45 protein-coding genes, 1 tRNA gene and 2 pseudogenes are annotated in these 53999 nt (G+C 57.4%); 44 read left to right on the top strand and 4 right to left on the bottom strand.

Annotated elements, in window-relative coordinates:
- Nucleotides 1–66: 66 nt before the first annotated feature.
- From TQ39_RS15200 to TQ39_RS22005, 35 genes and pseudogenes are all read left to right on the top strand, one after another.
- Nucleotides 67–453: a tyrosine-type recombinase/integrase gene (locus TQ39_RS15200; protein ID WP_050006159.1), complete on the top strand. Its 387-nt coding sequence runs from the start codon at nucleotides 67–69 to the stop codon at nucleotides 451–453.
- A 379-nt stretch (nucleotides 454–832) separates the two neighbouring features.
- Complete coding sequence (locus TQ39_RS20955; protein WP_156146347.1) at nucleotides 833–1099, top strand: hypothetical protein; 267 nt, start codon at nucleotides 833–835, stop codon at nucleotides 1097–1099.
- Nucleotides 1089–1430 (top strand): annotated as a pseudogene (locus tag TQ39_RS20460) (replication initiator protein A); the annotation flags it as partial. The gene TQ39_RS20955 and the pseudogene TQ39_RS20460, both read left to right, overlap by 11 nt.
- Before the next feature lie 176 nt (nucleotides 1431–1606).
- Nucleotides 1607–2551: a toprim domain-containing protein gene (locus TQ39_RS15190; protein ID WP_050006157.1), complete on the top strand. Its 945-nt coding sequence runs from the start codon at nucleotides 1607–1609 to the stop codon at nucleotides 2549–2551.
- Between the two features lie 14 nt (nucleotides 2552–2565).
- A complete protein-coding gene (locus TQ39_RS15185; protein WP_050006156.1) occupies nucleotides 2566–3390 on the top strand; it encodes a ParA family protein in 825 nt (274 codons plus the stop codon).
- Nucleotides 3338–4297, top strand: coding sequence for a ParB/RepB/Spo0J family partition protein (locus TQ39_RS15180; protein ID WP_050006155.1), 960 nt, complete (start codon nucleotides 3338–3340; stop codon nucleotides 4295–4297). The genes TQ39_RS15185 and TQ39_RS15180 overlap by 53 nt, the downstream gene beginning before the upstream one ends.
- Before the next feature lies 1 nt (nucleotide 4298).
- Nucleotides 4299–4700: a DUF3846 domain-containing protein gene (locus TQ39_RS15175; protein ID WP_050006154.1), complete on the top strand. Its 402-nt coding sequence runs from the start codon at nucleotides 4299–4301 to the stop codon at nucleotides 4698–4700.
- 13 nt (nucleotides 4701–4713) lie between these two features.
- Nucleotides 4714–5364, top strand: a complete 651-nt coding sequence (locus TQ39_RS15170) for a YodL domain-containing protein (protein ID WP_050006153.1) — start codon at nucleotides 4714–4716, stop codon at nucleotides 5362–5364.
- Between the two features lie 22 nt (nucleotides 5365–5386).
- The gene (locus tag TQ39_RS15165; protein WP_050006152.1) at nucleotides 5387–5638 is read left to right on the top strand and encodes a hypothetical protein; all 252 of its coding nucleotides are present in this window, start codon (nucleotides 5387–5389) and stop codon (nucleotides 5636–5638) included.
- Nucleotides 5628–6257, top strand: coding sequence for a hypothetical protein (locus TQ39_RS15160; RefSeq protein ID WP_050006151.1), 630 nt, complete (start codon nucleotides 5628–5630; stop codon nucleotides 6255–6257). Before TQ39_RS15165 ends, TQ39_RS15160 begins: the two co-directional genes overlap by 11 nt.
- 21 nt (nucleotides 6258–6278) lie before the next feature.
- Nucleotides 6279–6965, top strand: a complete 687-nt coding sequence (locus tag TQ39_RS15155; RefSeq protein ID WP_167541542.1) for a DUF3849 domain-containing protein — start codon at nucleotides 6279–6281, stop codon at nucleotides 6963–6965.
- 24 nt (nucleotides 6966–6989) lie between these two features.
- Nucleotides 6990–7196, top strand: a complete 207-nt coding sequence (locus TQ39_RS15150) for a hypothetical protein (protein WP_050006149.1) — start codon at nucleotides 6990–6992, stop codon at nucleotides 7194–7196.
- 15 nt (nucleotides 7197–7211) lie between these two features.
- Entirely contained in the window at nucleotides 7212–7562 is a 351-nt protein-coding gene (locus TQ39_RS15145) for a DUF3848 domain-containing protein (RefSeq protein WP_050006148.1), read from the top strand.
- Between the two features lie 805 nt (nucleotides 7563–8367).
- A complete protein-coding gene (locus TQ39_RS15140; RefSeq protein ID WP_338092837.1) occupies nucleotides 8368–8751 on the top strand; it encodes a TnpV protein in 384 nt (127 codons plus the stop codon).
- On the top strand, nucleotides 8679–15878 hold the full coding sequence (locus tag TQ39_RS21720) for a DEAD/DEAH box helicase family protein (RefSeq protein ID WP_431978752.1): 7200 nt from the start codon (nucleotides 8679–8681) through the stop codon (nucleotides 15876–15878). Before TQ39_RS15140 ends, TQ39_RS21720 begins: the two co-directional genes overlap by 73 nt.
- 89 nt (nucleotides 15879–15967) lie before the next feature.
- Nucleotides 15968–16732, top strand: a complete 765-nt coding sequence (locus TQ39_RS15130) for a CAP domain-containing protein (protein ID WP_050006147.1) — start codon at nucleotides 15968–15970, stop codon at nucleotides 16730–16732.
- A 185-nt stretch (nucleotides 16733–16917) separates the two neighbouring features.
- Nucleotides 16918–23193, top strand: coding sequence for an MSCRAMM family protein (locus tag TQ39_RS15125; protein WP_050006146.1), 6276 nt, complete (start codon nucleotides 16918–16920; stop codon nucleotides 23191–23193).
- Nucleotides 23190–23939 (top strand): class B sortase, encoded by a 750-nt coding sequence (locus TQ39_RS15120; protein WP_050006145.1) that lies wholly within the window; start codon nucleotides 23190–23192, stop codon nucleotides 23937–23939. The genes TQ39_RS15125 and TQ39_RS15120 overlap by 4 nt, the downstream gene beginning before the upstream one ends.
- Nucleotides 23940–24088: 149 nt before the next feature.
- A complete protein-coding gene (locus TQ39_RS15115; RefSeq protein ID WP_050006144.1) occupies nucleotides 24089–24397 on the top strand; it encodes a MobC family plasmid mobilization relaxosome protein in 309 nt (102 codons plus the stop codon).
- Between the two features lie 5 nt (nucleotides 24398–24402).
- A complete protein-coding gene (locus TQ39_RS15110; protein WP_050006143.1) occupies nucleotides 24403–25836 on the top strand; it encodes a relaxase/mobilization nuclease domain-containing protein in 1434 nt (477 codons plus the stop codon).
- Nucleotides 25833–26429, top strand: a complete 597-nt coding sequence (locus tag TQ39_RS15105) for a PcfB family protein (RefSeq protein ID WP_050006142.1) — start codon at nucleotides 25833–25835, stop codon at nucleotides 26427–26429. Before TQ39_RS15110 ends, TQ39_RS15105 begins: the two co-directional genes overlap by 4 nt.
- A 25-nt stretch (nucleotides 26430–26454) precedes the next feature.
- The gene (locus tag TQ39_RS15100; RefSeq protein WP_050006141.1) at nucleotides 26455–28296 is read left to right on the top strand and encodes a VirD4-like conjugal transfer protein, CD1115 family; all 1842 of its coding nucleotides are present in this window, start codon (nucleotides 26455–26457) and stop codon (nucleotides 28294–28296) included.
- Nucleotides 28297–28345: 49 nt separating this feature from the next.
- Nucleotides 28346–28615, top strand: coding sequence for a glutamyl-tRNA amidotransferase (locus tag TQ39_RS15095; RefSeq protein WP_242853516.1), 270 nt, complete (start codon nucleotides 28346–28348; stop codon nucleotides 28613–28615).
- Between the two features lie 73 nt (nucleotides 28616–28688).
- On the top strand, nucleotides 28689–29519 hold the full coding sequence (locus tag TQ39_RS15090; protein ID WP_050006140.1) for a VirB6/TrbL-like conjugal transfer protein, CD1112 family: 831 nt from the start codon (nucleotides 28689–28691) through the stop codon (nucleotides 29517–29519).
- A gap of 19 nt (nucleotides 29520–29538) precedes the next feature.
- Entirely contained in the window at nucleotides 29539–29949 is a 411-nt protein-coding gene (locus TQ39_RS15085) for a PrgI family protein (RefSeq protein ID WP_050006139.1), read from the top strand.
- On the top strand, nucleotides 29936–32272 hold the full coding sequence (locus TQ39_RS15080; RefSeq protein WP_050006138.1) for a VirB4-like conjugal transfer ATPase, CD1110 family: 2337 nt from the start codon (nucleotides 29936–29938) through the stop codon (nucleotides 32270–32272). The genes TQ39_RS15085 and TQ39_RS15080 overlap by 14 nt, the downstream gene beginning before the upstream one ends.
- A gap of 63 nt (nucleotides 32273–32335) precedes the next feature.
- Nucleotides 32336–32734 (top strand): DUF6075 family protein, encoded by a 399-nt coding sequence (locus TQ39_RS15075; protein ID WP_050006137.1) that lies wholly within the window; start codon nucleotides 32336–32338, stop codon nucleotides 32732–32734.
- 15 nt (nucleotides 32735–32749) lie between these two features.
- The gene (locus TQ39_RS15070; protein WP_050006136.1) at nucleotides 32750–33163 is read left to right on the top strand and encodes a DUF3846 domain-containing protein; all 414 of its coding nucleotides are present in this window, start codon (nucleotides 32750–32752) and stop codon (nucleotides 33161–33163) included.
- Nucleotides 33153–34079, top strand: coding sequence for a phosphoadenosine phosphosulfate reductase family protein (locus TQ39_RS15065; protein WP_069955757.1), 927 nt, complete (start codon nucleotides 33153–33155; stop codon nucleotides 34077–34079). The genes TQ39_RS15070 and TQ39_RS15065 overlap by 11 nt, the downstream gene beginning before the upstream one ends.
- Nucleotides 34058–35830 (top strand): M23 family metallopeptidase, encoded by a 1773-nt coding sequence (locus tag TQ39_RS20455; RefSeq protein WP_050006135.1) that lies wholly within the window; start codon nucleotides 34058–34060, stop codon nucleotides 35828–35830. The genes TQ39_RS15065 and TQ39_RS20455 overlap by 22 nt, the downstream gene beginning before the upstream one ends.
- A gap of 339 nt (nucleotides 35831–36169) precedes the next feature.
- Nucleotides 36170–36580 carry a RidA family protein gene (locus TQ39_RS15055; protein ID WP_050006134.1) on the top strand — a complete coding sequence of 137 codons (411 nt, stop codon included), beginning with the start codon at nucleotides 36170–36172 and terminating at the stop codon, nucleotides 36578–36580.
- A 355-nt stretch (nucleotides 36581–36935) separates the two neighbouring features.
- Nucleotides 36936–38225, top strand: a complete 1290-nt coding sequence (locus tag TQ39_RS15050) for a Zn-dependent hydrolase (protein WP_050006161.1) — start codon at nucleotides 36936–36938, stop codon at nucleotides 38223–38225.
- Complete coding sequence (locus TQ39_RS15045; protein WP_207641406.1) at nucleotides 38222–39661, top strand: amidohydrolase family protein; 1440 nt, start codon at nucleotides 38222–38224, stop codon at nucleotides 39659–39661. Before TQ39_RS15050 ends, TQ39_RS15045 begins: the two co-directional genes overlap by 4 nt.
- A gap of 15 nt (nucleotides 39662–39676) precedes the next feature.
- Entirely contained in the window at nucleotides 39677–41047 is a 1371-nt protein-coding gene (gene allB, locus TQ39_RS15040) for an allantoinase AllB (protein WP_050006133.1), read from the top strand.
- Nucleotides 40974–42294 (top strand): annotated as a pseudogene (locus TQ39_RS22005) (M20 family metallopeptidase). Before allB ends, TQ39_RS22005 begins: the two are co-directional and overlap by 74 nt.
- Nucleotides 42295–42451: 157 nt before the next feature.
- On the opposite strand, the gene TQ39_RS15025 reads toward TQ39_RS22005, so the two are convergent.
- A complete protein-coding gene (locus tag TQ39_RS15025; protein WP_050006130.1) occupies nucleotides 42452–43501 on the bottom strand; it encodes a LacI family DNA-binding transcriptional regulator in 1050 nt (349 codons plus the stop codon).
- 215 nt (nucleotides 43502–43716) lie between these two features.
- On the opposite strand from TQ39_RS15025, the gene TQ39_RS15020 reads away from it, so the two are divergent.
- The 9 genes from TQ39_RS15020 (at nucleotide 43717) to TQ39_RS14980 (ending at nucleotide 51648) form a co-directional block, all read left to right on the top strand.
- Nucleotides 43717–44469 carry an SDR family NAD(P)-dependent oxidoreductase gene (locus TQ39_RS15020; RefSeq protein WP_050006129.1) on the top strand — a complete coding sequence of 251 codons (753 nt, stop codon included), beginning with the start codon at nucleotides 43717–43719 and terminating at the stop codon, nucleotides 44467–44469.
- Nucleotides 44470–44621: 152 nt separating this feature from the next.
- The gene (locus TQ39_RS15015; protein WP_050006128.1) at nucleotides 44622–45986 is read left to right on the top strand and encodes an amino acid permease; all 1365 of its coding nucleotides are present in this window, start codon (nucleotides 44622–44624) and stop codon (nucleotides 45984–45986) included.
- A gap of 469 nt (nucleotides 45987–46455) precedes the next feature.
- Nucleotides 46456–47262 (top strand): IS3 family transposase, encoded by an 807-nt coding sequence (locus TQ39_RS15010; RefSeq protein ID WP_167541541.1) that lies wholly within the window; start codon nucleotides 46456–46458, stop codon nucleotides 47260–47262.
- Nucleotides 47263–47571: 309 nt separating this feature from the next.
- Complete coding sequence (locus TQ39_RS15005; protein ID WP_050006126.1) at nucleotides 47572–48072, top strand: hypothetical protein; 501 nt, start codon at nucleotides 47572–47574, stop codon at nucleotides 48070–48072.
- 461 nt (nucleotides 48073–48533) lie between these two features.
- On the top strand, nucleotides 48534–48914 hold the full coding sequence (locus TQ39_RS15000) for a type II toxin-antitoxin system PemK/MazF family toxin (RefSeq protein ID WP_050006125.1): 381 nt from the start codon (nucleotides 48534–48536) through the stop codon (nucleotides 48912–48914).
- Nucleotides 48915–48930: 16 nt separating this feature from the next.
- The gene (locus TQ39_RS14995; protein ID WP_050006124.1) at nucleotides 48931–49125 is read left to right on the top strand and encodes a hypothetical protein; all 195 of its coding nucleotides are present in this window, start codon (nucleotides 48931–48933) and stop codon (nucleotides 49123–49125) included.
- Nucleotides 49122–49331: a helix-turn-helix domain-containing protein gene (locus tag TQ39_RS14990; protein WP_050006123.1), complete on the top strand. Its 210-nt coding sequence runs from the start codon at nucleotides 49122–49124 to the stop codon at nucleotides 49329–49331. The genes TQ39_RS14995 and TQ39_RS14990 overlap by 4 nt, the downstream gene beginning before the upstream one ends.
- Before the next feature lie 72 nt (nucleotides 49332–49403).
- Complete coding sequence (locus TQ39_RS14985; protein WP_050006122.1) at nucleotides 49404–50315, top strand: helix-turn-helix domain-containing protein; 912 nt, start codon at nucleotides 49404–49406, stop codon at nucleotides 50313–50315.
- Nucleotides 50290–51648, top strand: a complete 1359-nt coding sequence (locus tag TQ39_RS14980; protein WP_050006121.1) for a tyrosine-type recombinase/integrase — start codon at nucleotides 50290–50292, stop codon at nucleotides 51646–51648. Before TQ39_RS14985 ends, TQ39_RS14980 begins: the two co-directional genes overlap by 26 nt.
- 213 nt (nucleotides 51649–51861) lie before the next feature.
- On the opposite strand, the gene TQ39_RS14975 is transcribed toward TQ39_RS14980, so the two are convergent.
- From TQ39_RS14975 to TQ39_RS14965, 3 genes are all read right to left on the bottom strand, one after another.
- Nucleotides 51862–51938: transfer RNA gene (locus tag TQ39_RS14975), tRNA-Arg, on the bottom strand.
- Between the two features lie 322 nt (nucleotides 51939–52260).
- Nucleotides 52261–52833 carry an ECF transporter S component gene (locus TQ39_RS14970; protein WP_009324137.1) on the bottom strand — a complete coding sequence of 191 codons (573 nt, stop codon included), beginning with the start codon at nucleotides 52831–52833 and terminating at the stop codon, nucleotides 52261–52263.
- Between the two features lie 118 nt (nucleotides 52834–52951).
- A complete protein-coding gene (locus TQ39_RS14965) occupies nucleotides 52952–53722 on the bottom strand; it encodes a type III pantothenate kinase (RefSeq protein ID WP_050006120.1) in 771 nt (256 codons plus the stop codon).
- Between the last annotated feature and the right edge of the window lie 277 nt (nucleotides 53723–53999).

Raw genomic sequence — 53999 nt, 5'->3', positions numbered from 1 at the left:
ACTAGTTAAGCTGAGCGGCCAGCCGATCCTGGTGAAAGAACCGAAGACCCGTACGGGGGGGGACGGGTGATATATCTGTCAAAAGAACTCTGCAAACTGCTTCGTGCCTGGCAAAAAGAAAGTGCGTGGGAGAAAAAACAGCGTGGTAGAGGGGGACTGGAGGAAGAGGACTATCTGTTCCGGCAGCCCGGCGGGGATCCGATGGTGCCGGGGACATTCACATTCCGGTTCAAAAAGATTCTGCGGGAGGGCAATTTGCCGGACAATTTGAACGTGCACAGCCTGCGGCACACCAACGCCAGCATGCTCATTGCTCAGGGCGTAGATGTACGCACTGTGGCGGGCCTGCTGGGGCACGCACAGCCCGGCACCACATTGGACATTTACAGCCATGCTTTCGACAAGAACAAAAAGCTCGCACAGGAGAAGCTGGCCGAGGCGATGGGACTATAGAGGAAAAGGAAAAACAGCCCTCGGAATTCCGAGGGCTGTTTTGGTGCGCCTGACTGGACTCGAACCAGCGGCCTTCCGGGTCGGAGTTGCGAGGTGCTTTTGCCATTTGGGTAAAATTGAGTACAGAAAAGACCGGCAAAGCCTTGATTTTCTAACATTTTTCTCTTGGTTCGAGTTCAGTCGAGTGCGCTCGAAATCATTGCAGATGATTAGAAAATAGCCCGGTGTGTTAGAAGAATGTTAGAAAATCTAACAAATCTGAAAGGTATCATTTCCCTATAAGGATTTCCGCAATATTCAGGTAAAGATAGCGTCCGCGACGTAAAAATTGCAGGGCGCTATTTTTTATGCCCAAATTCGGGAGAAAGGAGGAAAACCTATGCAGCAGAAACAAAAACCAGCAAGGCGGCGTGAGGATTGTTTCGATTGCCTTTATTGGCTGGGCGGATACGGCTGCGCACTTGGGGATGCCCCTTGCCCGTATGCTGAATCTGCCATCGAAGCCGCGCCGAACGCACCGCCCGGCAGATGTGAGGACTGTCCGTATGGGCGGGACGCGCCCTGCATCGGTTGGTGTACCCGCGATATTCTTCAAGCACTTGCCAATGCGAGGCAATGCAGAGGCGGTGGGCGGGATGGAGCTTGATTACTTCTACGGTCGGCAGGCCGAGCAGTTTACCTTCTACCGCGTCCCCAAAGCGATTCTCTTTGACAGGAGATTTGACGGCGTCTCGGCAGATGCAAAGCTGCTCTACGGCATCCTGCTGGATCGCATGAGCCTGTCGCTGAAAAACAACTGGCTGGACGAGCGGGGCCGGGTATACATCATTTTCACGATGGATGAGGTCATGCAGGCGCTCGGCTGTGCGGGCAAGAAAGCCACAAGGCTGATGGAAGAACTGGAACACAAAGCCGGTCTGATCGAGCGAAAACGACGCGGACTTGGAAAGCCTAACCTGATCTACCTGAAGAATTTTGCGACATTATCCAAGGATGAACCGCAAAAGCATGGCTCTTGAACCGTTAAAAGCACGGTTCTTGATGCGTCAAAATGACGGTTCAAGAAGCGTCAAAAGGACACTCAAATAAGACTTACTTGAATTAGACAAGTTAATTACTTAGCTGAAAAGAGTAAGTGACAAAAGGAGGGAGCATGAACGGAATAACAAAAGAACAAATCGAACAGGCACGGCGGGTCGGCATCCTGGCGTATATGCGGGCGTATGAGCCGCAGGAACTTGTGAAAGTGGGCCGGAGTGAGTATACGACCCGCACCCACGACAGCCTGCGGATCAGTGAGAACGGAAAATGGAACTGGTGCAGCCGGGGCTTTGGGGGCACGAACGCGCTGAATTACCTCGTCCGTGTCAAAGGGCTTAGTTTTGTCAGCGCAGTACAGCAGCTCTGTGAGGACATCCCAGCCCCGGCAGCATCCGCATCGCAAACCTGGGAACGCCCGCCCAATTCCCAGACACTCATCCCATTTTCAGAACCAGTGCAAGATAGAAACAACGTCGCGGCGCTGCGGTATCTGCGCGGGCGAGGCATCCGCGACCCGGTGCTGAATTACTGCATTGAGCAAGGGCTGCTGTACCAGACCGACCACAAGGGGTACAAGAACTGTGTGTTCATTGGTCGAGACGGAGCAGGAAAGTCGCAATACGCCTGTGTGCGCGGGTGCAGCGGCGGATGGCGCGGGGACGTAGCGGGCAGCCAAAAACAGTTTGCGTTCCGCATCCCGGCCAGAGGCCCTGATGCAAGCCGGGTTGAGGTGTACGAGGCCCCGATTGACGCGCTCTCCGGTGCGTCGCTGCGTATTCTGGCAGGCCGTGATTGGCGCACGGTGCATTATCTTGCGCTGGGCGGCCTGAATTACATGGCGCTTGACCAATTCCTTGCTGACCATCCACAGGTGAAAACGCTCCAGCTTTGCCTCGACAACGATCAACGGGGCCGGGCATTTGCGAAAAAACTGGCCGGCATCTATGGGGAGCGTGGCTACACGGTAAGAGACCTACCGCCGCCCAAGGGCAAAGATTACAACGATTATCTGCAACTCCGGCTTGGGATGAAACATGAGCTTGAGCCGGAACGATGAAGGAGGGAACGCGCATGAAAACAATCGCAATCGCAAACCAGAAAGGAGGCGTGGGCAAGACAACGACCGCCGTCAATTTGGGCGTGGCACTGGCCCGGCAGGGCAAGCGGGTGCTGCTGGTGGACGCCGACCCGCAGGGGGATTTGAGCATATACCTGGGCTGCGGAAATCTGGATAGCATACCAGTGAAACTTTCCAACCTCATGGATGCCGAGATCGCAGGCCGAAAGAACACCAACCTCGCGGGCGTACAGCATAACCCGGAGGGAATCGACTACATCCCCTCGGACATTGAGCTGGCGAACATGGATGTGAAACTGGTGAACACCATGTGCCATGAGATCATCTTGCGGGACACACTGGCCCCGTTTCAGAACCAGTACGACTATTGCCTGATCGACTGTATGCCGTCGCTGGGGATGCTGACGATCGGCGCGCTGACGGCTGCGGACAGGGTGCTGATCCCGGTGCAGGCGCAGCACTTCCCGCTCAAAGGCTTGATCGCGCTCGTGCAAAGCATTCAGATGGTCAAAACGCGAATCAACCCCAAGCTGGAGATCGACGGCATTGTGTTGACGATGGTGGATGGCCGGACAAATCTCTCCAAGGATGTGAGCGCCGCGATGCGCCGGACATATGGGCAAAGCCTCAATATCTATAAGAGCGAAATCCCGATCTGCACACGCGCTGCCGAAAGCACTGGCGTGGGCCGCAGCGCGCTTGCCTACGACCCGAACGGCAAGGCATCCCTGGCGTATCTGGCGCTGGCAAAGGAGGTGACGGGCCATGAGCGGACGCGGGCCATACGGCAGCAACATCAATCTGCCCTCGCTCGATAGTCTTTTTTCGACCGAGGCACAGCGGCAGGAAGCAAAGCTGGAAAAGGTACAGCAGCTTTCAATCGACCAGCTTTTTCCTTTCCCTGACCACCCATTCCAGGTGCGGGACGATGAGGAAATGCAGAAGATGGTGGAAAGCGTCAAGGAGTACGGCGTGTTGACGCCGCTGATTGCGCGGCCCCGACTGGAGGGCGGGTATGAGATCATCGCGGGCCACCGCCGCAAGCGGGCGTGTGAGCTGGCGGGAATTGAGACGCTGCCGGTTTTGGTGCGCGAGATGGACGACGACACCGCAATAATCCGCATGGTTGATACAAACTGTCAGCGGGAGAATGTGAGCGCCATTGAAAAGGCCAAGGCGTACAAAATGAAGCTGGAAGCAATCAAAAGAAAAGGCGGTAGACCGGTAAAAAATAATTCCCGACAAGTTGTCGGGAGTTTTGAGAGTGCAGATATTGTCGGCCAGAATACAGGCGAAAGTGGCCGCCAAATCCAGCGTTACATTCGCCTGAATGAACTCATCCCCGAACTGCAAGAGATGGTCGAGGAAAACAAGCTGAAATTCAATCCGGCGGTGGAACTCTCCTATCTCGCGCCGCAGGAGCAAGAGCAGTTTTACGAGTACATCCAAAGCGAGGAATGTACGCCGTCCCTCTCACAGGCCCAGCAGCTTAAAGCGGCCAGCAAGGAAAAATCGCTAAACGAGGACAAGCTGACCAGCATTATGACCGCCCGCGCGCCGAGTGTCGCCCCGCGTGAGCAGCAGATCAGCATCCCCCTCGTAAAGCTGGAACGCTTCTTCCCCAAAACGACCTCGGCTGAACAGATCATCGCGCACATCATTCGGGTGCTGGAAGCCTACCAGCGCAGCCGGCAGAGATCGCATGACGAGGAGAGGGGGCGGTGAGGTGCGAGTTCTGGTGCTGGAGCCCGGGTACTGCCCTTACACCGCGTCCTTCAAAGACGAGGCGGAGGCGGTGAGAAAGACCATCGAGGGCAAATGCCAAATGCTGCTGCCCTTTGGGAACACGGTCATCGCCCTGATTTGCAGCGAGGTGCAAGATGGGCTGCCGCTCAACCGCTCGATCAACGAGCAGCTCACCTTGAAAGGCCGTGCATTGATCTGCGGCTGGGACGGTCAACGCCTGCGGGAACTGACCCGCAAGCAGGCCGAGCGGTACTCGCGCCGGTATCTGTATCCGGAACAGCTTGTCGATGCCGGGGATGCGCTGATGGCCGTGCCGCAAAGCCCGCGCATCAAGCCCATTGATGAGCGGCTGGGCCGCAAAAACTGGCTGCTGGAACGATAAGGGGGGATAGCTGATGGATGAAATCAGATGGAAACGACCCATTGCAAGCATCGAGCATCTGCACTCGGGCGGCGTTGGATATGTGTCGGACTACTTCGATGCCGAGACATTCCGGCGGGATGTGCGGGAAGCCAACGACTGCGGAGAGCCGATCTGCGTAGTGCTATACCGAGACGAAAAGGGCAACCGTCTGCTGCGATCAAACGATTGGATGGAGGACATCGACTGCCCCGCCGTGCATCTGCGGGAGGAGCCTGCCCCGATCGTGCATGACAGGGTCAGTACCTACGAGATTTACCAGATTCCTGCGACCGAGGGCAGCGCGGACTATCTTTATTTGCCCTATGAGTGGGCTAAGGAGCAGCTTTCAGCCAAGGACTATGTGCGGGTGTATACCGCGCCGCTGGAGCCGGGCACAACGCTGGACGGCATCTTTGATCGCCACAACCGGGACGACCACCCCGCCGCGCAGACCATGCGGTCACTGTCGGTCAGCGATGTGGTTGTAGTGCGCGGCAGGGAGGGTGTACAGGCGTTCTATGTGGACAGGGTCGGATTCAGAGAGGTGCCGCAGCTTGTTCCAATGCTGGAATGGCTGAGAAAAAAGGAGACACAAAAGGATCATTCAACTCGCCGCCCGCCGGACAGCGGACGAGAACGGTAAATGTGAAGGGAGAATCAAAACAATGAAGATGCAAATCAGACGGGAACGGTTTATGGAGCGCCTTGTGCGGGTGTTCCGTCAGGCGGGGTATGCCCCGGCCTGCATCCTCACGATCTCGCCGTTGGAGCTTGCCGAGATCGAGAATATCACCGTGCCGGGTATCCGGGCGGTGCTGCTGTTGCAGCACCGGGTCTTTGACGATCCCGGCGGTATGGATGCCGCCATGCAGATGCTGGAGCGGTACGGATGCGAGGTGAGCGTAGATGTCTGCTGAAGCCGAAAAGCGCATGGCCGGGAACTACGAGATCACGCAGGCGCTGCGCATTGGCGATCGGGAGGTCGTGTTTGGCATCGACCCTGCCAGCGATAAGCCGTACTTTTGCGCTCTGTACCAGAAGATTTTTGAGATTATCCAGTTTCGTGAGTGGTACGAGAAGTGCTTTGCCAGCGATAACTTTGTGGAAGTGGCCGAGCAGTTTGCCGCGTATGTACAGGAGCAGTGCCAAAAGGTACGCGAGGAATGGGCTAAGGTGGCCGTGCCGCGTATCCGCATCACGGAGGAAATGTGCTTTTCCCAAGACTATGGGCAGGATTTGACTGGTAAAATCGTTGCTATCAAGCCGGATGTGCTGCGGCCCGAATACCGAAGCGCAGATCACCAACTTGTGCTGGTAGATGGGGGCTCCGGCACGGTAGCAAACAGCTATGGCACGACCTGCTTTTGCGTGAACCTGTACACCGGCGAGAGTGTGCGCTGGGGGCGGTACGATGTGCTGGGAGAAATCAAACCGGATTGCCTGCCCGATTGGGCAAAGGAGCGCGCAGAGGCAATCCGGCAGAAGGCCGAAAAAGAGAAAGCACAAAACCGCAGCCGTTCGGAACCGGAACGGTGATGGCAGATGGGAGGAAATGAGATGAGCGAGACGAGAGTACCTCTGTACCACTACCCTGCGTCGTATGCAAGAGAGCATGGGGAACTGGAACAGTACCGTGCGTCACACCAGGCAAATTACGCCTGCCGTGACATGATCGAAAAGGAGGCCCGCGAGAACTATCAGGACAATGTACTGGATACAAATGCCGTTTTGGATGCAGCAGTTTCGGAGTACGGCTATGACCGTGTGCTGCACGTTCTCGCCGCAACCCTGCGCTGCAAGGATTGGGACAACCGCTTCTCTCGGGAGAACAAAGTGTGGGCCAAAAGTGTTGGCACCCCAATGGACGTGAACGCGGCCGGGGACAACCGCAGCATCGACTACGCGATCAACCAGTGCCACTCTTGCCTGACGGATCTGCTCGTCACCGCCGCGCGGAGGTATCTGCCAAGGGGCTGCTACAGTTTGCTGCGCAGCACGAAAGAAATCGTGATCATCAAGCGCGGGGAAAGCGGATATTACCAGACTGGTATCCACGCAAAGAACAAGGCAGAGGGCATGAAGATCGTGGATGAGTACAACCAAAAACTCGGCGTCAGCAAGGCGCAGGCGGCGGCGATGGAGGCGGGGTCGATGTTCGGGTGGAATATTCCTGCAGCCGATCCCCGGAGTTACGACCAGGACGGCAAGCTGCTCAGGTCTGAACGCAATGAGCATGAGCGATAAGCGGAAAAGGAGGGCTGAAAAGAGATGGTATCGGGCTGGATGGTATTTGAGGCAGGCGGTGATTGCGCCGAATCCCGGAAATACTTTCTCGACATAAACAACGCTGTCGCCTACGCGGAAAGCCAGGGGGCTGACAGGACGCCGATGATCCAAAAGCAGTATATTCGCCCGGAGTGGGCGGAGGACTTGCACGGCAGCCGACTGCGGCGAAACGGCGGTATGGAGCGATAAGGAGCGCGATAAAAGATGAACGACCAAACCCGCGCCGAGCGGCTGAATACGGCGCTGTACAAAAAGATGTTTGCGGCGCAGGAAAAGTACCGCGCATGGCTGCTCAGCCTGCCGTCGGAGGAGATTCTGAATCATGCCTACGAGTACACCATGCGGGAGGATATTGTTCTTTCGCTGGAGGATGAGGACATCGGTGCAAAACGGGCGGTGGCGCTTTTGATGCTGCCTGATCCGCTGTCTGCTACTTACCATGAGTACGAAAAAATGGAATCTACTCACATGAAGGACATTTTTTCAGCGGTGGAGCAGTGTGCGGATGGCGAAATCAAGAAACGGCGCAAACAGAAGGATGAGCCTGAAAGATAGGAGGGAGGAAGATTGCCTACAAAGCAGGAAGTCATTACCGAACTGGCAACACAGACAGCGCAGAGGATCACCCGCAGTGGTGAGGATTACATGGCCTTTCTCACTACTGCCGCCAACAATTTCAAGTACAGCTTTCAGGATCAGCTTTTGATCTTCGCCCAAAAGCCGGAAGCGACCGCCTGTGCTGAAATTAAATTCTGGAACCGACATGGCCGCTGGGTCAACAAGGGCACGACCGGAATTGCGCTGCTGCGGGACACCGACGCGCCGTACAAGCTGCGGTATGTCTTTGATATGAGCGATACCAACAGCCGTATCGGGCGTACAGTGCCGGTCTGGCAGATGCGGGAGCAGGACGAGAACGCGGTGATCGAGGCATTGGCAAACCGGTATGGCACACCGCCGGACGCATCGAGTTTGCAGGAAAGCCTCATGGAGACGGCAAAGGTGATCGCAGAGGACAATCTCAGCGATTACTATACCGAGCTTTGCAGCAACAGAGAGGGTAGCCTGCTGGAAGAACTGGACGCAGACAATACCGAGGTCTGGTTTAGGAATCTGCTGGAAAACAGCATTGCATATATGCTGCTGACCCGCTGCGGGATCAAGGCCAGAGAGGTACTTACCGCTGAGGACTTTGCCCACGTCTGCGATTTCAATACGCCCGAAACGATCTCTGTCCTGGGAACTGCTAACAGCGACATTGCAGAGATGGCGCTGCGGGAGATCGCGGCGACCGTCCTCAGCCAGCGGCGGCGGGAAAGCCGGGCAAACGACAGTGTTGCCAACCGCGAGGAAAAACCCTATGCTGAAAACAAAGAAAACCCTGAAAGGAGTGTTGAAGATGGAACTGGCTTACAGGATGGAGGGCGATTACTGGATTCCCAATCTGGTGGCTCCCGAAGCCCCGGCGCTGGGCAAGTATGGGATGCTGCGGCGCAGCTACCTCCGGCAGCACCGCAGCGGAACCTACACCGGGATGATGCTCTCGAGCAAGCTGGATCAGCACCTCGTGGAGATCGACCGGCAGGCCAACGAGATGATGGAGCGGCTGACACAGCAGATGGCGCAGCAGCAGGGCGTGACCGAGAGCCTGAAAGCGTCCGACCAGATGGAGTGGGTGAGCCGGATGAACAACATCCGGGCGGCAGCGGAGGAGATGGTGCTGACCGAGCTGATTTACAGCTAACCTCCCCGCCCGAGGCCAGGGTAGAAGATTTTAAGGTAAAGGTCGGCCCCACGGGGCTGGAGGTTAGCTTCCACGATTTTACCGCTCGCTCTGGAATTGACTACTATCACGAGGATAGCGAGAAAAACGAGCTGCTGCGTACCAGTGATGCGCTGAGAGAACACCGGAAAGAGATCGCCGCGTTTTTTGCTGACCATTCGGACAGCAGGGAGCGCGGCGATTTTGTCAAGGGCTTTTTCAACAACACCTATGTCGAGGCCATTCTTTCCAACGGCCAGCGGGCCGGGTATCGGGCATGGGATGATGTGCTGACCTTGTGGCGCGGGTCGTACCCGTCCCGAGAAAAGGAGGAGTATCTGCGCTGGCCCCAGGTTGCCAATACCATTGAGGGGATGATATTGCTGCAGCAGTGGCTGAGCCCAGAGGAACAGTCACTTCCCAGCGAAGTGGAGCAAATCTCTTTCATTGAACAGGTCGAGGCAGAGAAAGCCTCGGCTTTTTCATTACCCCAGGAGGCAATCGACTATGTGCTGTGCAGAAGCGTTGATTCTCAAAGCAAGTATCGTATCCATGAACAGTATCTAAAGCACGAGGGGAGCAATGCCAATGTAAAATGCCTGAAGGAAGAGTATGGTATCGGAGGCCGCAGCAATATCATCCCCGGCAGCGGATTCTTTGAGGACCACGACAGTAAAGGCATCCGGCTATGGCGCAGTTCTGACACCGATGAGGCAAAAAGAGAAGAGGTGCTTATCGGCTGGGGAAAGGTGGAACGGCGCATTGCTGAGCTGATCGCAACCGACCGGTATCTGAACCGGGCGGAAAAAGAACAATATCTATTGCGGCAGGCGCAGGACAAACAGCTTGTGAACCCCACAGAACCAGCCGTACCGGACCCCCTTGAACCGCCGCAGGACAGCGATGCGCTGGCAGAGGCAAAACGGATCATTGATGGTTTTTGCCGCAGAGAGTTTGGGCAGGAAGCAGATGACTTTGCTGACCTCACCGATGTTGCGCTTGGCTATACTACTGCAACGGTCGATGAATACCCCGTTGAATTCAGTGCCGACCTGATTCATTATCGGCTGTCCTATTGGGCATACGATAAAGTGGTCGATACGATCCAATTCGATGATCTGGATGAGATGAACCGGTATCTCGCCGATCTCGATTTTAGCATGATGGTCGACCACGCTGCGGAAAAATACGAACAGCAACAGAATGAGATCAAGGCAGAGGAGAAAGCCAGGCAGCTTATCAGTGAGTTTTGCGAAAATGAGTACGACAGCCCTGCTGACTTCTCAGACCCTGAAAATGTCTCCTTGGCCCACAGCACCACCGGCGACGGCGACCACTTTATTGATGTGAGCGCCGACCTACCGGAGTTTAGCCTGAATTATCAGGTGGACGGCGAGACGGTAGCAACATACCAATGCTATGACATGGTTGGCTTTGCCGAACTTCTTGCCGACCTGAGCTGCGATGAGATGATCGCCGTTGCAGAGGAGCAGTACGCAACGCGGCGAAAGAAGAAAGACCAGCAGGAACAGGAAACAGACGATTTCGCTGATATTGACCCTGCTGCCATCCGTGCTGCCCTCGCAGAGAGCGGCATCGTAGACGGTCATGTGGTTGACCCGGACAAGCTGGACGCTGACCCCTTTATTCAGCAGGTCATGGCCGATGTGGAGCAGATCGCTGAAAACGAACCTCCCTCTCTGGAACGCTTTTCTGTCATTGAAACAGAGGGCGGCTACGCCGTTTGGGACGATATTCGGGACGAGATCTATGTGGACGGCGAGGGTGTCCAAGAGGAATTTACCAGCGAATGGCAGGCCGAGGACTATTTGAAACAGGTCAAAAAGGAAGTGGCGGATAAGGAGGCCGCCGAATGGCTGACCGTAGAACGAACCAAGGAGATGGCGCAGGAACCGGCTGAAAAAGAAAACGTAACGCAGGCAGGCAGCAATGCGGTTCAGCCCGGCATGGAACTTGCGATGCACGACCGGCGCTTTGTAGTGGACAGTGTGGACGAAGCAGCCGGAACGGTCTCCCTACGGGACAGCACCTTTCAGAGCGATACCGGTTTTCCAATCTTTCGATCAGAGCGCATCGAGACCGTCCAGCGTGTACTCACAGAGGCAGCGCAGGAACCGAAAGCGGAACCTGCCAAGCTGCGCAGCATCGTGATCGACCTTTCGCCGCGCCCGGAACAGGAACCGGAGGAAGAACCGCAACTGTCCGCGCCGCCTGCGCCGAAACCGCGCAAAAATCTGCCGCCGATTTTGCTGCACCCCGAGATCCCAAGCAGCCAGCGCCGGGACTACCGCATCACGGATGAGCATTTGGGTGAGGGCGGCGAAAAGACAAAGTTCAAAGGCAACCTTGCCGCCATCGAAACGCTGAAGCAGATCGAGGCCGAAGATCGGCTTGCTACGCCGGAGGAACAGGAGGTGCTATCCCGCTACGTCGGTTGGGGTGGTCTGCCGCAGGCGTTCGATGAGGGAAATGCCTCCTGGGCCAATGAATATGTCCAGCTACGAGCCGCATTGACGGAGGAGGAATACAGCGCGGCACGGGCATCTACGCTCAACGCACACTATACCTCTCCGACTGTCATCCGAGCCATCTACAAGGCTATGGAAAATCTCGGCTTTCGTAGCGGAAATATTTTGGAGCCGTCCTGCGGTATCGGTAACTTTTTCGGTCTGGTGCCCGAGAGCATGGCAGAAAGCAAACTGTATGGCGTGGAACTCGACCCCATCACGGGGCGCATCGCCCGCCAGCTCTATCAGAATGCCTCGATTGCCGTGCAGGGCTTTGAGAAAACGGAACTGCCGGACAGCTTTTTCGACCTCGCTGTTGGGAACGTACCATTCGGAAGTTATAGCCTGAGTGACAAGCGGTACGACAAAAACCATTTTTTGATCCATGACTACTTTTTCGCCCGCACGCTGGACAAGGTGCGGCCGGGCGGCATCATTGCCTTTGTGACGAGCAAGGGGACGCTGGATAAAGCAAACTCCAGCGTGCGCCGGTATCTTGCGCAGAGGGCCGATCTGCTGGGCGCGATCCGTCTGCCGAATAATGCTTTCCTTGCCAACGCCGGAACTCAGGTTACAACCGACATCCTCTTTCTGCAAAAGCGAGAGAAGCTGACGGCTATTGAGCCGGATTGGGTACATCTTGGCAAGACAGAAACCGGCGTACCCATTAACCAGTATTTCCTTGACCACCCGGAGATGGTGCTGGGCGAAATGACTTTCGACAGCATGATGTACGGCAACCGCAACGAGACCACCTGTAAGCCATTGGAGAGGCAAGACCTCGGTGAGCAGCTTGCCGCCGCCATCCAGAATATCCAAGGCTCTATCACCGAGTATGTGCTGGACGACCTGGAGGCGGAGGACGAGGATCGGAGCATCCCCGCCGACCCCAGTGTGCGGAATTTCAGCTACACCGTGGTGGACGGCGAGATCTATTACCGCGAGAACAGCCGCATGATTCCGGTGGAGGTGTCTGTTACGGCGGCAAACCGCATTAAGGGCCTGATCGGTATCCGGGACTGTGTGCGCGCGCTGATCGAGTATCAGGCCGATGATTGGCCTGCTGAGGATATTCAGACCGAGCAGAAAAAACTAAACGCACTCTATGACGCTTTTGTGGCAAAGTACGGACGCATCAACTCCCGCGCAAACAAATCCGTATTTACGCAGGACAGCGCCTACTTCCTTTTGTCCTCTTTGGAAGTTCTGGACGATGAACAGAACTTTGTGCGCAAGGCAGATATGTTTACCAAACGCACCATCCGGCAAAAGACCGAGATCACCCATGTGGACACCGCATCCGAGGCGCTGGCCGTTTCACTGGCCGAAAAAGCCCGTGTGGATCTGGGATATATGGCATCGCTGATGGGAGGCAGTGAGGCGATCCCACGGATCGTGCAGGATCTGCATGGTGTGATCTTCAAGGACCCGGCCACAGGCCCCTTTGACCTTGAAGGCGATGGGACGCATTGGGCGCAGGGCTGGCAAGCGGCGGATGAATACCTGTCCGGCAACGTGCGCAAAAAGCTGGAGGAGGCCAGATTGAGAGCGGAGACTGATCCGTTTTTCAAGGCCAACGCAGAGGCACTGGAACAGGTGCAGCCGGTTGACCTGTCCCCCGGTGAGATCTCGGTGCGGCTTGGTGCGACCTGGCTGCCGCCGGAGGATGTAGAGCAGTTTGTGGTTGACCTGTTCGGCCCCCCGTACTATGCCCGGCGGAACATCCATGTACACTACTCCAAATACACCGGCGAATGGAACGTCGAGGGCAAATCGGCAGACAGGGGCAACATCAAGGCAAACAACACCTATGGCACCTTTCGCATCAATGGGTACAAGATCGTGGAGGAAACGCTGAACCTGCGGGATGTGAGGATCTTCGACTATGACGAGAATCGCAACGCCATTCTCAACAAAAAAGAGACCGCCATCGCACAGGGGAAACAGGCGCTCATCAAGCAGGCGTTTCAGGATTGGATATGGAAAGACCCGGAGCGCCGGGAGCGGCTGACACGGCTCTATAATGACAAATTCAACAGCATCCGTCCGCGGGAATATGACGGCAGCCATATCAATTTTGCCGGGATCAACCCGGAGATCACCCTGCGGCCCCACCAGATCAACGCCATTGCCCATATCCTGTATGGCGGGAATACCCTGCTGGCACACGTTGTGGGGGCTGGGAAAACTTGGGAGATGGTTGCGGCGGCGCAGGAGAGCAAACGGCTGGGTTTGTGCCACAAGAGTTTGTTCGTTGTCCCCAACCACCTGACCGAGCAATGGGCATCGGAGTATTTGCAGCTGTACCCTGCGGCTAACATCCTCGTGGCAACGAGAAAGGATTTTGAAGCAAAGAATCGCAAACGTTTTTGCGGACGTATCGCCACGGGGGATTATGATGCGGTTATCCTTGGCCATTCACAGTTCGAGAAAATCCCAATGAGCCTTGAACGGCAGACCTCCATATTGGAGCAGCAGAAAGAAGAACTGGTGCTCGGCATTGCCGATTTGAAACGCAATCATGGCGAACGCTTTTCCATTAAGCAGATGGAAAAAAGCAAAAAAGCCATTGAGGCGAAGCTGAAAAAGCTGAACGACCAAAGCCGCAAGGACGATGTGGTGACATTTGAGGAATTAGGCGTTGACCGTATCTACATCGACGAAGCGCACTATTACAAAAATCTCGCCGCCTTTTCAAAAATGCGCAATGTGGGTGGCATCTCGCAGGCTGAGGCACAGAAAAGTTCCGATCTCTACATGAAATGCCGCTACCTGGACGAGCTGACCGGGGGACATGGAGTAATTTTTGCTACGGGAACCCCGATCTCGAACACTATGGTCGAGATGTACACCATGCAAAAGTATCTGCAATATGAGGCATTGAAGCAAAAGGATCTGCTGCACTTTGACGGCTGGGCGTCTACCTATGGTGAGACGATCACTGCAATGGAACTGGCCCCGGAGGGCACAGGCTACCGCGCCAAGACCCGGTTTTCGCGCTTTTATAATCTCCCGGAACTAATAGCAATGTTTCGGGAAATAGCGGACATCCAGACAGCCGATATGCTCAACCTCCCCGTGCCCAAGGCCAACTACCACAATGTGATACTGAAACCCTCAGAACAGCAGAAAGAGATGGTAGCGGCGTTAGGCGAACGGGCTGAAAAGATACGAAACCGGATGGTAGACCCCAGCGATGACAATATGCTGACCATCACCAACGATGGCCGCAAGCTGGCGCTCGACCAGCGGTTGCTCAACTCTTTGTTGCCGGATAGCGATACCGGGAAAATTAACGCCTGTGCCGAAAATGTTTGTGAGATATGGCAGCGCACAATGGATCAGCGATCAACGCAAATGGTGTTCTGTGATCTCAGCACCCCCAAAGGGAACGGCGAGTTTAATATCTATGATGACCTGCGCGATAAGCTGATCGCCAAGGGCATCCCGGCTGAGGAGATCGCATACATCCATACCGCAAATACCGAGGTGCAGAAAAAAGAGTTGTTCGGCAAGGTGCGCTCCGGGCAAATCAGGGTGCTGCTTGGCTCTACACAGAAGATGGGGGCAGGGACGAATGTCCAACAGCGGCTGATCGCGCTTCATCATCTCGATTGCCCCTGGCGGCCGTCGGATCTCCAACAGCGTGAGGGCAGAATCATTCGGCAGGGAAATGAAAATGAGGAGGTGGACATTTATACCTACGTCACCGAAGGCACTTTTGACAGCTATCTATATCAGATGGTCGAAAACAAACAAAAGTTTGTGGGCCAAATCATGACATCCAAAAGCCCGGCACGTTCGGCGGAGGATGTGGACGAAACTGCCCTTTCCTACGCCGAGGTCAAAGCACTGTGTGCAGGCGACCCCCATATCAAGGAAAAGATGGATCTCGACGTGGAAGTGCAGCGGCTGAAATTGCTGAAATCCAACCATCTGAGCCAGAAGTATGCGCTGGAGGATCAGATCATCAAGTATCTGCCGCAGACAGTGGCGTCTCTGGAACAGCGCATGGAGGGCTACACCTCTGATGTGAACAGGCTGAACGAGAACACGCATCCCAATCAGGACGGCTTCTCTCCGATGGAGGTTGAGGGCACTGTGTACAGTGACAAAAAGGAAGCAGGCAGCGCGATCCTCGCAGCCTGCAAAGCTATGACCGGCCCCGATCCTGTCCCCTTGGGTCAGTACCGGGGCTTTGCTATGGAGCTGTCTTTTGAGAGTTTCAGCAAAGAATTCCAAATCACATTGAAGGGGTCGCTCACCCATACCACCAGCCTGGGCACTGACATTTTTGGAAATATCCAGCGACTGGATAATCTGCTCGGCGGTATGGGAGAGAAAATGGAGCATTGTAAGCAGGAATTGGATAACGTAAAGGTACAGATCGCCAATGCAAAGGAGGAGGTGGAAAAGCCTTTTGCGCAGGAGGAAGAACTGAAAACAAAGCAGGCTCGGCTGGAAGAACTTAACGTCCTGTTGCGCCTTGACAAAAGGGAAAACGAGATCGTAGATGGGGAGCGGGATGAGGATGGGCCGCCGCAGATCACGCAAAGGGGGGTGGTGGACATGGAGCGGTAGTCAACAGTGTCGCGGAGCAAATCGACAGTGTGGTGCTTTTTCGGGTGGTCAGGTACAATGGGGGCAGAAAGAAAAGGAGGCTGCCCTTTATGAAAAAATCATTGGTATCTGCGATCCTGATCGCCGCTCTCTTGACCGCCTGCGCACAGTCACAGGTCCATTTTGCCGATCCGGTGGATGTTGAAAAGGCCCTTGCTGAAAGCGAGGCGCTGGCTGCGGAGGTCGCCGCAGAGAAGATTGAGACGACGACCGCTGAGCCGAAACCCACGCAGGTGCAGACGGAAGAACCTGAACCCACGCCGGAACCTACGAGCGTCCCAACCCCCGCAGTGGAGCGGGAAGCAGAACCCACGGTGGAGCCTGAGCAGAATCCTGCAACCGTACCGCAGTCTGATTCGGCCCCCGACCCGACACCGGCACCGACCCCGGAGCCTGCCCCGGCTCCCGCCTATGGCGCTGTTCCTTTTGAGCTGGCAGCCGGTACGGACAAATGGTGGAAGATCGACGCCACCGACAGCGCCTATTGGGCTATGCAGGAGCAGATCAACGCAGTACGCGCAGCGGGCGGCCTGCCCGCGCTGGCAATGGATGATGGACTTTCCGCAATCGCCAGTACCCGGTGTGAATCCTTTGTCGCGGGTGGCCCGTTCGACCATTCTGGCATGACAACCACAAGCGAGATCCTTGCCGCAGGCCCGCTTGGCTCGGCAAGTGCTGCCTGCGCCGCGTGGGTAGCCAGCGATGTCCATTATGCCAACATCATGCGCACCGACATTTCCAGTATGGGCGTTGGCTGCTGGTTCTGCGATACCGATCAGGGGCAGTACACCTACTGGACAGTAACATTCCAGTGAAACAGAAAACGCACTATTTTTCAGCGCCTGTCCCGACGGGATGGGCGCTTTTCTATTGAGGGAGGTTATACGATGAAAAAGTGGCCCCGCGCCCCGCCTAAACCAAAGCAAGAGAGAACCAGTCGCCCAGCGCCTGCCCGATGCGGACAGGCGCTTTTTTGCTTGGAAAACCAAAGGAGGAGCACTTGAAAAAAGGAAAAAACCTGCGCCGGATGGTGTCGGCGCTTCTGGCCGTGTTGCTGTGCATGAGCTGCCTTTGCAGCCCGATGGTGTTTGCAGCTGAGATGAATTCGCCCGCAGAGGTGGAGAACCCGACCTCGACAGAGGAACAACTGACCGAGGAATCGGCTGAAAAGGATGAGGCGACCGAGCCGACGGCCACACCCCAGCCCACAGCCGAGCCGGATGCAGAGCCGACACTCAGCGAAGCAGCACAGGACTTCATTGATGCTGTTGCGGCCATCGACCGTGAGACGGTATTGATTACGGCCAATGCATGGGGCCTTGCGCACTTGGCATGGGTCGAGGATCAGGCGAATCCCGAACTCCAGGCCGCATTGGACGAGGCGACCGCAGCGTCCGATGAAGCTGCGGTGCAGCTTTATGCCGCGGAGGATCTGTACTACGAGGTGCCGGAGGATGAGCAGGCCAGCGAGGCCGTGCAGGCGGCATATCTGTCTTTGATGTCCATCATTGTAGCAATGCACGAAAAGATGGACTATCCGACAGCACCCGCTACCCCTACCGAACCAGACGAGCCTACCGACCCCGGCGCAGAAGGCGGGGATGAGCCGACTGTTGAACCGAATAAAGACGAGATTGCCAATGTCCTGTATGGCGATCTGCCCGATGCCCCCAGCGGCTACTACATGGGTCGCTATGGCCTGCCGGTGGCGATCGGTGAGACAAAGATCGGCATCGGCGAGTGGGATCTCGAAGATGCAGACGGCAATTATCTGGATGCCGATGCTCTGAACAGCGACAATATCAGTATTACCGTGCCCTTGCAGGATGGTGAGAATTTTGCCATTGTGCCTATCATGGTGCAAGTGGAATACCCTGCTAACGGCAGCCGCTCCCACATCGTCCTGCCGGATAGCGTGAAAGTGCTGCGTCCGGACGGTAGCGGCGAGGCTGCCGATGCGGATGAGGCCGCAGCAATTTTGGCCGCAAGCTACGACGAATCCTCGGCCTCTGCATCCGGCATTTTGCTCCAGGCCCGTGAGGGCTTTACTGCGCAGTTTGTGTACGAAGCGCCGGATGGAACTGTGCTGAAAAAGAGCATGACTGTCCATGTGGATGGCACGGAAACCGCAGCCCCCACGCTGTACGGCGCTGGCAGCACAACCTACGCCGAGCGGCCTACGCCTACAGTCACGAGCGGCAAAATCACCAAGGCAGAGAAGGTGAACGGCACCTGGCTGATTTGGTTTAATGGCGAACCGGCGTATTGTTGCGACCACGGGCTGAGCGGAAAGCCTGCTGGATGTCCGACTTATTCCTACAGTCACACCTCCATCGTTGAGGCGTCGCAGTATACGCCGGGCGACCACTATTCCAACCAGATCAATATTTGGGGCGGGCTGGGTCAGCTTTCGCTTGGCTTGCTTGGCACGGATGCCGCGACCTTTGCGGCGCGTAACAAGGGCGAAAACGCGGCCGCTTGCTACGATGCGGCCCAGCAGTGGATTATGGAGCATTACCCCAACAGTGTGGCCGGGCAGGCATATCAGGATGCCATTGACCGGTTGACAAGTGGTGCCGCCACCTATGCAACCGACACCGACTACTACACTTACATCTATCAGCCGCCGATTGGTGGCTGGCAGACGGTTGCTGTCATGGGGCCCGCCACGGACGGCAGCGAGGAACCGGATGTGCAGCCCCAATTCTACGCATCGTGGAACGCACCTGCACAGACCGTGAGCGGGTCGCTGGATCTTTCGTATAAAGTCAATGCGGATAAGCAGCAGTTGGAAACCGGCGAGAAAATCGACGGTGCCACCATTGAGATTGAGCCGCTGGTCAAATCCGGCAGCATTGATGGCGGCAGATGGGCAATCACTCCGGCCAGCAAACAGGTTATTACCACCGCAGGCCACACAATGGACGATGCCTACCATACCAACGGCGGTGACGGCACAGCCGCATGGAGCCTGCATTATTCTGTGAGCAAGACCAGCGGCACCCGCAGCGGGTCTGTTGGGCCTTACAGCAGCCAGTCGGAGGCCGACAGCGCAGCGGCCAGTGCCCGCGCAAATGCGATCAATGAGCTGCGCGGTGAGGCCCAGCGGATGGTGGATGCGGCCATCGCCTCTGCCCGGCAGCAGCTTGCCAACCTGCAGTTCCGTTTTGAAGAAACCGGTATCCCCTATGGTTTTGAGGCTTTCACTGGCCCCCTCGGCAGCAGTCAGGTCATCTCTGTCCCGTCCAACGCCAATCAGGATTATGTCATGCGCAACGACGAGTGGAGTTTGCAGGTGCGTATCGACAAGCGTGACAGCGAGACCGGAAACCAGATCGCAGCGGATGCGTCCTTTGCGGTGTTTGAGTGGGATACGGTATTGCAGCGATATATCCCCTATGGCGGGTACAATCAGTATACGGTTGAGCGACAAGCAGACGGCACATACGTGGTCGTGAATAACAGCAGGTATGCGACCACCGATCCTGCTCATACCACAATGTACTATACCCAACGCAATGAGGGCAAGTTTGTGCTGGTCGAGATCGAGGCCCCGTCCGGTTACTTTGGCGACTGGACAGACCTGAACAACACCGGCACCGCGGGTACACCCGCTGGTAAGCGTGGATACTATATCGAGATCACGGCTGAAAATGACGGCAGCATCATTTGGCTGGATAATGCCGACTACAACGCCAACATCGGCCTGACCAACGAGGGCGGCACCCTGCTGGATACCGGCAACGGCATTGTGACCGTGGCGATTAGCGACACGCCGCTCGACGCCGCCAAAACCTATGTTACAGATGCCAGCGGCACCGCAGCCAATGAGGATAGCTATACCATGCAGCCCAAAGAGGGCGTGCTGCAGAACGACCGTGTGCTGGGCGAGATCAGCCTGAGCAAAGTTGACCTTGATGCCATGCGGTATGTTTCTGGCCGGGATGCCTACGGCAGCAGCATGGCAAGCGGGCAGGCCCACGGCGATGCAAGCCTTGATGGTGCGGTGTATGACCTGTATGCCGCTGCCGACATCCTCCACCCGGACGGGGTTTCCGGCATTGTGGATTACAGCCGTATCTTGGATGAAAATGGCACCCCCATCTGGCACACTACCATCCGGGACAATTCCGGCCAGTGGGTCAGCGATTATCTGCCCGTTCTCGCAAAAGACCACCTCGTTGCGTCCGCACAGATCAAGGGCGGGTGGCTGACTTTCTCGAATCTGTATCTTGGCGATTACTATATCGTCGAGCGCGGCACCGGGGTCGTGATCTCGGTCGAGGATGGTGCGTTTGTCCTCTCCGGCACCTACCCCGCCATTGATGCCAAAACCAAGCAGCCCACCGGCAGCGAACTGCCCCTTGCTGTGGATGCACAGGGCCGATACACCGACTATGCCTATCGCAATCAGTGGTCGAATATTGGACAGGGCAAAGCGCTGGACGGCACCCGCACCTACGATGGCTACTACGAAAGCTATGCCAAAGGCTACCTCTGCGACGAGCATAACTACTATATCAGCCCGGCCTATTCGGATGAGGGCTGGTATGTCGAGAAAATTGCCTTTGAGGATAATCGGCAGGCCGAGGGCGAGCAGCGGGATTCCACCGCATATCCGGCCAGCAGCCATCTCCACCGGGACAATGCCCTTGCAGAAAGTGCAGACCAGGTGGCAAAGGGCAATCTGGAAATCTCCAAGCACATTTCCAGCACCGGCTCCACGGATGGCATTGACTTGGAGGGAGCGGGCTTTACCATCTACCTGATTTCTGACCTTTCCAAAGCCAGCGAGTTTACCAGCAGCCGCAGCGGGCAGTATCGCCTTTCCAGCATTTTGGCGGCCTATATCAACCCCAAGTACGATGAGAGCCATCCCAAATATGACTTTACGGCAGAGGGTCATGCCATTGCCAAAACCTATGCGCTGGATGAGAGCGAGATTGCCGCTTACAATGCGACCCTGACCGCAGCCGAGGACAACCGCAACGGCAGCGGTGATGGTTGGATTCCTACCGGTCGCCCCAACGAGTACCAGCTTGCCGAGATCTTCTCGAATGACACCGGCACGATTCGGGTCGAGGGCCTCCCATATGGGCAATATCTGGTGGTGGAAACTACTACCCCAACCGACCACTGGCAGGCTGAACCGTTTATTCTGACGGTCGATCCCACCGACAGCCGCAACCCGCAGTCCAAGATGGCCCACCCGCGTGGTGCGGTACAGGCAGGCTCTGGCAGCTACCAGAAGTTCACCATTCTGGATGAGGAAGTCGAGGCGTATCTGCGCGTGACCAAGATCGACGCCGAGACCGGCAAGCCCGTCCTGCTGGAGAATACGGCATTTCAAATCTACTGGCTGGACGAGCTTGGCAATTACGTTCTTGACCGAAACGGCCATGCCAAGCTGGTCACGATGACCGACACCACCAACGGCACTTTGAGCAAGACGGTGGACACTTTCTATACCAATGAAAACGGCGTCCTGACCCTGCCCGAAAAGCTGCCCATTGGGCGTTACCGGCTGGTGGAACTTACCGGCCCGAACGGCTTTTATAACGAGTGGGCCGACACCGCCGCCTTTGACGAGGACGGACACCTTCAGATGGATGCCACCGGCGCATTTGTGGATGGCGGCGTGTATGTGGACTTTGTTGTCAGCACCGACCGCATCTACAACGCGACCGGGGACGACAGCGAGGATGGGCAGGATATTCTGGTCATTGATGAACGCTACAACAACCACGAGACCCTGGGCCGCCTGACCATTCGCAAGACCGGCGAGGTACTGGTGGATTATGTGGACGGTCAGTTTGTGTATGAGGAGCGCCCCATCCCAGATGCCGAGTTTACGATCACGGCAGCTGAGGACGTTTACACGCAGGATCAGCAGACTGACGCAAGCGGGAATCGCACCCTCTGGTATGCCAAGGGCGATGTGGTGGCAGTCGTGCGTACCGGCGATGGCACCAGCGATCTTGCCGCCTTTGCGCCGGGCCGGACGCAGGCCACCTATGACTTCCTGACCGTAACCCATAGCGAGATTGGCGAGGTGACATTGACCCTGCCGCTGGGCAGCTATCGTGTCGAGGAAACTGGTGCCCCATACGGGTTTGTCGGTACGACCCAAAGCTATGATGTGGCCTTTGGATGGAACAGCCAGCTTAACGAAACCGTGCTGGCAAAGGAGATCACCAGCCATAACGCAGACGGTACGGACAGCACTTCCAAGTTCACGATTGTCGATGCCAAGGCTGCCGACACCGCTCTGATCGAGCGGCAGGTACTTGGCTTCCGCAATGAGCGGGAGCGGACCGAGGCCAAGGTAACCAAGCTGGACAGCAAGACAGATACCCCGCTAACCGGTGCCGTCTTTGCCCTGTTTGCCAGCGATGATGTTTACAGCGTGGATGGCAAACTGCTTGTCCGTGCGGGGGAGCAGATCGCGGTATCTGCGCCGTCCGACGCGCAGGGCCTTGCCGCTTTTGACTGCGGCCTGCCCATCCGGGGTGAACTGTATGGCACTGAGGGCATCTATGTGGCGGAAAATGAGTTCGGCACCGGGACGGATGCCCGTTTCAACAGTGGCCTGTATGAGATTCGAGAATTGACCCCGCCGATAGGCTATTACCTGAACGATGAGCCGATGGAGGTATCTTTCCTCTATGACGGCCAGCCGGTTCAAACGCTGGAGGTTACCTGCAAAAACGATGGCACTTCGGTGCTGATCTCCAAGCGCAAGCTGACCGGCAGCGATGAGCTGCCCGGCGCAACCCTGCGCATTGTGGATCAGGATGGCAAGGTTATCCGGGAATGGGTGAGCGGCGACAAGGCCACCGAAATCCGTGGGCTGGAATTGGATAAACCCTACACGCTGGTGGAGATCACCGCACCGCAGGGATTCGCCGTTGCAGAGAGCATCAGCTTCAAGCTGGTGCAGCGCGTGGACGAGGACGGCTCCCCTCTGCATGAGAACGATGTGTATGTCTGCACTGGTAAAGACTGGCTCGTCCTCGACCACTGGACACTAATGGAGGACGGGACGGTGGTCATGCGCGATGCGCCCGCCCCGGAACAGCCCCGCAAGCCATCCGAGCCGGAGAAGCCCAAGCCCACCCCCGTGCCTCAGCCAATCCCGCAGACCGGCGACCTGCCTTGGCTGCCTGCTGTGCTGATCCTCGGCCTGTTGGCATCGGTCATTGGCATCGCGGCCTATCTCTGGCACGAGACCTCGGAGGACGAAAAAGTGGCGGCAGAGCAGTGGGAGGACGAATGATCCGTTCATTTGCACGGGGCGTCCTGATCGGGACGGCCTGCATCTGTTTGCTGGCGCTTGGTTGGCTGTTTCTTTTCCGGCCCAGCCTTGCGCAATATGAGGCATCCGAGCTGAAAGAGGCATTTACAGAGAGCGACCCCGGAGGCAACTCCGGGGTCCTTTCTCTGCCCTGGTTCAATGCTGAAAATGAGAAGCAGCTTGACCTTGCCTCTCTGCAAGCCCAATACCCGGATGTGCAGGCATGGCTTTCAATCCCCGGCACCCGCGTTGATTACCCCGTGCTACAGAGCAGCATGGAAAACCCGGAGTATTATCTTCGCAGAAATTACAAGGGGGAGTGGCGCACCGCGGGCAGTTTGTTCCTGCAAAGCGACTGCCGCCTGTCAGGTAAAACGCTTATCGTGTATGCTCACAACATGAACGACGGCAGTATGTTCGGCTGCCTGCCCCGGTATCTCGGCAGCGGCTATTGCAGCAAGCACAGCCAAATCCAACTGCAAACGCCGGATGGTACTTGGCAGTATACGGTTGTGGCGGCGCTGGAAACAGATGTCAGCCAGGTGCCTTTCAACCGCACGTTGTTTTCGGACGATGCGGATTTTCTGGCTTTTGCCCAAAGCCTGCTGGATGGGGCGGCCATGAAAACAGGGGTGCCCATCACCGCAGATAGTCATTTGCTTGTGATGGTCACCTGCTCGTATTCCTGGCCCGACGCCCGATATGTCATTGTGGCTGTGAAATCATAGCGGGAGCAACTGTTTTCAGCCGAATGAGACTGTGCTGCGCACAGTACAAGCAAGCACGACATTTGATATACCAAATGTCAACTTGTCAGGGGCAGAGCCCCTGAAACCCCCTGCGCCAAGAGGTGCAGATACATTGAAAAGGAGGACGGATGCGCAATCGAAACCATATTGTTGTCGTTCATCTGAACGATAAAGAATATGACAGGCTGAATCAAAAATGCCGACAGGCAGGGCTTCGCCGCGAGCAGTTTGCGCGGGCGGCATTTGAGGGGATAAACATACGGCCCCGTCCACCCGACACCTACAAGGAACTCGCGCGGGAGATTGCGGCGGTGGGAAACAACCTGAATCAAATTGCGCACAGAGTGAACAGCACAGGATATGTAACGCAAGCGCAGTTTGAACAGGTGATGGACATCATGTCCCGAATATGGAAACTTGTGCAGGAGCGTGCGTGACAACAATGGCCTACACAAAAATCAAAGCGGTCAAGAACCATTTGAAACGGTGCCTTGACTATGCAGCCAATCCCGCAAAAACAAAAACGGGGCAAGACTTACAAGACGCGCTTACCTATGCGCACAATAGCGATAAGACAGAACAACAGCTCTTTGTGACCGGCTTTAACTGTGACCCTGCCCACGCCTGCGAGGTAATGCTGCGCACGGAAACTATTTGGGGGAAAGGTGGAGAGAATCATGTATTAGGATACCACGTCATCCAATCCTTTGCCCCCGGCGAGGTCACGCCGAAGCAGGCGCATGAGATCGGATGCGAGTTTGCCCGGCGCGCATTTGCTGAACGGTATGAAGCCACAGTCAGCACCCATCTGAACACCGGGACGCTCCACAATCACATCGTGTTCAACTCCGTCTCGTTTGTGGATGGCAAGATGTTCCGTAACGATTTCAAAGGATATTTCAAGGGCATCCGGGCGGTATCTGATCAGTTGTGCCGGGAGCGTGGACTATCAATCATTGATCCGAAGCAAAAGGGCAAAGCGTACATCGAACGACAGGCAGAAAAGGAGGACAAACCAACCGCCCGCTCTATGATCCGCGCGGATGTGAACAGGGCGCTGGCAAGGGCCGTAAGCTGGGAAACCTTTGTGGCAGGGTTGCGGAAAATGGGATATTCCGTAAGGTATGGCCCCAATATCAAATACGCCACCCTGCGCCACAAGACCGGCAGCCGGAACATCCGGCTAAAATCGCTGGGCGAGGGGTACGATGAGGCATCTATCCGAAATCTGTTGGAGCGCCGTGCGCGGGGCGAGGAGGTGAAGCTGCCCCGCGCGGCAGAGGACGCAGCCCGAACCAGATCCATCCGCGATAAGCCAATTCCAGAGGTGCCGGCACGCCGGGTTCGCAGGGTGAGACTGCGCGGCGCATTGCCGGTCGTGCCTCGTAGAAAATACACCGGCTTTATGGCTCTCTATTATCGCTATGTCTATCTGCTGGGCAAAACACGGCAGCGGCGCACCTCGCGCCGCTGCTACTTTTTGCTGTGCGAGGATTTTCAAAAGTTTGACCGGTATGTTGCCCAATTCAAATTTGTGTGGGAAAACCGCATCCAATCACAGGAGGAATTGGACGCGGTGAAAGCGACGGCCAAATCCGAGCAGGACGCGCTTACCGCCCAGCGCAGGAATCTTTACCGAAAAAGAAGTGTTGCCAAAAAGGACAGAGATGAAAACCAAGCCGCGGCGCTGTCAGCCGAGATCGCCGCCCTGTCCGCGCAGATCCGCGCCCGCCGCAGGGAGGTGATGCTGTGCGGCTGGATCAGCGAGGACGAGAAGCGACTGCGCGCGCAGTTGGCCGAGGCTGAACGCGCCGAGCGGCAGGAGCAGGAACGGCAGCAGGAAAAATCGAACAGACAAAGGGGGTATGCAAGATGAACAGTGGCAGTGAAGCGGCAGACCAGATGGTGCGCGAAGGCATCCAGATCACCGAGGCGGCGGTCAAATTGAGCGCGCTCGGTGCCAAAAACCTTGCGGCCATCGCGCTGGCGCTGGCAAGGGATAATCCCAAGGTGCGGGGCCGTACCCGGCTGAGCCGCCTCTTGCGGGACGGCAAGGAACTCAAGGTGTTTCCCATCCAGGCGGGCGATCTGGCCGAGTTTAAGCGGCAGGCCAAGCACTACGGTGTACTGTTTTCGGCCATCAAGGATAAGAGCAGCGAGGGTGAGTTGATCGACGTGCTGGCCCGCGCGGAGGATGTGTCCAAGCTCAATCGCATTTTTGAGCGCATGGGCTATCCAGCGCCGAAAAGGAGGGTGGTAGAGCGAAAAAAAGGGCAAGCCCGCCATCCATCCGAAAGCAGCTTGGGGATGCGCGGGCATGGTGCGAGGGAAATGGGCCAGGTGCTTTCTGAGCAGGCGCAACGTCCGTCTGTGCGGGCTACTCTCGCGGCATTAAAAGCAATCGCCCAAAAGACGGCACAGGCCCAGGAACAGGCAATCGAAACCGCAGCAAGGGAGGGACGCGAGTGAACGGCACTTCAATGCGGGGTAACCCGTGAAACGCCCCGACCGCACAGAAGCGGCCCTCTGGGCGGCGCTGATGCTGCCGGTACTCTGGCTGGCAGCGGCGGTGGCACAGGCAATCGACATGGGCGGCGGGCTTGCAGGGCTCGCCGCCCATCTCTCTGCCCTGATCGCCGCGCCCTTCTCGGTGCATTGGAGCGCCAGCACCGGCAAATTTTTGCTGCTGGCATTGATCTGCTACCCGCTGGCCGTGTTTTGCTATTTAGAGGAAAAATCCCGGCAGCATCCCGGCGCAGAGCATGGCACGGCACGTTGGGGCAGTGCGTTCTCGCTCAACCGGAAATACCGTGACCGCAAACGCCCATCCGAAAACTATATTTTTACTTCTCATGTGCAGATGGGCATGGATGGCTTTCGGCACAAGCACAATCTCAATGTGGTCGTCATCGGCGGCAGCGGCGCAGGAAAGACGAGATTCTACGTTAAGCCTAATCTGATGCAATGCGCGGAGAACTGCTCGTACATCATCCTCGACAGCAAGGGCGAGATCCTGCGCAGCGTGGGCGGCCTGTTTGAGCGGATGGGCATCGCCGTCACGGTCGTTGACCTTGTGCATTTCGCCGGGCATTATAACCCGATGGCTTACCTTGAAACAGACGAGGACGCGATCAAGCTGGCCTATGCGTTGGTGCATAACACCAAACCCAAGGATGCGCCAGCAGGCGGGGATAAGTTTTGGGATGATTCCTCGATGATGCTGATCTCGGCCATGCTGCTCTATCTGATGTATGAGGCCCCGCCATACGAGCAGAATTTTGCGATGCTGATGCACATGATCCTCAACGGCCCGGTAGCCGAGGGGGAGGCCGGGCCAAACCCGCTCGATCTTCTGTTTGAGGGACTGGAGGGTCGGGAACCCGATCACCCCGCCGTGCTGCAGTATCACTCGTTCAAGCTGGGCAGCACCAGGACGCTGCAATCGGTTCTGATTTCGGCGGCGGCAAACCTGTATATGTTCAACACGCGCCGCTTTGCCGAGATGACCAGCCAGGACGAGACCTTTCTGCCGCGGCTGGGGCTGGAGCACCGCGCGATCTTCTGCGTGATCCCCGACCATGACCAGACCTACAACTTCCTCGTCACCATCCTGTACACGCAGCTCTTTGACCAGTTGTTTCGGCTGGCCGATTCAAACCCGGATTATCACGGCGCGCTGCCGGTTCATGTCCGCCTGATGATGGACGAGTTCAGCAACGTGGCCCTGCCCAGCAACTTCCAAAACATCCTCTCGGTCTGCCGCAGCCGGAATATCAGCTGCGATATTATCCTGCAAAACATCGCACAGATCAAAAAGCTGTTCAAGGACGATTGGGAGGGGCTGCTCGGAAACTGCGATACTATGCTGTATTTGGGTGGGAATGAGTACGGGACATTTGAGTATTTATCAAAGATTTTGGGCAAAGAGACCGAGCGCACCACCTCGCAGAGCATCGGCAAGGGCAGCCGTGGCTCGTCGAGCGAGAGCCGCCAGACAGCGGGCCGAGAGCTTTTAACCCCGGACGAGGTGCGGCGCATCGAGCGCGGGGACGCGCTGTTGTTAATGAGCAGCGAGGACCCGGTGATTGATCGGAAGTTTGATCTGCTCCGCCACCCGAATGTCCGTTACACCCCGGACGGCGGCAGTGAGCCGTATGTGCTGCCGCCCGATTACATGAGCGAAGCGACCACCCTATCCGCAGCAGAACTGGCAACGTTGGAGCCGGACAAGGTTCCGGCAGAAATTTTGGATCAATATGAATGGATCGAATTGGAGGAAATCGATGAAGATGAACTGGATGAAACACTGGACGAAACCGAAGGACAGCCTGGGTGAGCCGCCGATCCCGCTTGACCGCGGCGCGGTGCGAATCAAGCGCGCGTACATGACGATGGCAGCGTCGCTGGCGCTGGCGATGTTGTTCGCCACGCCTGCACTGGCCGCGAGCGACCCGCTGACCGCGATCAACAACCTGTCTGACTTTGTGTTCAGCGCGATCAAGGCCATTGGCGCGATCCTGCTGGGCTTTGGCATCGTGCAGATCGGCCTTGCGCTCAAGGGGCATGATGCCGCGCAGCGGGCGCAGGGCTTTATGACCTTTTTCGGCGGCGTGGTGATCTACTTTGCCAAGGACATTCTGGACATGATCGTGTGAACCAAGGACAAACCAAATACAGCCGCCGTGTGAGGACGTTTCCTCATGCGGCGGCAGGGGAGGTGAGAAGTATTTGAATCAGAACTGGATCGTAGAAAATATCCTGAACGCCTTTGCGACCTGGAATGATAAGCTGGCAGAGCTTTGGTCGTTGGTCACGATGTCGCCGGACGCTTTCAAAGGCGGCGCGGTCTGGGCCGTGATGCAAAACATCCACGGCGGCCTGCTTGCCGTGGGCTATGGGCTGCTCATCCTGTTCTTTGCGATGTCGCTGTTTAAGAACACAGCCAACTTCCATGAGCTGAAGCGCCCCGAAGCGGCCATCGGCTACCTTGTGCGCTTTGTGGCGGCCAAGGCCGCGGTGACCTATGGCATGGAGATCATGCTCAAGCTGTTCGAGATTTGCAACGGCATTGTCTTGCAAGCCGCGACAGGGATGGGCGGAATTTCACAGGCGATGGTGAGCTTGCCAAGCGAGATCGAGACAGCTATCCGCAATGTTGGATTTTTGGCGAGCATTCCGCTCTGGCTTGTGACCATTTTGGGTAGTCTGCTGATTACGGTACTTTCGTTTGTCATGATTTTAACCGTATACGGGCGCTTTTTTTACATCTATATCTACACCGCGCTTGCCCCGATCCCGCTGGCATCTTTCGCAGGAGAAAGCACCCAAAATGTGGGCGTGTCCTTTCTAAAAAGCTATGTGGGCGTCTGCATGGAAGGCGCGGTGATCGTGCTGGCCTGCGTAATCTACTCCGGCTTTGTAACCGCCCCGAGCGTCACCACCGGCGAAGCCGCCAGCATGGTATGGAGCTATCTGGCCGAGGTGGCTTTCAATATGCTGGTGCTGGTGGGGCTTGTCAAAGGTTCTGACCGGGTGATCCATGAGATGATGGGGCTATAAGGACAAGGAGGGAACGACTATTCAAAACAAGATCAGCAAGGAAATTCGTACCTACCGGGAAGAACTCGTTTTGGGCCTGTCCCTGCGGCAGCTCATCTGTTCCGGTGTGGCAGTAGGCGCAGCAGTCGGCAGCTACTTTGCCCTGCGCGGTGCGCTGGGGCAGGAAACGGTCAGTTGGGTGTGCATTGCCTGTGCCGCGCCGGTCGCGGCTGCGGGCTTTTTTACCTATGACGGAATGACCTTTGAGCAATTCCTCTGCGCATGGTGGGAAACCGTATTTCTGCGGGCCGGACCGCGCGTCTGGAAAAGCGAAAACCAATACGAACAAAAAATGACAACACGCAAAGAGAAGAAGGGCGGCTGGCGAGCCGCCCTTTTCCATTTCAGAAAGCATCGGAAGGAGGAAATCAAGGGCCTTGAAATTGAGTGAATACGACAACTGCCGGCGCACTCGGGGCAGCCGCCGCCTGCCGCGCTCGGTGCAGCAGAGCATCCCCATTGACTGTATCTACCAGGACGGCGTGTGGCGTTCCGGTGATGTGTACAACAAGGCGTGGAGCGTATCGGATGTTAACTATGCAATGCTGTCCGACCAATCAAAGAAAGAAATTCAAACACTGTACGGCACTGTCTATGCGGGCCTGCCTGCAGATTGCTGGGCGCAATTTTGCGTTACGAGCCAGCGCATGGACGAGGCTGCATTTCGGCGCGATGTTCTGATGCAAGTGCGGGAAGATAACGGCGACATTTACCGCGCCGAATACAACGCGCTGCTCGAAAACCGGGTGCGCGATCTCGGAAACACCCGGCAGCAAAAGTTCCTGATCGTATCAACCAACAAGCCGAACATCCAGCAGGCGCGGGAACGGCTGCGCCATGTGCAGGGGCATCTTGTCAGTGCGCTGTCGGCGCTCGGCTGCACTGTGCGCGAGGTGGATAACAACGAACGGCTGCGGGTACTGCACGGCTTTTTCCGTGCAGGAGAGGAGCAGCAGTTTCGGTTTGATTGGGGGAAAAGCCGTCGCCTTGGGCACGACTTCAAGGATGCCATCTGCCCGGACAGCATGGTGTTCAGGACCGACCATATTGAGATCGACAGGCGGTATGCCAAGGTGCTGTCCCTCATGCAGTATCCGCAGCGGCTGGACGACAGCCTGATCCCGGCCCTCTTGCGGCAGGCCCCGCGGATGGCCCTTTCCATCCATGTGTTGCCCATCGAGCCGGAGGACGCGGCCCGTGAGATCGACAACGCGCGGATGCGGGTGGATGCGGACAAGGTACGGTTCAATCGCAAAAGTGTGGACAATCTCGATTTTACGAGCAGCGTCCCTTACCGCACCAGAGCGCAGGATGCGGTCGTAGCCGAGTGGCAGGACGGAGTTTCCAACCGCGACCAGCAGATGTTTTTGACCCTGCTCACGGTGGTGTGCTTCGCGGACAGTTTGGAGGAACTGACCCGTGAGGTGGACGCGATCAAGACGCAGGCGGTCAACCTCAACTGCCGGTTCATCGACCTGAAATACCAGCAGGAAAACGCCTTCAACACGACAATGCCCTACGGCCTGCGCCGCATTGAGAATATGCGCACGATGCTCACCGAGGACGTGGCAGCCCTCGTGCCGTTCCATACTCAGGAAGTGCTTGACCCGGGCGGCATCTATTACGGCGTCAATGCAATGTCCGGTAATCTCATTATCGGCTCCCGCGCGCTGCTGGTTAATGGCAACGGCATGGTGATTGCGACATCCGGCGGCGGCAAGAGCATGTTTGCCAAGGCCGAGATACTGGCGCGGTTCCTGCGCTTTCCGCTGGCGAGGTTCTATCTTGTTGACCCCGAGCGGGAATACTGCGCGGAGACCCGTGCGCTCGGCGGCGTGGTGGTGGATATTTCGGTGGACAGCCGTACCTACTTCAATCCGCTTGATTTCGTCTACGACCCGGTTTCCAAAATCCCGCCGCACACGGCAAAGGCTGAGTTTGTGCTTTCCCTTTGTGAACAGGTCATGGGCAAGGAGCATCTGTTGCCCGGCGATAAGAGCCTGATCGACCGCAGCCTAAAACGCATCTATCAGCCGTTTGTAAAGCGGCGGTATCAAGGGGTCTGCCCGACCTTGACCGACCTCTGGCGCGACCTCAACGCACAGGACAACGAACGCGCCAAAGAGATCGCGCTGGCGCTGGAGATTTTCGCAAACGGCAGCCTCAATATGTTCGCCCAGCCCACCAACGTGGATATGTCGAACCGGCTGATCTGCTTCAACATCCAGAGCCTTGGCGACCAGCTTAAGTCGGTGGCGATGTTGTCCATGTTGGAATTTATCAATACTCAGGTCATGCAGAACGACCGCAGCGACCCGGACGCGGCGACATGGGTCTATTTCGATGAAATCTACCTCTTACTGCGCAACGAACTCAGCGCCCATTTTCTCTATGTCTCGTGGAAACGCTTTCGCAAGTATAACGCCTACGCCACCGGCATCACCCAAAGCGTACAGGACTGTCTTTCCAATGATACAGCCTACGCCATGCTTGCCAACAGTGAGTTTGTGGTGCTGCTGCGGCAGACCAAGGACATCGACAGCGTGGCGGAATTGTACGGTCTGTCGGAGCCTCAGAAAAACTATCTGCTGCTGGCAAGGCCGGGGCAGGGCATCCTCAAGTTGGGCAATAGTTTGATTCCCTTTGAGAACGAGTACCCCAAAAACAAAACCTACCAGTTGCTCACGACAAAGCCCGGTGAGATGGAACAGTGAACACAAAACAACAATGCCCGGCGCAGTTTTGCGCCGGGCAAATATTTTTGAAGAGAGGACACCATGAAGCGTCTGATTTTTTCATCCGAGCAGCACCGCGCCTTTTACGAAAAGAATATGGCACGTGTGCGCGATGACAGCTACCATAAAGCCCTGTTTTATTTGCTGGGGGTCAGTGCGGACACGCGCCAGAGGGTCAACAGACTGTTTGATTTCGAGGAAGATTGCATCCGCCCCGAAGCCCTGAACGAGGGCTGGCAGACCAGCGGGAGCCGCAAGCTGTGTCTGCTGGCGTTCAATCTCTGGAACGGGTACATCGAACCGGGGTGTGAGCAGGAAGCTGCGCCTTATGACCTGTTTGCCTGCGGGTATGCGCCATATCTGCTGGAGGGCATCCGGCTGCGTTACCCGGAGTATTGCCGGGAGCAGACAAAAACAAAGGAATTGCCGCCTGAGCGGTGAGAAAGGAGAAGCAACATGAGAGTATTGATCGTAGAACCCGGCCAGTATCCGCGTGAGGCCGATATTGATGGCAGCTTGGACACGTTGCAGCACATTGTCGGCGGCCTGATCGAAACCTTGTATCCTTGGGAGGATCGCGCTGTCCTTATCTGCAATGATGAGGGCAAGCTGATGGGCCTGCCGCTCAACCGTTCCCTTGAGGACTACGACATCATCGCGGGGACCTTTTTTATCTGCGGCTTGGGCGATGAGGATTTTTGCAGCCTGACCGAGGCGCAGATGGAGCATTACAAAAGCAAATACCGGATGCCGGAGCTCTTTTTCAAAACGCCAGACGGGGTAAAAGGGAAACCGTGTTCCCCATCTGTCTATCGCCTCTTTATGGGGCAGCCTGAGCGGCAAAGGAGCGAGGCAGAGCATGAGCGATAAAGAGCAGATGGCGATCCTGCGGCTGCGCGAGGCGTCCGAAATGAGCCTGTCGCAATATAAGAAGCCGCTGCTGATCACGAGCAGCGGCGGCAAGGACAGCAGCGTTTGCGTGGAGCTTGCGCGGCGGGCGGGAATCCCTTTTGAGGTGCTGCATAACCACACGACCGCCGACGCCCCGGAAACCGTCTATTTTGTCCGGCGCGAATTTGCACGGCTTGATGCAATGGGGGTTCCCTGCAAGGTCGAGTATCCCCGCTATAAAGGGGAGCGCACCTCGATGTGGGCGCTGATCCCGCAGAAATTGATGCCGCCGACCCGCGTCGTGCGGTATTGCTGCTCCGTCCTGAAGGAGCGCGGCGGACAGGGGCGATTCCTTGCAACGGGCGTTCGCTGGTCAGAAAGCATCCGCCGCAGGGACAGCCGCGGCATTTTTGAAAAGAGCGCGACAGATCCCGCCAAACGGATCATTTTAAGCAGCGACAAGGACGACAAGCGCAGATTGTTTGAGCATTGTACCGCCCAGGCAACGCGGGTATGCAATCCCATCATCGACTGGGTTGACAGCGATGTGTGGGATTTTTTGCTGTCCGAAAAAATCCCGGTGAACCCGTTGTATGCGGAGGGCTTTTCGCGCGTGGGCTGTGTCGGCTGCCCGATGGCGGGCAAACGGCGTTATCGGGACTTTGCCCGGTGGCCCGCTTACGAGAAGCTGTATATCCGCGCCTTTGACAAGATGCTGGAAATCCGGCGGCAGCGTGGGAAACTCGGCGGAAGCTGGCGCAGCGACACAACGGGCGAAGATGTTTTTCATTGGTGGATGGAGGATGGCGTTCTGCCGGGGCAGCTATCTTTTGATGAATACCGCGCGCCTATACAGACGGAAAAGGAGGACGAATGGGAGGAAACAACGGCTTAAAGGAGGCAGTAAGCAGGGCTGCCCTGCGGGAAATGGCGCAAGTCTCTGCCAATCTGTCAGCGACTGTGCCGGAAAGTACATCAACCGATGCCCGGCCAGAACAGGAGGCTGCCGAGCGTGTAAAAAGCGGAGCAGTGGATACCGCACTTACAACAGGCGACCTTTCGCTTGGCGCGGCGCGGGCCGCTTATCTGCGCACAAAGACCATGCGGGAAAAGACTTTGGAGAGAAAGACCGCTGGGCCTACGGACGGTGGAACCCGCGAAAAAGAAAAACCGGCAGCATTGCGGGATAAGCCCCAGACCGGGCAAAGCATCCGCCTCTCAACCGAGGCGCAGCGCAAAGACAGAGTGCGTCGCCTGCTTTTCGCGCAAAAGGCGGTGGAAAGACAGGCTGAAAGAAAAAGCCTGCAAAACACAGCAGGAACAGCCATGTCCGCCCCGCCCTCGCGCCTTGCCCACTGGCAGCGGGAGGGAAAACGCCTGGCCTTCCAACAGGCTGCGATGTGGCGAGGGCAGTCTGGACAAAACAGAGCGGCCCGTGGCCGCGTATTGCCGCGTCCTGCCCTCCGGCCACACAGCTTTCAGACGATGCGCACCCGGATGCAGTCTGCGGTTGGACGGGTACTGAATCGGCTTGCGGCGGCGCTTGCCAAAACTGCCCGCGCGGCGGTGCGCACCCTTGCGGCATGGATCGGCGCGGGCGGCATTGCGTTGCTGCTTGTGATGGTGGCGGGCGCGGCAGCCGCGATCATCAGCTCCCCGATGGGCATCCTTTTCGCAGACGAGACCGGCGACCCCAACGCCATCCCCATTGCAAGCATTGTGCAGGAGACCAATACCGCTTTCGGGCAGGCGATCAACGAGATCGTGGCGGCGCACCCGGAATGTGACGAGGTGGACATCCAATATCACTACGAAACTGGCCGCACATGGCAAAGCTATTGGCCGGAGGTGCTGGCGGTGTTTGCGGTGCAGACCAACCTCGGTGAGGACGGCAATGTGGTTGTGATCGACGCGGCAAACGCACAGAAAATCAAGGATACTTTTTGGGCAATGCACACAATTACCGCCGAGGTCGAAACGATTGAGATCGAGCCGGAAACGGATGAGGATGAAGCCGGGGAAAGCGGCGAGACAGACGAAAGCGGGGACAGCGAAAATCCCGCCCCCGCTCCTCGGTATCGGTATATTCTGCATATTTCTGTCAGCGGCAAAACCGCCGATGAGATGGCCGGCCGCTGCCACTTTACCGCTGACCAGAGGGATATTCTGCACCAGCTCCTTTCGGATGAAATGCGCCCGATGCTGCTGGCCCTGTGCGGCGGTGTGCCGGGAGATATGCTGCCGGGCGGCGGTGCGGCCGCGGGTTCCCTGCAATGGCCGCTGCCGGGATACACCACGATTTCCTGCGGGTTCGGGGAGCCGGATGCGATCTCTGGCCAGCCTCACAAGGGCATTGACATCCCCGCGCCGGAGGGTACGCCCATCCTTGCCGCTCACAGCGGCACCGTGCTGATCTCCGGCTGGAACGACAGCTATGGCAATCAGGTGCTGCTCGACAGCGGCACAGGGATTTCCACCCGCTATACCCACATGATCCGGACTGCCGTGAGCGCGGGGGAAACGGTGACGACAGGGCAGGTAATCGGGTACGTTGGCAATACCGGGGATTCCACAGGAGATCATCTGCATTTTGAGGTGATTTTGGCGGGTGTATTTACAGATCCGCTGCGTTTTAATGACTTTTAGCCATGGGGTGCATCAACCGCAGTTTCGAGTCTTTGTTCCCACAAAGACTCGAAACTGGGTCAATCCCAAATTTTGTGTAAAGTCCATATTGGGTGAGAATAGGGCCTGTTTATATGGGGCGGCAGCAGGGATATCCGGCTGCCGCCTTATCAACAACATAACGCCGATGGGGGCGGATGTCAAGGGCGGCGAAGCCGTTCACTTTTGTGGGCCCTGCCCTGTACAGCAAGCCCCTTGACATCCAAAGCGGAAACCGGTATACTGTATGCGGGCCTGTTAAAACGTATTAATATTTTATTTACAGGCAGGACCCTGGAACTCAAAAAGGAGGCGATCCGGATGAAAAAGATCAAAATCGAAACCGACCGCGCGGCGGCGCCCGGCGGGTGGTATTCCCAGGCGTTCCGTGCAGGGGATTTGGTGTTTACCGCCGGCGTTACCGGCACCGACCCGCAGACGGGGCGTCTTGTGGGCCCTGGGGATATTGTGGCGCAGACCCACCAGATCATGAAAAACCTTTCTGCCATCCTTGAGCAGGCGGGCTCGGACCTGGAGCATGTGATCAAGACCCTGGTGTTTGTGGCGGATATTGACCAGTTTGCTCTTTTTAATGAAACCTACAAGGCCTACTTCCCCAAGGATCCCCCGGCCCGCAGCACCATGCAGGTTGGCAAGTTCAACGGTGGGATGGCGATCGAGATCGAGGCGGTTGCGGTGGTTAAGGACCAGGCGGCCGCGCGCCAGGCCTGAAAGGCGGCCTTTGCGGCCGGGCTGGAAACGCGGCGGCGCGCGGCGCGCCGCCTTAAAAAGCGGGCCCCTGGACGGCCTGCGCAGGGTAAGGGCATCCGCCTGCAAGGGCGCTGCCGGCCATAGGAAAGGGGCCCGGACCGCACGGATCGGGCCCTCTTTTTGCGCCCTGCGCCGGGGCGGGGCGCCGCCCGCCGCCTTTTAGTAAAAATGACAAATATTCTTGTGCAGTATTTCAATTCCGCGCCGCGGGAATTGACAACAGAAGATGAATAAACTACAATTAAAACGTATTAATTATAATATTAATCACGAACGACGTGATGAAAACCCGATCAAGAAAAGAAAGGTAATGGAGATGAACCAGACGATCCGGATCGATCCGCAGCGGCTGTGGACCAGGCTGAACACCATTGGAGGGATCGGCGCAGACCCCAAGGGAGGGGTGAGCCGGTTTGCATGGGAGCCGGCCTACAAGGAGGCCATGGAGCTTTTGCGCCGCTGGAGCGAAGAAGAAGGGCTTGCGTACCGGGTGGACACGGTGGGCAACCAGTTTGTGCGGCTGGAGGGGCAGGAACCCGGTGCGCCCGCCGTGCTCAGCGGTTCGCATTTTGACACGGTACCGCAGGGCGGCTATTTTGACGGCATGGCCGGGGTGATGGGGGCGCTGGAGGCGCTTTCGGCCATCAAGCGGTCCGGCCTTGTGCCCCGGCGGCCGCTGGAACTGGTGGCGTTTATCAACGAGGAGGCAAGCCAGTTTTTGGGCGGCACCTTTGGCAGCAAGGCAATGTGCGGCATGCTGCCAAAGGACTATGCCTACCAGCTGCGCCACCGGCAGACCGGGCAGCTGCTGAGCGACGCCATGCGGGAGTTTGGCATGGGCCTTGACCCGGACAACCTTGAGGGCAGCGTGATCGACCCTGCCCGGTATTATGCCTTTGTGGAACTGCATATTGAGCAGGGGCGCTATCTGCTGGAAAAGGGGCTGCCGATCTCGGTGGTCAGCTCGGTTGCCGGCATCAAGCAGTTTTACATCACCCTGCGCGGTGTTGCCGCCCACGCGGGCGGCATGGCCATGAAGGACCGGCACGACGCCATGGCGGCCGCGGCCGCGGTTGCTGCGGAGGTGGAACGGCTGGCGCTGGCCACCAGCCTGGATACCCGCGGTACGGTGGGATATATTGAGGCGCATCCCGGCGAACACAACATTATTGCCGACCGGTGCGTGGTGCCGGTGGATTTCCGGGAGGCCGACGATGGGAACTGGGCCCGGCTGTACACCGACCTGATGGCCTTTACCCAGGCCCAGTGCGAGCGGCGCGGGCTGGAATGGTCGGTGCACACCACCTGTGATCTTGCCCCCGCCCACTGCGCACCCGAACTGATGGCCCTGATGGACGACTCGGCCGGCCGCTGGGGCATCCCGCACGATCATATGGTCAGCTTCCCGGCCCACGATTCCATGAACCTCTCCCGCATCATGCCCATGGGGATGATCTTTTTGCGCAGCGCAAACGGCGGGGTAAGCCACTGCCCGGAAGAGTTTACCATGAAAGACGACCTCGCGGCCGGCACGCAGGTGCTCACCGACACCCTGTACCGGGCGGCCTGCGACGACCTGTTTGGAGAAGGAGGGGGCTCCGTGTGAAAAAGAACCTGGACCTTTTGTTTGCGCACGCCACCCTCATTACCATGCAGGGGGAGGGCACCGGCATTCTGGAGGACGGCGCGCTGGGCGTTTGCGGCAGCCGCATCGAGGTGGTGGGCCCCAGCCGGGAGGTGCTGGCGGCCTATACCGCCGACCGGCTGATCGAGGCGGAGGGCAAGGCCCTGATGCCCGGCCTGATCGATGCGCACATCCACACCGGCGACGGGCTGCTGCGGGGCGTTTCGCAGGACCTGGACAACTGGATGCAGCACGGCCTGTGGCCGTTTGAGCAGGAACTTCGCAAGGACCCTGACGCGGTGCGCAAGGGCTCGATGCTCAACATCCTGGAGGCGCTCAAGGCGGGCACCACTACCTTTTGCGACTTTGACACCCCCATGACCGAGATCGTGCAAAACCATATCCGGCTGGGCACCCGCGCGCGGGTGGCCGAACTCATCAGCGAACTGCCAAAAGAAAACCGCACCGCCCTGGGCGAACTGTACCAGTTTGACCCTGCCGAGGGCGACCGCAAGCTGCGGCGCAACCTGCGCCTGTGCGAGGAGTGGAACGGCGCGGCAAATGGGCGCATCACCTGTATGCTGGGCCCCCAGGGCGCGGACATGTGCAGCCGCGAACTGCTGGAGGAGGTGCGCGAGGCCGCCGCCCGGCTGGACACAGGCATCCACATGCATGTGGCGCAGGGAGACCGGGAGACCAACCAGATGCAGCTGCGGTACGGCAAGCGCACCATCCCCTTTTTGGACGAGATCGGCTACCTTACCCCCCGGCTGATGGCGGTGCACCTTACCGAGGCCACCGATGAGGAGACCCGCTATCTTGCCGGCAAGGGGGCGGGCATGGTCCTGTGCAGCGGCAGCATTGCCATCATCGACGGCATCGTGCCCCCGGCGGCCGCGTTTTTGCAGGCCAGCAGCCGTCTGGCCCTCGGCTCGGACCAGGCCCCCGGAAACAACTGCAGCAATATGTTCAACGAGATGAAATTTACCGCCATCCTCAACAAGTGCAAGGCGGGCAGCCCGGCGGTATTCCCGGCCTGGCGGGTGCTGCGCATGGCCACCATCGAGGCCGCCCGGGCCATTGGGCTGGGGCAGCAGATCGGCTCGCTGGAGCCGGGCAAAAAGGCCGACCTGCTGCTGATCGACCTTACCCAGCCCGGCCTTTCGCCGGTGATCCAGGCCCCGGTGCGCAACATCGTGCCCAACCTGGTGTATTCGGCCCGGGGCAGCGAGGTGGAGATGGTGCTGGTGGACGGCAAGGTACTGGTGGAGGATTTCCGGGTGCAGGGCATTGATGAAAAGCAGGTGGTGCGCGAGGCCCAGCTTGCCGCCGACCGGGTGGCGCAGCGGGCGGTACAGCCCTTTGCGGCCATCCCTGCAACGCCGCTGCGGGGCATGATGCAGCGCGGCGAACTGTAAAAAGGAGGCAGCAATATGAAGGCAGACCTGATCGTACAAAACGCCCGCATCGTTGCCCAGACAGGGGTGTTTGTGGGCTGGCTTGCAGTACAGGATGGGAGGATCGCCGCGCTGGGCGAGGGCCCGGCGCCCGGCCCGGCCAAAACCGTGCTGGACGGCACGGGCCAGGTGCTGCTGCCCGGCGCCATCGACACGCACCCCCACTTTTTTGACCCCGGGGCTGAATGGCGGGAGGACCTGCGCTGCGGCACCCAGGCGGCGGCCAGCGGCGGCTATACCACCATTTTGGATATGCCCAACACCTCCCCGCCGGTAAAGGATGAGGCGACCTGGCAGCTTAAGGCCGGGCGGGCGCAGCAGAATTCCCTGATCGATTTTGCCCTTTGGGGTTCGGCCATGCCCTCCAACCTGGATGAGCTGGGCCGGCTGGCCGAACTGGGGTGCGTGGGCTACAAGGCGTTTACCCTGGATGCCGGCCCGGATTTTGACTGGTCGGACGAGTACGGCCAGCTGCGGGAGATGCAGGCGGTGGCGGCGCTGGGCGGTATTTTTGGCGCGCACGCCGAAAACCCCGCCCTGGTAAACGGCTTTTCAGGGGCGCACGCCGGCGAGGAGTGGTCCCTGGCGGTACACGACGCCAGCCGGCCCTGGCAGGCCGAACTCACCGCCATCAATACCCTTTTGCTCTACGCCCGGCTTACCGGCTGCCGGCTGCATATCTGCCATCTCTCGATCCCGGAGGGGGCGGCGCTGATCGCGCAGGCCAAAAAACAGGGGGTGGATGTGACGGCCGAGACCTGTGCCCATTACCTGACCCTGAATTACGAGGATAACGCGGCGCTGGGCGCCTTTGCCAAGATCAACCCGCCTTTGCGCAGCCGCGCGCGGATGGAAAAGCTGTGGGAGTATGTGATGGACGGGGGGATCGACTATCTCGGCACCGACCACGCGCCCTATCTTGAGGAGGAAAAGCTGCCGCCGGAGGGCGGCCGGGCCGCGGCCTGCGGCGCGCCCGAGATCGACCTTGCCATCCCGCTGCTGTTTGAGGAGGGGGTGCTGGACCGGGGCATGGATCTGCAGCGGTTTGCCGCCTTTACCAGCACCAACGCGGCCCGCCGGTTTGGCCTGTATCCCCGCAAGGGGACGCTGGCCGTTGGCGCGGATGCGGATTTTATCCTGCTCGACCCCAACAGCCCCTGGACCTTCAGCCGCAAAAACAGCTTTTCCAAAAGCAAGGCGGCGCGCTTTGGCCACGAGGGCCGCACCCTGCGCTGCCGTGTAACGCTTACCTGCCTGCGGGGCGTGCCGGTTTATGCAAACGGCCGCATTTTACAGCAGCCGGGCTTTGGCCGGCTGGTGCGGCCCCAGGGAGGTGACCGGCCATGAGCAGCAAGGAACGGTACAAGCAGCAGGCGGCCGAATGGATCGCCGCCCGGCAAACCGAACTGGTGCAGCTGCTGCAGGCGCTGATCCAGGCCCGCGCGACTACCCGCCCGGGGATACCCGGGCCGCGGCGGGGGTCTGTTTGGACGCGCTCTCCCGCTGGGGCATCGAGGCCCGGGCGGTCTGCCCGCCTCCCGAGGTGCGCTCGTTCCATGCCGATGGGGTGGACAATGCCGCCATGCCCAGCGTGATCGGCACCCTGCGGGGCGGCGAGGGGCCCTGCCTGCTCCTGAACGCCCACATCGACACGGTGCCGGCGGGCGAACTTTCCCACTGGCGGCACGACCCCTTTGGCGGCCAGCTGGAGGACGGCTTTGTATATGGCCGCGGCGCGGGCGACGACAAGGGCTCGGTGGCGGCCCAGCTGATGGCGGCCTGCGCGCTCAAGGCCGTGGGCGTGCCCCTGGCCGGCACCCTGCAGGTAAACCCGGTGGCGGATGAGGAGGCCAGCAGCTTCCGGGGGGGCAAAATGGCTTTGCGCGGCGGGGCTGCTGCGGCCGGACATGGTCATTGTGGGTGAGCAGACCGCCAACCAGGTCTGCTGTGCCGAGCGGGCGATCGCAAACTTCAGGGTGACCATCCACGGCCGGGCCTGCCATGGCGCCATGCCCTGGCAGGGCAGCAACGCCACCGTGCACATGGCCCGGTTCATCGGCCTGGTCAACGACCTGCTCGCGCCCGAACTGGCCAAAACGGCGCACCCCTACCTGCCGCCCACCACCCTGTGCGCCACCCGCATCCGGGGCGGGCACAAGGTCAACATCATCCCCGAACTCTGCGAACTGGAACTGGACTGCCGCATGGTGCCCGGCATTGCCGAGGAGTTTGTAAAACAGCGCATGGAAGAACTGCTGGGCGCCCTCTCGCTGGGCGGCAGCCTTTTTGGGTGGGAGGTGGCCGTTACCTACTCCGAGGAAGGGCTTGCCACCAACACCAGCCCAGACGCGCCGCTCATCCGCAGCCTGCTGGCCGAGGCCGGCCAGGTCCAGCGTTCGGCGCCGGTTTTAAGCGGCTATAAGCAGGCCAGCGACGGCCGGGTGTTTGCGGGCTTGGGGGTGCCCATTGCCATCTTTGGCCCGGGCGACCCCGTGCTGGGCCACTCGCCCGAAGAACGGGTGCCGGTGCGGGAGCTGGTGGAAGCGGCGCAGATCCTTGCGCGTACCGCCATCGGGCTTCTGGTGCAGGAATAGCCTTTTTTCGGCCGCAGGGCAGATTTGGCCGCTGCAAGCACACAGCACGCTTTTGCGGCGCTTTGCAAGGCGCGGTAAAAGCGTGCTGTGTTTTTATATCGGAACATCCCAAAAGGCGGCAATGCCGGGGCCTGTCGGGGGCCGGGGCGGTCGCGGGTCAGGCGCTTCGGGGTGGCTTTGCGGGGGCCGGGCCGGTCGAGCCGCGCACCACCAGCTGCGGGTCGCTCGAAAGCTTGAGGATGCTGGAATCGCCCGTGCCGTTCAGCACCATGTCCACCGCCAGCTTGCACAGGGATTCGGTGCAGTAATCCACTGTGGTAAGGCCGGGCCGGGCCATGGCCGAGAGGTAGATGTTGTCAAACCCGCAGATCGAGAGGTCCCGCGGCAGCTGCAGGCCGGGGGTGGTAAGCGCGCAGGAGAGCGCGCCAAAGGCTACCAGGTCGTTGACCCCGATCACCCCGGTGACCCGGCCCTCCCGCAGCAGCCGGTCCATCAAAATATACCCGGCGTCCGCCTCGGTGCCGTCCGGCGGCATCTCGGGCGCCGTAAGCACCTGGAGCGCGTCCGGCGGCAGGCCGGCCTTTTCCACCGCGCTCTGGATCCCCTCCAGGCGCATCCGGCGTGTCATCGAGATCGAGGTGACCGGGCTCAGGATATAGGCCAGCCGCCTGTGCCCCAGTTCCAGCAGATGGTTTGCCAGCAGCTCCCCGCACCGGAAACCGTTCATGCTGATGGTATTAAGCGGAACATCGTCTGATTTTTCGCTTATCAGCACGATTGGGATGCTGTGCGAGATCTGTACCGCCCGCTTGAGCCAGTTGGGGGTAAACAGGTAGATGATCCCATCCACCTGCTTTTCAATGCACAGGTCAAGATAGGCCTTTTCACGCTCCGGGTTGCGGTAGGTGCAGCACAGCATCACGTTATAACTCAGGCCAACGGTGTATTTTTCAATGTATTTCATCAGCATGGGGTAAAAGGGATTGTCCATCGAGGGCAGGAACACCCCCAGCAGCCGGGATTGGCTGGTCTTGAGCCCCTTGGCAAACGAGTTGGGGATATACTGCAGTTCCCGGGCCGCCTCGATCACCCTGCGCCGGGTTTCGTCCGAGAGGGATACCCCCGGGGTATTGTTCATCACAAACGAAACGGTCGTTTGCGAAACCCCGGCAAGGCGGGCCACGTCCTTGGAAGTAGCTCTTTTCATGCGGCACCTCTTTTTCACTAATATTTATTAGTAATTATACGGCAAATACAGCTTCTTTTCAAGGGGTACTTTGGCTTTTTCCGTTCAATATTACCGAAAATACCCCGGATTATTTGGAGATATTATTGCTTGACAAGCCCTAATGCTCTCGTTTATAATTAAAACATCTACTAATTCGTATTAGTAATTTTTTAGACCAAAGGAGGAAACAACAGATGCGTCTGGACAACTACACCGCCCTGATCACGGGCGGAGCAAGCGGCATAGGGGAGGCGACCGTCCGGCTGTTTGCCGAGCGGGGCGCGCAGGTCATCATCGCGGACCTGGACGAGGCCCGCGGAAAGGCCCTGGAGACCGAACTGGCAGGCAAGGCGGAATTTTACAAGGTGGATGTGAGCAGCGCCGCCGAGGTTGAAGCCATGTTTGCCATGGTGGGGCAGAAATACGGCGTGCTGGACGTTTTGTACAACAACGCGGCCTACTCGCTGAGCAAAACCCTATGGGACACCACCGAGGAGGACTGGGACAAGGTCATGCGGGTCAACCTCAAGGGATACTTCCTCTGCGCCAAATACGCGCTGCCCCTGCTTAAAAAGAGCAGCCACGGCGCCATTGTGTGCACCGGCAGCGAACTGGGGGTGGTGGGCTGCGTGGAGAGCCTTGCCTACAACAGTTCCAAGGGCGGCATCATCCAGTTTGCCAAAAGCCTTGCGCTGGAGCTTGCGCCCTTTGGCATCCGGGTAAACGTGGTGTGCCCGGCCGGCACCGAGACGCCGGCCTTTGTAAAGGACATGTCCCGTTCGGGCAATTACGAGGGCGAGGTAAAGCGGCTGGTGGCCAGCTATCCCCTGCGGCGGCTGGGCCAACCCATCGACATCGCAAGGGCGGTGGCGTTTTTGGCAAGCGAGGAGGCGTCCTTTATCACCGGCACCCACCTGATGGTCGATGGCGGATACACCGCGCAGTAAAAACCGGAAGGCCGGCGGGCGTGTTTCGCCCGCGGGTGTCCGGACGCGGCGTCCGTTTATAAAACCCCGGAGGATCTTTTATCGCGGGCAGGCCGGCAGGGCCAGCCGGGCTGCCCGCAAAAAAGCTTTCGGACAATCATCGAGAAAAAGGAGTGAATCATTTTTATGGAAAACAAAAAGAGACCCCAAAAGCACAGGGCGAGCTCAAGCGGAAGCTTGGCCTGGGCGCGGCGCTGGCCGTGGCCGTGGGCACAACGGTAGGCTCCGGCATCTTCTCCTCCCTTGCTGAGGTAGCGGGGGCAGCGGGCTCGGCCACCATGCTGATCATCAGCTTTATTGTGGGCGGCCTAATCATGATCCCGCAGAACTTGCTGTATGCCGAGCTGTCCTCTGCGTATCCCGAGGACGGCGGCCAGTATACCTGGCTCAAGGAAGCCGGCTGGCGGCCGATCGCTTTCCTCAACGGCTGGCTTGCCTTCTGGTCCACCGACCCGTCCACCTGCTCAGTGATGAGCCTGGCCATTGCCAACTACCTGGCCTTTTTTATCCCCGGGCTTGCGGGGCTGGGGGTGCGGATCGTGGCCATTGTCATCATCCTGGCCTTTACCGCGCTGCATTACCGCTCGGTCGAGGCAGGCGCGCGGTTTACCACCTTTATCACCAGCCTCAAGATGCTGCCCTTCTTTATCCTGGTGGGGGTGGGCCTCTTCTTTATGAAGGGTGAACTGCTTGCCGCGCCCGCCATGCCCGGCGCGGCCACCGGCATCGTGGCGCTGCTGGCCGGCGTGTCCGCAACCACCTGGTCGTACGATGGCGCCGTGGGCGCCTGCTACATGGCCGGCGAGGTAAAGGACCCGCACAAGACCATGCCCCGGGTCATGATCCTCTGCATCGGCATTGTGATCCTGCTGTACGCGGGCCTGTCCACCATTGCCGCCGGCATGATCCCGCTGGAGGAGCTGGCCGCCTCGGACGCCCCCATCGCGCTGGCCTTTTCCAAGATTCCCATGATCGGCACGGCGGCCGGCATTGTCACCGCGCTGCTGGGCATCCTGGTCATCACCGGTTCCATGTCCAGCGCCACCATGTACCAGCCGCGCCTGGAGTACGCCATGGCCCGCGATGGGCTGTGGTACAAGCGGTTTGAAGAGGTACACCCCCAATACAATACCCCTTCCTTCGCGCTGCTGGCCCAGGCCGCCTACGCCATCCTGCTGGTCTGCGTATCCAGCATCACCGACCTGCTGGGCTACTTTACCTTTATTTGCCTGGTCAAGAACATGCTGGTTTTCTGCACCATGTTCGTCCACCGCAAAAAGCCGGACTACAACCCCGGCTGGCGCTGCCCGGCTTGGCAGCTGATGACCGTGATCGCCATCTTTGCCAACGGCATCCTGTTGGTATCCACCTTCCTGTGGACCCCCGGCGCCTCCATCGTGGCCAGCGTGGTCGCCCTGGCCACCGGCCTGCCCGCCTACTATTTCTTTGAAAAGCGCAACAAGGCTGCCAAGGCCTGACGGCGCGCGGCCCGTTTTTCAAACCCCTCGGGAGCCTGTAAAAGGGATGCCGCGGGAGTGTCCAAATTAAGGATTTTATGATGCAATAAAAAAATGAGGAAGATAAAAGTTGAGGCAGGAAAACCTGCCCGAAATGCGGAAAAGCGGAAAACCAAAAGAAAATAGGGTACAACGCATCGGGGATGCAACGCTGCATATGTAAGGAGTGCGGCACACGATAATCGAGTAGGAGGCGCGCATAAGCCCGCCGGCCTCTCACACCACCGTGCGTACCGACCGGTACACGGCGGTTCAACCGCATAAATGCAGTTTACGAATAAGCTCGTAGTGGGCCGGGAAATCAAAGTACCCAGCTTGCGCGAGCTTTTCGTTTGTAATGGAGCACTTGAGCACCTGGCTTCCGGGTCAATCCCAAATTTTGTGTAAAGTCCATATTGGGTGGGAATAGGGCCTGGAACTGTTATGCCGATTGCTTGAGGTCTCCCGCAGCGGGTACTACGAGTGGCTGGGCCGCAAGCCATCCTTGCGCAGGCAGCAGGATCAGGCGCTCAAACGCCGGCTGCTGAGCCTGCATCAGCGCTATCCGGCACTGGGGCTGGACAGCCTGTATCACCTGATTCGTTCGGAACTTGCCTGCTCGCGCAAACGCATCCACCGTCTGATGAATGAACTGAACATCTCATCAGCGCGCAAGCGCGCCTACAAAGCCACCACAAACTCCCGACACGCCCATCCCATCGCTCCGAATCTGCTCGCGCGCCAGTTTTCTTTTGACGCTCCCAACAAGGCCTGGGTCGGCGATATTACTTATATCCCTACCGATGAGGGCTGGCTCTACTGCGCCATTGTAAAAGACCTTTGCACAAAGCAGATCATCGGCTATGCCTTCTCCGAGCGCATCGACACGAATCTCACTCTCGCCGCTCTCAACGCGGCCGTCCGCAGACGCCAGCCCGATCCTGGCCTCATCTTCCACTCTGACCGCGGCGTCCAATATGCCGCCTGCGCTTACCGACTGCGTCTCTCTGAACTCGGTATCCGGCAAAGTATGTCCCGCAAGGGCGACCCTTATGACAACGCCGTTGCCGAGAACTTCTTCAGCTGTCTCAAATGCGAGTGCGTCCATCTGCGCCATTTCGCTTCAAGGGCACATGCTATGGCGGACGTCTTTGCTTATATCGAGACTTTTTACAACCCGGTGCGTCCGCATTCCGCTATTGGCTGGCGTCCTCCGGACGCCTTTGCGCGTGCTTTATCTGAGCATCCCGCCGCCTGAGTGAGCGACAACGAGATATTCTGCGGTTCATTCTGTTTTTCCGTCAATTTTACTGTCCACTAAACTGGGAAGGGCGCACGAAGAAGCAGACCCGCGCCGGAGCGCACTGTATAAAGTAAAACCCAAAAAACTGAATACTCATGGACTGTGCTATGGAGCCGCCTGAACGGTGAAGTCTTCCTAATGCCGCATGAACATTCGCTTCTCTTTGAGAGGCTTATGTTTCATCGGTAATTGGAAACGATCACCGTCATGCGGCTCCTTTTTCATCTTTCCGGCCTTTCCGTAGCCAGCGGAAAGGACAGAGAAATGAAAACACCCAAGGAGTTCGACTATGACCTGTGGATCGCGGAGGATGGCCGGTACATGGTACGGGTCAAGGCCACACGGGAAGAATGCGCCGTCAGCCAAGCGGTATTCCGCAAGCTGCGGGCGGAGGAAAAGAAGCTGCGGCGGGAGATGGATATGCACAAATCGCCAAGGCCCTGTATAGAGGATTCTCCCGCCAAAGTAAGGCTGGTTTCCCTCGACTATGTGAGCGCCAGTGACGATGACTTGACCGCCGCATGGCTGATAGACCCCTCTGATTTTGAGCAAGACCTGCTTTTGAGAGAAAGTATCCACGAATTGCGGGCGCAGCTCACCGAGCGGCAGCTTGAGGTATTCGAGAGGTGTATGCTCGGTGGGATGAGTACATATACGCTTGCAAAGGAAAAGCAGGTGGACCACAAAGCCATCTGGAAGTCTCTTGACCAGATCAGAAAGAAATTTCAAAAAATTTTGGAGAGAGGGTCCCTAAACGCAAATTAAATGTCCGTTGTAAAGTGAGAGGCATGAAAAACGGCCCCTCAACCGGGTCCCTTGACAACTGAATACCCATTCATCAGGTACATCAATTCCGATGTGCGAACGCACAAGCCACCGCAGCAGGATACGCCAGGACGCCCTACCGGGCCGAGCGAGGAATATCCGCTGCAAGCGTCGGGCTGCACCCGGCGCGGCGATGACCGTCGGAAAGACAATGGTACTCCCGCCCAGCCACAGACACAAGCAATGGGGGCGGCTCTGTCAGAACGACAGCTGGGGTGAAACTCCCGTGGAGCGGCCAGCAAGCCGCCGCCTGATGACTTCCCAACCTTCGGGGTGTCGAGGACAAATGGAAGGGTACATACCGAACCTAAAACAGCGGTCGGCAGGCTGTATCTCTCTGCTGCGGTTGAGATGCGGCTCGGGGCTGACCGCTTGCAATACAAGAAAGATCAGGTGATTTCATGAAGGACGAACGCGCCTTTCGGCGGGGTGAGATCTATTTGGCGGACCTCGGCACGAGGTTTGGCTCGGAGCAGGGCGGCATACGGCCTGTGCTAATTTTGCAAAACAATCTGGGCAACATCTACTGCCCGACCCTGATCGTGGCACCATTGACCACACAGACGGGCAAAAAGCCCAATCAGCCGACCCACTACAAGCTTGCGGGGGACGGCAAGGCCATCCGCCCCTCGACCGTACTGCTGGAGCAGATCACGACCATCGACAAGCGGCGGGTAGCCAAACGGCTTTCCCGTCTGGGCTCCAGCGAGATGGACAGGATGAAAGAACACATTTTGATGAGCCTCGGCATCCATATCCCGGAGGAAGTTGAGGCCCCCTGAACGAGGAGGACAAACCATGAATTACAGGGCAGGGAAGTATAACAGTTCCGGCTATCTGGACATGACGGCTTACTTGGCGCTGCGCCAGGTTCAGCGAGAGGAAAGGGCCGCCAAAAAGGTGCACACCCGCAAAACGCCGGTGGGCGTATGGCTGGCAAGCACCGAGAGGGTGGGCGTCGGTTCAGATGTAAAGGCGGTACGAAAACAATGATCGGAAATGATGTGGCGCACAACACACCAAGTGCCGTACAGCAGCGGTGTTATACGGTGGACGACCTGCGGGTGATCCTGAACGTGAGCAGATCTACCGTGTACCAGTTGCTGAAACGGAACGAGTTTCGCTGGTTCCAGATCGGGGGAGGGAAATACAGAATCTCCAAAAAGAGTTTTGATGATTGGCTGGACTGTCAAAGCTAAAATCGACAGCCTTAACAATGTGATGCCACCCTGTTAGAATTTTGAGCAACACAAAAACAGGAGGTGGCATCATTGGACATTCATACTCTCATACGGAGCGAGAAAGACTCGATCTCCATCCCTGAGCTGAGAAAAATGCTGGGGATTGGAAAAACGGAATCCTATTGGTTGATTCAGAACCGAGGGATAAAAACCTTTCAGCTAAGGGGTTGTATGCGGGTTCGGAACAAAGATTTCTGGGACTGGTATGACAACCAAACAAAGCACCGGCTCTTGCAGGGGCCGCCCCCAGGACGCGCGCTGCAGGAGACCTCCTACTCGGTTCGGGAATTGACCCAACTGCTTGCGGTTTCCCGCGACACCATTTATGCGCTGATGAAGAAAGACGTGTTTGACACGTTTCAAGCGGACAACCACACGCGCATAACAAAGAATAGCTTTGAACGATGGTACAAACAGCAGGTGCGCTTTAGGACGGCCGCTGACCGTGAAAAAGAAGCGGACGCGTTAAAGGCAAGTTACTCCATGCCGGAAATGGCGCACCTGCTTGGAATCCAGCGAGATACGGTCTATAGGATTCTCGCAAAAAAAGACAGCACCTTTGAGATGGTTGTGATTGCCGGGCAAAAGAGGGTAACAGCCAGCAGCTTTGAAGCGTGGTATCAATCACAGAGTCATTATCAGAAGGTCGTGGCAGTACAGGAACCCGTGCCCTTGGAGGAAGAACCCGCGGCAGATGAACCCACGGCGGGTCTCTCAGACGCGGAGAACGAAACAGCGGCAGAACATGTGCAAGCAAAAAGTGTCTATCGGGTGTGCGATCTGCAAAGGGCGCTCGGAATCAGCCGGAAAGCAGTCTATCGCAAGATTCAGGCGAGAGAGATCAAAACCATGCTGGTCGGCAAGGAATACCTAATAAGCCCTGCCGAATTTGAAAGAATAACAGGGGGTGATAAAGATGGCAACCATCATTCGCAAGAATAAAAAGTATTGTGTGGTTTACAGCTACCGTGACGAAGCCGGCAAGCGTAAACAAAAATGGGAAACCTTTAAGAGTATGTCCGAGGCGAAAGCCCGCCAAAGAGAGGTAGAGTACAAGGAATTGTCGGGAACCCTCATTATCCCCAAGTGCATCACCTTGGCCGAGCTTCTCGATGAATATGTGAACCTTTACGGCAAGACGAAGTGGGCGCTTTCGACCTATGAGGCCAACACCTCGCTCATCCGAAACTATATAGTACCCCAAATTGGGGACACCAAACTGACCAACATCACCACTCAGTTTATTGAGCGATACTATAAGCTGCTGCTGAAAACCGAAGCGGTGCCCAATGGTGCAAGGCGCTCGAAAAGCAAGTACCTCACACCTCATACGGTCAAGGAGATCCACGAGCTCCTACGGTGTTGCTTTAATCAGGCCATCAAGTGGGAAATCATGGCGAAAAACCCGGCGGCCAATGCGATGATCCCCCATGTGGAACACGCACAGCGTGAAATCTGGACGGCTGAAACGCTGTTCAAAGCACTGGAACTATGCGACGATCCTCGTCTTGCGCTTGCCCTGAACCTGTCCTTTTGCTGCTCGCTGCGGATGGGGGAAATGCTGGGTCTGACATGGGACTGCATTGACATTACCGAGGAGAATATGGATCAAGGCACTGCATCGGTGTATGTCAATAAGGAACTGCAAAGGGTAAATCGAAAAGCTCTGGACGAACTCGAAGAAAAGGATGTGCTTGTAAAATTCCCGACAGTATCCTCTATGACCTCCACAATCCTTGTTTTGAAAACGCCCAAAACCACCAGCAGCGTGAGGAAGGTCTATATGCCGAGTGCGGTAGCCAGGATGCTTGTCGAGTGGAAACAGGCACAGGATGAGAAGATCGAGCTGCTGGGCGCGGAGTACCAGAATTACGATCTGGTGTTCGCCGGGTCGCTGGGGATGCCTACCGAGGCATCGACCATCAACGATGCGCTCCATCGGCTCATCAAGGAGCATGACCTGCCACCTATTGTGTTTCACAGCCTGCGGCATTCCAGCATTACCTACAAGCTCAAGCTGAATGGCGGCGATATTAAGGCTGTGCAGGGCGATTCAGGCCATTCACAGGCAAAGATGGTAACGGATACCTACTCCCATATTCTGGACGATGGGCGAAAAAACAATGCGCTGCTGTTCCAAGAGGCGTTTTACGAGGCCAAAACGGAACCGAAAGAAAAAACGCCGGAGGGCTTATCTCCAGAGACTTTGAGCAAAATGCTGGCAAACCCGGAAGTGATGGCGCTGCTGACCGCGCTTGCAAAGCAGATGGGGTAGAGATCGGGCGAAAAAGTGCATGGATCGACCGCAGATACTCATTCGCACTGGACGGGCAATGATACTGTTCCCATCTGTTAGATACTGAACCGTATTGATGCGGCTGAATGCGCTGTTAGAAAACAAGGCCGATTTGTTAGAAGAAATCAAAGCCTTATCTAACGCGGTTAGAAGAAAAACCCCTCGGGATCACAAGGATCACAAGGGGTTTTGTGGTGCGCCCGACTGGATTCGAACCAGCGGCCTTCCGGGTCGGAGCCGAACGCTCTATCCAACTGAGCTACGGACGCATATTCAATTTTCGCCGATATAAGGCAAAATATTGACAAACGGAAAGGGGTGAAACGGAATGGAATTCTTCTAACGACCACGATGGTCAAGGGGTTACGGTGTAGCCGAGCGATGCCAAAAGGGAAATGATACCTTTCGGGAAATTTGGGGGAATGGTAACGGTATACCGTACAGGTCGGAGCCGAACGCTCTATCCAAGCTGAGCTACAGACGCACATTCATATAGTGCCCTCCCTTACAAGGAGGGCACTATTTATCATATCATAAGAATTCAATTTTGCAAGCGTTTGAAACGTTTTTTGTGCGTCGTCGGGGGAATTCTTATGCTGCGGGCCGCACAAAGCGTTCCAGCGCTTTGGCGATAGCCATAGTCAGTACGGCGTTTGCGGCCATTTCCACGACGCCGCCCAGCAGTGTGGAAGACCAGATTGCAAGCCCGAACGCGTTTTCTACGATACCATGGCAGAACAGGTAGATCATTCCCACAAACAGCGCTGTGTTTACAAATGAGGAGCCGCCGCCAGCCAGCAGATACAGCCAGGCGGGCTGCTTTTGGCGGCCTTTCATCACATTGTGCATCAGCCCGGCAAAAAGTCCGACGCAGACGCGCGGCACAATACAGACAAACGCAGTAAACAGACCGCTATAACTCAAGATCAACTGCCCCAGAGCCTCCGTAGGGGCTTTGATAAAACTCGTTACACCAAAGGTAAGACCGAGAATCAGGCCGGCCGGCGTCCCCATCAAAACGCCGCCGATTGCGACAGGAAGTACCATGATGGTGAAGGACAACACTCCGGCGGGAATATAGCCCAACGGTGTGGCGGCCAGAACGATGGTAATAGCCATCAGAAGCGCGATGCGGACAAGATACGTGGTTTTTGTGCTTTTCATATTGTACTCCTTTACTGCTGTTCCGCCTAAAGCGGATACAGCGTAAGCTAATTTATGTACACGCCCCTATATAATGTAATATAAAGAAGCGGAACACCAAAATCATGTAAGATGTATTCTATTTTGTGTTTTTCTGGTAGAGCCTATACAGACCGTCCAGAACAAGGTTCTCACGATAATAGATCTTATGGAGGCAATGCGGCAGGATTACGGGAGCAAGCTCTCCGCTGGCAACGCAGGTGGGCGTACCGCCCAAAGCTTGGGCAAAGCGGTTAATCATGCCGTCCAGCATGGAAGCTGTGCCAAAAATCGCGCCAGCCTGCATACTGGCGGAACTATTCGTGCCCAGAACCCCGCAAGCGGGAGCGGACAAATCAATCTGCGGTAGTTGTGCGGTACGTGCGCACAATGCTTCAACGCCAATCTTTACACCCGGCAGAATGGCCCCGCCCCGCAGTGCGCCCCGGTTGTCCAGAGCCGTGATGGAAACGGCGGTGTCCATAGAGATAATAACGCAAGGAGGCGGATAGTCGGCCAGAACTGCAATGGCGCTGCACACCAGTTCGCTGCCAAGTTGGGAGGGATCATCTGTCCGGATGGAAAGCCCGGTTTTGAGGCCCGGCCCTGCGACATAGATGCGTCCCGTATAAAGGTGGTTCAGCGCCTTGCGGATACAGGCCAGCATAGAGGGCACAACGCAGGAAAGAATGACGCCGGAGATATCCTCCGGCTGCGCACCATAGAGAGACAAGACGGACCCAAACTGCACAGCATATTCGTCTGCGCTTTTTAACAGATTGGTATGCATACTGGAACAAAAACACTGCTTGTCATCCTGGTAAGCACCCAGCAGAATATTGGAATTGCTCACATTGACTGTCAGGATCATACAAAGACGCCCTCCCGGAAAAGCTCTTTTTCTTTCCCTATATATAGTAATATAAAGAAAGCCGGTGCGCAAGCGGAAAATGCATGCAAAATAGAAGACAGATATAGTAGCGAAAAGGACGAAGGACACTATATCTATCATGAGTAAAAAAGACGTAAAAAAACTTTCCCAAAAGTGTTGACAAGAAGCCGCTGCTATGATAATATAACTAAGCTGTCCCGAGGGGACAGAGCGGACCTGAGAGAAGAGAAGAAGCCGAAAGAAAGGTCAGAAAGAA

The organism is Ruthenibacterium lactatiformans, assembly GCF_000949455.1.
Classification (GTDB): Bacteria; Bacillota; Clostridia; order Oscillospirales; family Ruminococcaceae; genus Ruthenibacterium; species Ruthenibacterium lactatiformans.
Note: the sequence above shows the minus strand (reverse complement) of the source record. Positions and strands in the feature narration are given on the sequence as shown.

Coding starts and splice junctions, on each gene's coding strand:
- TQ39_RS15025 (WP_050006130.1), bottom strand. CDS start 43,501: ATGAAAAGAGCTACTTCCAAGGACGTGGCCCGCCTTGCCGGGGTTTCG.
- TQ39_RS15020 (WP_050006129.1), top strand. CDS start 43,717: ATGCGTCTGGACAACTACACCGCCCTGATCACGGGCGGAGCAAGCGGC.
- TQ39_RS15180 (WP_050006155.1), top strand. CDS start 3,338: ATGAGCGGACGCGGGCCATACGGCAGCAACATCAATCTGCCCTCGCTC.
- TQ39_RS15065 (WP_069955757.1), top strand. CDS start 33,153: ATGAGCGATAAAGAGCAGATGGCGATCCTGCGGCTGCGCGAGGCGTCC.
- TQ39_RS15095 (WP_242853516.1), top strand. CDS start 28,346: ATGACGATGGCAGCGTCGCTGGCGCTGGCGATGTTGTTCGCCACGCCT.
- TQ39_RS15150 (WP_050006149.1), top strand. CDS start 6,990: ATGGTATCGGGCTGGATGGTATTTGAGGCAGGCGGTGATTGCGCCGAA.
- TQ39_RS15115 (WP_050006144.1), top strand. CDS start 24,089: ATGCGCAATCGAAACCATATTGTTGTCGTTCATCTGAACGATAAAGAA.
- TQ39_RS15050 (WP_050006161.1), top strand. CDS start 36,936: ATGAACCAGACGATCCGGATCGATCCGCAGCGGCTGTGGACCAGGCTG.
- TQ39_RS14980 (WP_050006121.1), top strand. CDS start 50,290: ATGGCAACCATCATTCGCAAGAATAAAAAGTATTGTGTGGTTTACAGC.
- TQ39_RS15105 (WP_050006142.1), top strand. CDS start 25,833: ATGAACAGTGGCAGTGAAGCGGCAGACCAGATGGTGCGCGAAGGCATC.
- TQ39_RS15000 (WP_050006125.1), top strand. CDS start 48,534: ATGAAGGACGAACGCGCCTTTCGGCGGGGTGAGATCTATTTGGCGGAC.
- TQ39_RS15055 (WP_050006134.1), top strand. CDS start 36,170: ATGAAAAAGATCAAAATCGAAACCGACCGCGCGGCGGCGCCCGGCGGG.
- TQ39_RS15165 (WP_050006152.1), top strand. CDS start 5,387: ATGAAGATGCAAATCAGACGGGAACGGTTTATGGAGCGCCTTGTGCGG.
- TQ39_RS15170 (WP_050006153.1), top strand. CDS start 4,714: ATGGATGAAATCAGATGGAAACGACCCATTGCAAGCATCGAGCATCTG.
- TQ39_RS14995 (WP_050006124.1), top strand. CDS start 48,931: ATGAATTACAGGGCAGGGAAGTATAACAGTTCCGGCTATCTGGACATG.
- TQ39_RS15140 (WP_338092837.1), top strand. CDS start 8,368: ATGCTGAAAACAAAGAAAACCCTGAAAGGAGTGTTGAAGATGGAACTG.
- TQ39_RS15120 (WP_050006145.1), top strand. CDS start 23,190: ATGATCCGTTCATTTGCACGGGGCGTCCTGATCGGGACGGCCTGCATC.
- TQ39_RS15005 (WP_050006126.1), top strand. CDS start 47,572: ATGAAAACACCCAAGGAGTTCGACTATGACCTGTGGATCGCGGAGGAT.
- TQ39_RS15130 (WP_050006147.1), top strand. CDS start 15,968: ATGAAAAAATCATTGGTATCTGCGATCCTGATCGCCGCTCTCTTGACC.
- TQ39_RS15155 (WP_167541542.1), top strand. CDS start 6,279: ATGAGCGAGACGAGAGTACCTCTGTACCACTACCCTGCGTCGTATGCA.
- TQ39_RS14970 (WP_009324137.1), bottom strand. CDS start 52,833: ATGAAAAGCACAAAAACCACGTATCTTGTCCGCATCGCGCTTCTGATG.
- TQ39_RS15075 (WP_050006137.1), top strand. CDS start 32,336: ATGAAGCGTCTGATTTTTTCATCCGAGCAGCACCGCGCCTTTTACGAA.
- TQ39_RS20955 (WP_156146347.1), top strand. CDS start 833: ATGCAGCAGAAACAAAAACCAGCAAGGCGGCGTGAGGATTGTTTCGAT.
- TQ39_RS15145 (WP_050006148.1), top strand. CDS start 7,212: ATGAACGACCAAACCCGCGCCGAGCGGCTGAATACGGCGCTGTACAAA.
- allB (WP_050006133.1), top strand. CDS start 39,677: ATGAAGGCAGACCTGATCGTACAAAACGCCCGCATCGTTGCCCAGACA.
- TQ39_RS15160 (WP_050006151.1), top strand. CDS start 5,628: ATGTCTGCTGAAGCCGAAAAGCGCATGGCCGGGAACTACGAGATCACG.
- TQ39_RS15110 (WP_050006143.1), top strand. CDS start 24,403: ATGGCCTACACAAAAATCAAAGCGGTCAAGAACCATTTGAAACGGTGC.
- TQ39_RS15070 (WP_050006136.1), top strand. CDS start 32,750: ATGAGAGTATTGATCGTAGAACCCGGCCAGTATCCGCGTGAGGCCGAT.
- TQ39_RS14965 (WP_050006120.1), bottom strand. CDS start 53,722: ATGATCCTGACAGTCAATGTGAGCAATTCCAATATTCTGCTGGGTGCT.
- TQ39_RS20455 (WP_050006135.1), top strand. CDS start 34,058: ATGGGAGGAAACAACGGCTTAAAGGAGGCAGTAAGCAGGGCTGCCCTG.
- TQ39_RS15190 (WP_050006157.1), top strand. CDS start 1,607: ATGAACGGAATAACAAAAGAACAAATCGAACAGGCACGGCGGGTCGGC.
- TQ39_RS14990 (WP_050006123.1), top strand. CDS start 49,122: ATGATCGGAAATGATGTGGCGCACAACACACCAAGTGCCGTACAGCAG.
- TQ39_RS15185 (WP_050006156.1), top strand. CDS start 2,566: ATGAAAACAATCGCAATCGCAAACCAGAAAGGAGGCGTGGGCAAGACA.